The 57,671-nt window shown below is 39.5% G+C and carries 50 protein-coding genes and 1 pseudogene (1 of these 51 running past the window's edge); 16 read left to right on the top strand and 35 right to left on the bottom strand.

Features of this window, described 5'->3' with window-relative positions; genetic code table 11:
• Window positions 1-442 carry the 5' end (the start) of an oxygen-dependent tRNA uridine(34) hydroxylase TrhO gene (gene trhO / locus BT797_RS17355; RefSeq protein ID WP_045110797.1) on the bottom strand. The gene continues 563 nt to the left of window position 1, outside the view, so 442 of the gene's 1,005 nt are visible here — the first part of the coding sequence; the start codon lies at window positions 440-442; the stop codon falls past the left edge of the window.
• A 233-nt stretch (window positions 443-675) separates the two neighbouring features.
• Between trhO and BT797_RS17350 the strand changes: the two genes are divergently transcribed.
• From BT797_RS17350 to BT797_RS17330, 5 genes are all read left to right on the top strand, one after another.
• A complete protein-coding gene (locus BT797_RS17350; RefSeq protein ID WP_082276084.1) occupies window positions 676-2,490 on the top strand; it encodes an HAD-IIB family hydrolase in 1,815 nt (604 codons plus the stop codon).
• A 52-nt stretch (window positions 2,491-2,542) separates the two neighbouring features.
• On the top strand, window positions 2,543-3,772 hold the full coding sequence (locus BT797_RS17345) for a glycosyltransferase family protein (protein WP_045110799.1): 1,230 nt from the start codon (window positions 2,543-2,545) through the stop codon (window positions 3,770-3,772).
• Window positions 3,773-3,803: 31 nt separating this feature from the next.
• The gene (locus tag BT797_RS17340) at window positions 3,804-5,633 is read left to right on the top strand and encodes a sugar phosphorylase (RefSeq protein ID WP_075472989.1); all 1,830 of its coding nucleotides are present in this window, start codon (window positions 3,804-3,806) and stop codon (window positions 5,631-5,633) included.
• A gap of 400 nt (window positions 5,634-6,033) precedes the next feature.
• Window positions 6,034-6,783, top strand: a complete 750-nt coding sequence (locus BT797_RS17335) for a glycerophosphoryl diester phosphodiesterase (RefSeq protein ID WP_045110801.1) — start codon at window positions 6,034-6,036, stop codon at window positions 6,781-6,783.
• Window positions 6,783-8,075 carry an MFS transporter gene (locus BT797_RS17330; protein ID WP_045110802.1) on the top strand — a complete coding sequence of 431 codons (1,293 nt, stop codon included), beginning with the start codon at window positions 6,783-6,785 and terminating at the stop codon, window positions 8,073-8,075. Before BT797_RS17335 ends, BT797_RS17330 begins: the two co-directional genes overlap by 1 nt.
• A 128-nt stretch (window positions 8,076-8,203) precedes the next feature.
• Here the strand turns inward: BT797_RS17330 and BT797_RS17325 are convergent, their stop codons facing one another.
• From BT797_RS17325 to BT797_RS17280, 10 genes are all read right to left on the bottom strand, one after another.
• Entirely contained in the window at window positions 8,204-8,626 is a 423-nt protein-coding gene (locus BT797_RS17325) for an MAPEG family protein (RefSeq protein WP_045110803.1), read from the bottom strand.
• 147 nt (window positions 8,627-8,773) lie between these two features.
• Window positions 8,774-13,561 carry a fibronectin type III domain-containing protein gene (locus BT797_RS17320; protein WP_075472987.1) on the bottom strand — a complete coding sequence of 1,596 codons (4,788 nt, stop codon included), beginning with the start codon at window positions 13,559-13,561 and terminating at the stop codon, window positions 8,774-8,776.
• 281 nt (window positions 13,562-13,842) lie between these two features.
• Window positions 13,843-14,229 carry an autonomous glycyl radical cofactor GrcA gene (gene grcA, locus BT797_RS17315; protein WP_045110805.1) on the bottom strand — a complete coding sequence of 129 codons (387 nt, stop codon included), beginning with the start codon at window positions 14,227-14,229 and terminating at the stop codon, window positions 13,843-13,845.
• Between the two features lie 180 nt (window positions 14,230-14,409).
• A complete protein-coding gene (locus BT797_RS17310; protein WP_045110806.1) occupies window positions 14,410-15,012 on the bottom strand; it encodes an SCO family protein in 603 nt (200 codons plus the stop codon).
• Window positions 15,013-15,086: 74 nt separating this feature from the next.
• Window positions 15,087-15,404 (bottom strand): cytochrome C oxidase subunit IV family protein, encoded by a 318-nt coding sequence (locus tag BT797_RS17305; RefSeq protein WP_045110807.1) that lies wholly within the window; start codon window positions 15,402-15,404, stop codon window positions 15,087-15,089.
• Between the two features lie 9 nt (window positions 15,405-15,413).
• Window positions 15,414-16,091 (bottom strand): heme-copper oxidase subunit III family protein, encoded by a 678-nt coding sequence (locus BT797_RS17300; RefSeq protein ID WP_075472983.1) that lies wholly within the window; start codon window positions 16,089-16,091, stop codon window positions 15,414-15,416.
• Between the two features lie 9 nt (window positions 16,092-16,100).
• Window positions 16,101-16,802, bottom strand: coding sequence for a cytochrome c oxidase subunit 3 (locus tag BT797_RS17295; protein ID WP_082293728.1), 702 nt, complete (start codon window positions 16,800-16,802; stop codon window positions 16,101-16,103).
• 2 nt (window positions 16,803-16,804) lie between these two features.
• Window positions 16,805-18,550 (bottom strand): cytochrome c oxidase subunit I, encoded by a 1,746-nt coding sequence (locus BT797_RS17290; RefSeq protein WP_082293727.1) that lies wholly within the window; start codon window positions 18,548-18,550, stop codon window positions 16,805-16,807.
• Between the two features lie 19 nt (window positions 18,551-18,569).
• Complete coding sequence (locus BT797_RS17285) at window positions 18,570-19,940, bottom strand: c-type cytochrome (protein WP_075472981.1); 1,371 nt, start codon at window positions 19,938-19,940, stop codon at window positions 18,570-18,572.
• Between the two features lie 134 nt (window positions 19,941-20,074).
• Window positions 20,075-20,623, bottom strand: a complete 549-nt coding sequence (locus BT797_RS17280) for an NAD/FAD-utilizing enzyme (RefSeq protein WP_075472979.1) — start codon at window positions 20,621-20,623, stop codon at window positions 20,075-20,077.
• A gap of 265 nt (window positions 20,624-20,888) precedes the next feature.
• Between BT797_RS17280 and BT797_RS17275 the strand changes: the two genes are divergently transcribed.
• Together BT797_RS17275 and BT797_RS17270 are read left to right on the top strand one after the other, a co-directional pair.
• A complete protein-coding gene (locus tag BT797_RS17275) occupies window positions 20,889-22,454 on the top strand; it encodes a cytochrome-c peroxidase (RefSeq protein WP_075472977.1) in 1,566 nt (521 codons plus the stop codon).
• Between the two features lie 188 nt (window positions 22,455-22,642).
• Window positions 22,643-23,404, top strand: a complete 762-nt coding sequence (locus BT797_RS17270) for an enoyl-CoA hydratase/isomerase family protein (RefSeq protein WP_045110813.1) — start codon at window positions 22,643-22,645, stop codon at window positions 23,402-23,404.
• A 32-nt stretch (window positions 23,405-23,436) separates the two neighbouring features.
• On the opposite strand, the gene BT797_RS17265 is transcribed toward BT797_RS17270, so the two are convergent.
• Window positions 23,437-24,348 carry a LysR substrate-binding domain-containing protein gene (locus tag BT797_RS17265; protein WP_075472975.1) on the bottom strand — a complete coding sequence of 304 codons (912 nt, stop codon included), beginning with the start codon at window positions 24,346-24,348 and terminating at the stop codon, window positions 23,437-23,439.
• 132 nt (window positions 24,349-24,480) lie between these two features.
• On the opposite strand from BT797_RS17265, the gene BT797_RS17260 reads away from it, so the two are divergent.
• Both BT797_RS17260 and BT797_RS17255 read left to right on the top strand, forming a co-directional pair.
• A complete protein-coding gene (locus BT797_RS17260; protein ID WP_075472973.1) occupies window positions 24,481-25,149 on the top strand; it encodes a cupin domain-containing protein in 669 nt (222 codons plus the stop codon).
• A 36-nt stretch (window positions 25,150-25,185) separates the two neighbouring features.
• Window positions 25,186-26,316, top strand: a complete 1,131-nt coding sequence (locus tag BT797_RS17255; RefSeq protein ID WP_075472971.1) for a flavin monoamine oxidase family protein — start codon at window positions 25,186-25,188, stop codon at window positions 26,314-26,316.
• Between the two features lie 118 nt (window positions 26,317-26,434).
• On the opposite strand, the gene BT797_RS17250 is transcribed toward BT797_RS17255, so the two are convergent.
• Both BT797_RS17250 and BT797_RS17245 read right to left on the bottom strand, forming a co-directional pair.
• A complete protein-coding gene (locus BT797_RS17250; RefSeq protein WP_075472969.1) occupies window positions 26,435-27,475 on the bottom strand; it encodes a serine hydrolase domain-containing protein in 1,041 nt (346 codons plus the stop codon).
• Window positions 27,476-27,523: 48 nt separating this feature from the next.
• Window positions 27,524-27,955, bottom strand: a complete 432-nt coding sequence (locus tag BT797_RS17245) for a GNAT family N-acetyltransferase (protein ID WP_075472967.1) — start codon at window positions 27,953-27,955, stop codon at window positions 27,524-27,526.
• Between the two features lie 172 nt (window positions 27,956-28,127).
• Here BT797_RS17245 and BT797_RS17240 point away from each other — a divergent pair, with 172 nt between their 5' ends.
• Window positions 28,128-29,027: a glycosyltransferase family 2 protein gene (locus BT797_RS17240; protein ID WP_244534217.1), complete on the top strand. Its 900-nt coding sequence runs from the start codon at window positions 28,128-28,130 to the stop codon at window positions 29,025-29,027.
• 52 nt (window positions 29,028-29,079) lie between these two features.
• On the opposite strand, the gene BT797_RS17235 is transcribed toward BT797_RS17240, so the two are convergent.
• The 9 genes from BT797_RS17235 to BT797_RS17195 all read right to left on the bottom strand — a co-directional run bounded on the left by BT797_RS17235 (window position 29,080) and on the right by BT797_RS17195 (window position 39,290).
• Complete coding sequence (locus BT797_RS17235; protein ID WP_045110819.1) at window positions 29,080-30,351, bottom strand: hypothetical protein; 1,272 nt, start codon at window positions 30,349-30,351, stop codon at window positions 29,080-29,082.
• A 24-nt stretch (window positions 30,352-30,375) separates the two neighbouring features.
• The gene (gene rfbD, locus BT797_RS17230) at window positions 30,376-31,257 is read right to left on the bottom strand and encodes a dTDP-4-dehydrorhamnose reductase (RefSeq protein ID WP_075472963.1); all 882 of its coding nucleotides are present in this window, start codon (window positions 31,255-31,257) and stop codon (window positions 30,376-30,378) included.
• 10 nt (window positions 31,258-31,267) lie between these two features.
• Window positions 31,268-31,804: a dTDP-4-dehydrorhamnose 3,5-epimerase gene (rfbC, locus tag BT797_RS17225; protein ID WP_045110821.1), complete on the bottom strand. Its 537-nt coding sequence runs from the start codon at window positions 31,802-31,804 to the stop codon at window positions 31,268-31,270.
• Window positions 31,805-32,692 carry a glucose-1-phosphate thymidylyltransferase RfbA gene (gene rfbA, locus BT797_RS17220; protein ID WP_045110822.1) on the bottom strand — a complete coding sequence of 296 codons (888 nt, stop codon included), beginning with the start codon at window positions 32,690-32,692 and terminating at the stop codon, window positions 31,805-31,807.
• A complete protein-coding gene (gene rfbB, locus BT797_RS17215; protein ID WP_045110823.1) occupies window positions 32,682-33,755 on the bottom strand; it encodes a dTDP-glucose 4,6-dehydratase in 1,074 nt (357 codons plus the stop codon). The genes rfbA and rfbB overlap by 11 nt, the downstream gene beginning before the upstream one ends.
• 7 nt (window positions 33,756-33,762) lie before the next feature.
• Window positions 33,763-34,629: a glycosyltransferase family 2 protein gene (locus tag BT797_RS17210; RefSeq protein WP_075472961.1), complete on the bottom strand. Its 867-nt coding sequence runs from the start codon at window positions 34,627-34,629 to the stop codon at window positions 33,763-33,765.
• Window positions 34,622-35,635 (bottom strand): glycosyltransferase, encoded by a 1,014-nt coding sequence (locus BT797_RS17205; protein WP_045110825.1) that lies wholly within the window; start codon window positions 35,633-35,635, stop codon window positions 34,622-34,624. Before BT797_RS17205 ends, BT797_RS17210 begins: the two co-directional genes overlap by 8 nt.
• Entirely contained in the window at window positions 35,625-36,794 is a 1,170-nt protein-coding gene (locus BT797_RS17200; RefSeq protein WP_045110826.1) for a glycosyltransferase, read from the bottom strand. Before BT797_RS17200 ends, BT797_RS17205 begins: the two co-directional genes overlap by 11 nt.
• A gap of 252 nt (window positions 36,795-37,046) precedes the next feature.
• Entirely contained in the window at window positions 37,047-39,290 is a 2,244-nt protein-coding gene (locus BT797_RS17195) for a peptidase U32 family protein (RefSeq protein WP_075472959.1), read from the bottom strand.
• 112 nt (window positions 39,291-39,402) lie between these two features.
• On the opposite strand from BT797_RS17195, the gene BT797_RS24595 reads away from it, so the two are divergent.
• Entirely contained in the window at window positions 39,403-39,525 is a 123-nt protein-coding gene (locus BT797_RS24595; RefSeq protein WP_280173729.1) for a hypothetical protein, read from the top strand.
• 59 nt (window positions 39,526-39,584) lie between these two features.
• Here the strand turns inward: BT797_RS24595 and BT797_RS17190 are convergent, their stop codons facing one another.
• Complete coding sequence (locus BT797_RS17190; RefSeq protein WP_075472957.1) at window positions 39,585-40,598, bottom strand: hypothetical protein; 1,014 nt, start codon at window positions 40,596-40,598, stop codon at window positions 39,585-39,587.
• Between the two features lie 242 nt (window positions 40,599-40,840).
• Between BT797_RS17190 and BT797_RS17185 the strand changes: the two genes are divergently transcribed.
• From BT797_RS17185 to BT797_RS17175, 3 genes are all read left to right on the top strand, one after another.
• Entirely contained in the window at window positions 40,841-42,688 is a 1,848-nt protein-coding gene (locus BT797_RS17185; protein WP_075472955.1) for a M3 family metallopeptidase, read from the top strand.
• A 447-nt stretch (window positions 42,689-43,135) separates the two neighbouring features.
• The gene (locus BT797_RS17180; RefSeq protein WP_075472954.1) at window positions 43,136-45,160 is read left to right on the top strand and encodes a S8 family serine peptidase; all 2,025 of its coding nucleotides are present in this window, start codon (window positions 43,136-43,138) and stop codon (window positions 45,158-45,160) included.
• 9 nt (window positions 45,161-45,169) lie between these two features.
• Entirely contained in the window at window positions 45,170-45,523 is a 354-nt protein-coding gene (locus BT797_RS17175) for a hypothetical protein (protein ID WP_045110831.1), read from the top strand.
• Between the two features lie 34 nt (window positions 45,524-45,557).
• Here the strand turns inward: BT797_RS17175 and BT797_RS17170 are convergent, their stop codons facing one another.
• The 8 genes from BT797_RS17170 to BT797_RS17135 all read right to left on the bottom strand — a co-directional run bounded on the left by BT797_RS17170 (window position 45,558) and on the right by BT797_RS17135 (window position 53,330).
• On the bottom strand, window positions 45,558-46,967 hold the full coding sequence (locus BT797_RS17170; protein ID WP_075472952.1) for an alanine dehydrogenase: 1,410 nt from the start codon (window positions 46,965-46,967) through the stop codon (window positions 45,558-45,560).
• A gap of 137 nt (window positions 46,968-47,104) precedes the next feature.
• Window positions 47,105-47,986, bottom strand: a complete 882-nt coding sequence (locus tag BT797_RS17165) for a LysR family transcriptional regulator (protein ID WP_045110833.1) — start codon at window positions 47,984-47,986, stop codon at window positions 47,105-47,107.
• 467 nt (window positions 47,987-48,453) lie between these two features.
• A complete protein-coding gene (locus BT797_RS17160) occupies window positions 48,454-49,281 on the bottom strand; it encodes a hypothetical protein (RefSeq protein ID WP_139291697.1) in 828 nt (275 codons plus the stop codon).
• An 839-nt stretch (window positions 49,282-50,120) separates the two neighbouring features.
• Window positions 50,121-50,774, bottom strand: coding sequence for a class I SAM-dependent methyltransferase (locus tag BT797_RS17155; RefSeq protein WP_075472948.1), 654 nt, complete (start codon window positions 50,772-50,774; stop codon window positions 50,121-50,123).
• Between the two features lie 194 nt (window positions 50,775-50,968).
• Window positions 50,969-51,421, bottom strand: a complete 453-nt coding sequence (locus BT797_RS17150) for an NUDIX hydrolase (RefSeq protein ID WP_075473013.1) — start codon at window positions 51,419-51,421, stop codon at window positions 50,969-50,971.
• A 122-nt stretch (window positions 51,422-51,543) separates the two neighbouring features.
• Window positions 51,544-52,077: a hypothetical protein gene (locus tag BT797_RS17145; RefSeq protein WP_075472946.1), complete on the bottom strand. Its 534-nt coding sequence runs from the start codon at window positions 52,075-52,077 to the stop codon at window positions 51,544-51,546.
• A 110-nt stretch (window positions 52,078-52,187) separates the two neighbouring features.
• Window positions 52,188-52,670, bottom strand: coding sequence for an SF0329 family protein (locus BT797_RS17140; protein ID WP_075472944.1), 483 nt, complete (start codon window positions 52,668-52,670; stop codon window positions 52,188-52,190).
• A gap of 39 nt (window positions 52,671-52,709) precedes the next feature.
• Window positions 52,710-53,330: a hypothetical protein gene (locus BT797_RS17135; RefSeq protein WP_075472942.1), complete on the bottom strand. Its 621-nt coding sequence runs from the start codon at window positions 53,328-53,330 to the stop codon at window positions 52,710-52,712.
• Window positions 53,331-54,070: 740 nt separating this feature from the next.
• Between BT797_RS17135 and BT797_RS24310 the strand changes: the two are divergent.
• Window positions 54,071-54,210: pseudogene (locus BT797_RS24310) on the top strand (S24 family peptidase); the annotation flags it as partial.
• A gap of 81 nt (window positions 54,211-54,291) precedes the next feature.
• Complete coding sequence (locus tag BT797_RS17125; RefSeq protein WP_244893727.1) at window positions 54,292-54,855, top strand: DUF4113 domain-containing protein; 564 nt, start codon at window positions 54,292-54,294, stop codon at window positions 54,853-54,855.
• 198 nt (window positions 54,856-55,053) lie between these two features.
• Here the strand turns inward: BT797_RS17125 and BT797_RS23880 are convergent, their stop codons facing one another.
• The 3 genes from BT797_RS23880 to BT797_RS17110 form a co-directional block, all read right to left on the bottom strand.
• Window positions 55,054-55,347, bottom strand: a complete 294-nt coding sequence (locus BT797_RS23880) for a helix-turn-helix domain-containing protein (protein ID WP_075472940.1) — start codon at window positions 55,345-55,347, stop codon at window positions 55,054-55,056.
• Window positions 55,348-55,857: 510 nt separating this feature from the next.
• Window positions 55,858-56,655, bottom strand: a complete 798-nt coding sequence (locus BT797_RS17115; protein ID WP_075472938.1) for a pyrroline-5-carboxylate reductase family protein — start codon at window positions 56,653-56,655, stop codon at window positions 55,858-55,860.
• A gap of 749 nt (window positions 56,656-57,404) precedes the next feature.
• A partial coding sequence (locus BT797_RS17110) for an ester cyclase (RefSeq protein ID WP_139292006.1) occupies window positions 57,405-57,671 on the bottom strand: 267 nt, incomplete at its 5' end.

Here is a 57,671-nt window from a genome sequence, read left to right as displayed (position 1 = left end):
CAATTTCATAATCGTTACGCGTATCAATCAGAATCACTTCAGGATCAGAAATAAGTGCATTCCAATCTTTCGGTTTAACATACGTACCAACAACTTGGTTAGGATCAATACCTTCAACGCCCATAGTTACGATCTCTTTTTTCAATTTAACCTTAGTACGTAAGAACGGATTCTCATCGTTATAAGATTCTTTGAAAGAGATTTCGCCCAAACTTGGGTCTTGAGATAAAAAGCTTAATACAGCATCAATACCTGCTTGTGGCCCAGCAATTGTACCGTTAATACCCTCGGCCGCTAATAACAGCGTACCGCGAACATCTTGGCTTTCCATTTTTGCTAATAAAGGCGCGCGTAACGCTTCGAAATTCTCTAAACGTACAAATTTGTATAATGCACAAACTGTAATTTGAGCGGTATTTTTTGTAGTAATTGGTACTGACATTTGGTTATTCCCCATTGAGCTAACTGGAACGTAAATCCAGAGCTGTAGATTAAGGCGGCGATATTAACAGAAATACCCTATATCGACCAGAAAAATTGATCTAGCTCAACAAACATCCCTTATTGAAACGCTTAACCCTACACCTTGGAGGTAGTTTTTTGTTAGGTTAATCAATATCTGGCACAGTTATTGATTGATTTATTGTAAGACTCGCTCATTCAAGGATGGCTATTATGATGACAAACCCACAACTAACCGCATTTATTGAACGTAATAAGCTAGAGACTGCTTATTTAACCGATGCAGCAAAATGGTACACAGGGCTCATATCTGCAATCAGAGCGCACCAGTATCGTGCAATAAACAGTATGATAACAAATGTTGATCGTTCAAATGACAAACAAGCATCTGTTTTAATTGGTATTAATGGCTGCCAAGGCTCGGGTAAATCAACACTCGCCGATTATCTCGCGACCTATTTAACCAGTGCCTATAAAATGAATGTAGCCGTTATCTCTATGGATGATTTTTATTATAGCCACCAGCAACGTAAAAACCTATCAGAGCATGAACATCACTTATTACAAACTCGGGGGGTGCCAGGAACACATAATTTATCACTCGCGCACAGTACCTTAGATAAGCTGCAATCCGCTAACAATAAATCAACGCCAGTTGCCCTGCCTCGGTTTAATAAAACTACCGATAACCCGTACCCAGAATCAGAATGGCCAGTAATTCATGGCGCTGTCGACGTCATTATTCTTGAAGGTTGGTGCTTAGGCGTACAGGCACAAACAGATGAGGCACTATTAGACCCCGTCAACCAGCTCGAAGCATCAAAAGACAAATACGGTGTTTGGCGTCGTTATGTGAACAATCAGATCAAACATCACTACACAGCGCTTTATGAACGACTTGATATGTTAGTCATGCTTAAAGCTCCGAGTTTCAATACCGTTTACCAATGGCGACTTGAGCAAGAATTAAAATTAAAGCAGCAAGCGCTGACGCTCAATTCCCCGCTTGATCGAGTCATGAACGAATCTGATATTAAACGGTTTACAGCGTATTTCGAACGGCTCACCAAACATGGATTAACGACATTACCCGCATCATGCAATTGGGTGTTTGAAATGGACAGTAACCACAACATAGTGCACTCATACCGTCCTCAATCAATGCAGCTTGATCATTACCCTGCTATTTTTACAGATCTTGATGGTACTTTGCTCGATCATGACAGCTACAGTTTTACTCCCGCATTAAGTACGCTCGCCAAATTAAAGCGCGCTGCAATCCCCGTTATTCCAAATACCAGTAAAACCTATGCCGAATTACTCGCACTAAGAAAACAGTTAGATTTAAATGGGCCCTTTATTATTGAAAATGGTGCAGCCATTTACATCCCTGTTAACTACTTTAGCCACCAGCCTATCGGTACAATACAACAAGATGGTTACTGGGTTAAATCGCTAGTACATTCACGTGACCATTGGTTATCACTGCTGCCGACAGTGCCTGTAGAATTAACCACATTGTTTACCAGTATGAATACTATGACACTTAACGACATTGTTGATGCGACAGGATTAGATGAGGCAAGTGCAGCACTTGCAAGTCAAAGACAATATGGCGAACCCATACTCTGGAAAGGTAATGCAGCTCAGAAACAAATATTCATCCAACACTTTAAAAAACAAGGTGCTACGATTTTAGAAGGCGGACGTTTCCTACATATTTGTGGTGATTGTAATAAAGGTAAAGCAATGAACTGGTTAATGAATCAATTTAAATTATTTAATCCACAGCAAACGCCTTACTCCATTGCACTCGGTGACGGTAACAATGATATTGCCATGTTAGAAGCTGCGCAATATGCCGCAATCATTTTATCTCCAGTGCATATTCCACCTAAATTAAAACGTAGACAACACTTAATCACAAGTAAAAGTACAGGGCCAACAGGCTGGGCTGAAGTACTAGCTACATTATTACCCAAACTATTACCCAAGGTATTACCTGAGCTTGAACTAATAACGGTTTAAATTTTAAAACATTAATTCAATACTTCGATTCAAATACTAAGGAAGGTTTATCATGGCTGATTTTTATCAAAATGGTGTAATTACAACACTACATAACCTAAACCAACGTTCATTAGAAGCAATGGAAGCAGAACTCACTGAATTTTCAAAACTGCGTCCTATGTCCTTAATTCTCCCATCGCTATTCTCTGAGTTAGAAGGTGAAGCACTGCCTAATATTATTAATCATTTACAAGATGTCCCGTATTTAAACGAAATTGTGATCGGCTTAGACCGCGCTAATGAAGAACAATATAAACACGCGTTAAAATTCTTCGGCGCATTGCCACAGCATCACCGTATTTTGTGGAATGATGGCCCTCGCCTGCAAGCGCTTGATGCTGAACTTGCTGAACTTGGCTTAGCGCCCAAAGAATTAGGCAAAGGCCGTAATGTCTGGTACTGCATGGGTTACACACTTGCATCAGGGAAATCAGAATCAGTGGCGTTACATGATTGCGACATTCTAACCTACGACAGATCACTGCTCGCACGCTTGATTTATCCCGTTGCGAACCCGCAATTTAACTATGAATTTTGTAAAGGTTTTTACGCTCGCGTTGCAGACGGTAAAATTAATGGGCGTGTTTCTAGATTACTCATTACGCCATTATTACGCTCACTTAAACGCGTTGTCGGCCATAACGATTACCTTGAATACATGGATAGTTTCCGTTATCCGCTCGCAGGTGAGTTTTCATTCCGTAAAGATGTACTTAACGATATTCGTATCCCAAGTGACTGGGGATTAGAGATCGGAGTATTGTCAGAAATGCACCGTAATTATTCCCATAATCGATTATGCCAAGCTGATATTGCTGATGTATACGATCACAAACATCAAGATCTATCATTGGATAATGAAAATGGCGGTTTATCAAAAATGTCGATTGATATTACCAAGGCATTCTTCCGTAAGTTGGCGACTCAAGGTCATACCTTCACCAATGAAAATTTCCGCACTATCAAAGCAACCTATTACCGTATAGCCTTAGATTTTGTTGAAACTTACTATAATGATGCAGTCATGAATGGCCTGACTCTCGACATTCACTCAGAAGAAGAAGCGGTTGAAATGTTTGCGCAGAACATCATGATCGCAGGGCAGAACTTCCTCGATAACCCAATGGAAAAACCGTTTATGCCTAGCTGGAACCGCGTAATATCGGCAATGCCTGACGTATTAGAACGCCTCAAGGAAGCTGTTGAACTAGATAGAGCTGAGTTCATTGCTCAACTATAAGAGTCGCAAAATTAAAAAATGGATGGTGACGATGTTAAATCCAAATATTGAATTACTACAGCGAGTAGAACAACAGATCAGTACAATTTATGCGGATATTAATTTATCCGTATCAATCGAAGTGCTGGCTGCAGAATTGATCAGCACAATGCGGCTAACCGATCACTTTCATACGCCGACACCACAAATAAATCATTGGTCTGAAAAAGATACTATATTGATAACCTACGGTGACAGTATCCTCAATCAGGATGAAAAACCCCTGCAGACATTGCATCATTTTTTACAACATTACTGTGCAGATACAATTAACAGTGTGCATATTCTGCCATTTTTTCCGTATAGCAGTGACGATGGTTTTTCGGTTATTGACTACGCCAGTGTAAACGATGCATTAGGTGATTGGGATGATATAAAACAGATAGCACAGAGTCATCATCTTATGTCTGACTTAGTCATCAATCACTGCTCTAGCCGCAGTAAATGGTTTGACAACTTCATTCGTGGCGAAGGTACTGGTTATGATTATTTTTATACCGACTCAACTTATTCACTTTCAAACGCGACAGTCTCAACTAATGGCGATAGCAGTACCGACCGTCACGATATAGAAGCCGTCGTGAGACCACGTACATCTCCTTTATTCAGAAGCACACAAACCGCCTCTGGCGAACAGCAAGTGTGGTGCACCTTTAGTCATGACCAAGTCGATCTCGATTTTACTAATCCCAAGGTACTCATCAATTTCGTGTCCATTATCCGTCAATATTTAGATAATGGCGTGAAGATATTCCGCCTCGATGCGATCGCCTTCTTGTGGAAGAAAGCAGGCACGCCTTGCATTAACTTACCCGAAACTCACGAAATTGTACGTTTACTCCGAACCTTAATCGAACATGCACGTTCAGACGCCGTTATAATTACTGAAACCAATATTCCCAACAAAGAAAACCTTACCTATTTTGGTAATGGCAACGAAGCACATTGTATTTACAATTTCGCCCTACCACCCTTATTGGTAAATACCTTGATCACCGGTAATTGCCAATACTTAAAACAATGGATGATGAGCATGCCACCAGCCCAAAATGGCACGGCTTATTTTAACTTTATCGCATCGCACGATGGTATCGGCTTACGACCAACAGAAGGTTTATTGTCAGATCAAGAGATAAATCAGTTAGTCACTACGATGCAAGAATTTGGTGGTAAAATATCTTGGCGAACAGTGACGGCAGATACTAAAAACACCTCGAATTCGGAAGAAAAAAAAGTGCGTAAGCCTTATGAGTTAAATATCACCTTATACGATGCATTAAAAGGAACAACAGCAGGTAAAGACGAATGGGGGCATGCACGTTTTATCTGTGCTCATACGATCATGCTCGCACTAGAAGGTATCCCTGGGATCTACATTCATAGTTTACTCGGCACGAGTAATGATTATAAAAAGCTCGACCACACGAGTCATAATCGTTCTATCAATCGACATCGCTGGGCACTTAATTCACTAACAAAGCAACTTGATAACCCCGAAAGCCAACATGCTCGTTCATTACATGATATTAATCATCTGATCACATTAAGAACTGCGCAACCCGCATTTCACCCAAATGCCACTCAATTCACCTTACAGTTAGGCGAACAACTCTTTGGATTTTGGCGACAAAGCATAGACCGTAGCCAAAGCATATTTTGCATCAGTAATATTTCAGATACGCAACTTACATTACCGCTAGCCAATGTGAACTTAATCAGTAGCGATTTTTGGTATGATTTAATTACCGGGGATACTATCGAGGATATTAGCCAAATATTAACACTCAAACCCTACCAGACATTATGGTTGAGTAACCGATAAAATGAACATAATTTAACGCTAGGGTTACCCTACAGTAGCCCTATTATTGATAACATTTAATTTAAATAGCTAAAGAATAATGAGTCTTTTATAAGTCATTATCACCTAATCTAAAGCATAATAATAACAAAACAGTTAACCTCACAACTTTTAACGTCAAATTAACCACTCTCACAAATACATCCATTTACACCTTCAAATGTAACCTTCGATTGAAACCAAACTATTTTTAAGTATTTATACTAGTTAAAAAACGTTTCGATTGATGAATTTTCAAACAAATAAAAACTTTATTTGAACATTTTAACTTTCGAATAGTGATAATTGTATCTATGTCACATTTCGTTTATATAATCTCCCCTATTATCTCGTCACAATTTTAGTTGCAAGAAGGTTAACAATGAAAAGATTGATTGCTCATCGTGGAATGTCATCGCTGGCACCAGAAAATACATTAGCCGCATTTTCTTTATGCAAAGAGAATAATATTCAATGGTTCGAATGTGACGTTGATATTTTAAAAGACGGTACGATTATTGTTTCACATGACGATACTTTAGATCGTTGTACTGACAAGAGTGGTCAATTATGCAAAATCAGTCATGACGATATCGCGAATATCGATGCTGGTAGCTGGTTTGCAGATGAATTCATTGGTGAAAAACTACCGACGCTCCAAGAGTTAATTTCATTAGCAAATGAGCTTGAGCTCAACATGAATATCGAAATTAAATCATGCGCAGCAAGTGCAGAACTTAGCTATACCCTGATTGATAATTTAATTATTGGTTTGAAAGAGCTAAACCCTGAGCGCGAATTAATCGTATCAAGCTTCAACCACCTTGCCCTAACCGAATTTAAACGTCGTAGCCCAGAAACCCAAGTTGCTTGTTTATTTGAAAGCCATACCTTGTGGGACGATTGGAACTCAATTTTAGATTGGTGTAACGCAGATTACATCCATCCAGAAGACAAAGGCTTAACGCAAGAAATGGTTCACAAATTTAAAGCCGCTGGTTTTAAAGTAAACGTGTGGACTGTAAACGATCTTGCGCGCGCTAATCAATTATTCAACTGGGGTGTCGACGGTATTTGTACCGATGTTGCCCATAAATTCCCATCAAAATACAAAGTGTTAGGTAATAAATAATGAGTTTATTAGAAAAAATTGGCTTCGACTCAAAAAGCCGCTTTTACGGTTTCTTATCTGTCGTACTGTCAGGACAGATCATTTATTCTGCTTTCGAAGCATTTAAAGGTACATTTTATAATTTACTACTAGAAGTATTAAACATTGATAATACGCAGATGGGTGTACTATTTACACTAATCGGCTCAGCAATGTTCTTCTACATCCCTGCTGGTTGGGTAAATAACCGCTTCTCTGTACGTTCGATTTTAATGACCAGTATGTTCATACGATTCTTAAGTATGATGGCTATCATCATCTTTCAACCTGAATTTACCTTCTTGATCGTCATTGCCGGACTTTGGGGTCTGATTGATGCGATCTTCTGGCCTGCTGTTGTGAATGGCGTTAACTTAATGTCAGGCGATGACAACAAAGGCATGGCTTTTGGTTTATTAGAGTCAATTCGTCGTGCAACAGAAATGAGCATGAACGCAATTATCGTTGGTATCATGGCATTAGTGAGTGGTTCAATCTTGATTTTCCAAGGTGCTATCGTATTCTATACCTTACTTATCCTACCAATGATATTCTGTGTATGGAAATTTGTACCAGACAATCAATTAGAAGTTAAAGCAGGCGAAAGTAAAAACAAAGCAGCATTACAAGGTTTATTCTATGTATTAAAAATGCCAACAGTATGGTTAGCGGCTCTAACATCTCTAACAGTTTACTGGACTTACATCACGCTTATCTACACAGTACCATACTTACAAGCTGTGTTTGGTTTAACAACTGCAGAAGCCGCTATCTTCGGTATCATTAATACTGGTGCTATGGGTGTTGTTGCCGGTCTTGTTGCTGGCTCAATTGCTGACTTTGTGTTCAAATCATCGATTAAAATGATGCTGTGTGCACTGGGTCTTACTGTTATCTGTTTAGGTATTACAATTTTACTACCAAAATCAGCTGAAATGTTAGTAATGAACATGATTCTACTAATGTGCTTCTCGTTTAGTATCTTCCTAGCAAAAGGCATTATCTTAGCGCCGATTGCTGAAGCAGGTGTTCCGAAAGAATTCAGTGGCGCAGCAATGAGTGTTGGTTCATTCGCTGCATATGCATCAGTATTCTGGGCTTACGCACTAAACGGTTGGATCATCGATACCTATCCTGCAATTGAAGCGTATCAAATGATCTTTGGTATTGGTCTGAGCGTATCAGCATTTGGTATGTTCACGGCGATTTGTTTACTATTACTAAAACGTAAACAAGCAGGTAATATCTCAACTGATGATGCAACACCAGCATAATTTAGGTGAGTTAAGATGACCTAATTAGCGTCATCAAAGTAATCTATAATACAAACAAAATAGCCGCATTAATTGCGGCTATTTTTTATTCTAAATAATGAAACCTATGTATAACGCTCTATTTGTCGCTATGCAGCCATCGCTATATGTACTGACGTTTGAATTAACAGTAATAACAGTACAAACAAAGACAGTGAAAACGCACGTAATCTATGTGGCACATAGTTAGTCCCCACATGTACATAAGCGTGAATATATCTAAACACCACATAAACAACTGACAGTCCAATAGCAAAACTATTCACCGCCCCAACCAACACAGTGATGATGCACAAGCCATAAAACACCAAAGGTGATTCAAACTGGTTATCTAAGTTATTTGATACTTGAACAACATCTTCTGGCCATGCCTTGTTATTTAACGCCGTTTTCTTAAAATCAATTGCTTTTGCTTTTATTGCTTTTGATTTACGTATTATCAATAAAACATACAATGATATAACTAAAAATATATGCGCAAGTAACGGGTATAAAATACCGACTCCATCCATCTCTTTCTTCCTTTATTTTTATAATATAATTAATCTATCAACTAGATATAAAGCAAATGAGGAAAAATAGGAAATGCATGTTTTATGATTTGTGAATAGACGCATCATCAAATTCGAACTTTGATGATGCTTATCTAACGTGATGATTTATTCCGTCAACAAAGCACTCACTTCCGCTGCTGACAATGCTTTATGATAAATTTTGACACTATCATATGCTTGTTCCAATGCGGATACACAAACTTTAGGGTCTGCCGAGGTCGCACCATCTTCACAGGTAACACTCGTATGCCCGCCCACTTTAAATGGAGAGCCGCCACCATAACCAGAAGTATTCATCGCGGCAATAATCGGGCTATTCCCCATCGGTAAATCACCTTGTAGATCAAACGGTGCACCATCGATATAACCCAGTAACAGCTGATTTTCTCGATCGATGACAACGGCCACATGGTGCCAACTGCCGTCAACAATTGCAGCAGGTTGAGTGATCGTTACATTATTCGGATACATAAATCGGTCGCGGAAATTAACTTGAATTTCTAAATCATGTCCACTAGCGCGGATCTCCCAACCACCATAATTCATATTATTTGGGGTCTTAGACGATTTACCAATAAGTAGTTTATCACCGTCAGTTACCGAATATTTAAACCACATAGCCGCAGTAAAACTTTTATGACCCGGATCTAATTTATGTGGTAATAAGCTATCTCCTAAAGGATCATTAACCATCTCTTTTGCTGCTAACAATGGAATAGTAATACCTTGATCAGTTCTCCCAGCAGTTTGCATTTCAATTAATTTAACACCTGTCGTTTCGGCCTGTAAGTCATGACCAAATACAGAAGAGTCCGTCACTTTATTATCTTTTAGGTTATCCATATTCCAATCAGCGACCAATTCAGGTGTTACAACTTGAATCATCACTGGGCCACGGGTTTTATATTCTCCATCCGTGGCAATATAGCTAAATTGATCGACGCCGACAAAATCGGCAGGTGGTGTATAACGTAATGAATCACCATAAACAATAACGGTGCCACCAGCTAATGTTGTCGCGTCAAAGCTCTCAATGGTTAATAGATCGCCATTTGCGTCATAATCATTTGCCAATGGATTGACCAAACCAGATTCATTTTTATATACCGTTAAATAATCTTTGAATGTGGCAGGTAACATAGGATCTGTTAATGCCTTCGCGGCTTTAAAGCGAGAGCCTTTTTGAATCCGACGCGTCGTATTCCATGCTTGCATATTGCCCATATGCGTTCTTGGCTCTTGAATTTGATTATTATTATCGGTTTGTTCGCCATGGCCTAACCCTAAGTTATGCCCAATTTCATGAGTAAAGCCCCAGCTCATGGTATAACCTGCGGTACAGCCAACCCAATAACCACCACCCCAACACTGCCCGCCATTCACAGGATCTTGAAAATCAATACTGAAGTTAGTTGCATCAGGCGCACTCGGACGAGTTTGCGTAGCCTTACCGATATCGTCTTTTAATTCGATAACGGCTTTACCCATATCCCAACGTAAGCCTGTTTTTTGTGCCCACATATAGTCGAGTTCATTAATGTGGCCTTCCATTTGCGCGACACCATTAATAATGTTGTTTCCAGCGCCTTTATCAAATTGGTTTTCTTCAAATTTAAAAGCAACCCGCGCTAAACTATTATGGAAGTCATTGCCAGGTTGCGGTTGATATAAACGACCATTCTCAATAGCAGGCAACTCAAAATCAATGATTAACTCTTGAGTATCGGTTTCATCATTACCTAATGCTGTTGTCGTTATAAATCCACTAACATCAACTTTTTTCTGCCAAAATAACATGTCTCCCTTCCACGCCGAAATATGAATCGAGCCCAAGGCATCGATCACACCAGTAACGGTTACCGTAGAATTATTCGTTACAATGCCACGGTAAGTTCTAATTTCCGGCATTGGTGATACAGATTCATATTCTTTGACTCGACGAGAGTCGAAGGTAAGCAATTGAAAATTAGGAGACCGGACTGAATGTTTCGTAAATTCTAATGCGTAGTCAACATCATTGATACTAACGTCGATATCAATATTTTGCGGCAATGATTCACCAGCCGTTTTATTTTTATCGATAATAACCGTACGCACGATAGTCACATTCGAGCTCCAGCGACTGCCCGTAGGCCCAACAGTCTCAGTCCGAATATAATACATTTTACCGGGATCAATTGGTGACAGTGTAATGTCATGCTCCCCAGCTAACAAATCGTTTAACTTAACGCGATACTGCCACCCTTCAGTATTACTACCAGCATCCATTTCACCATAATAGATCCAAACCGGGTAACCCTCAGCGCTTTTATCTACGCTCAGATTAAGTTTAATTTGATTGCCTTGGCTGTCAAAACCAGTTTGTATTGCAGTATCAACGTTTACCGCTGCAGGGTGAAAACGGTTATAAGGTATCAGGAACTCTCCTGTCATCAAGGTTCGATTAGGAATACCAGCCCCCTGCCATGCAACAGACATGTGATCACCACCACCGCCTTCTTTATGAAGCACTTCGATATAATAATACTGACCAGCATTTAAATTAATATTCGTTTTAACCTGGCTGCTATCACGCCAGTTATCTTCACTCGTATAACCAGTAATATGTGCGACTAAATCAGCTTTATCACGCGTCATATCAGAACTAATGCGTAATTCACTATGATCATCAGAAGCAATCCAAAAATTGTACACCCCACTCACAGGTACAGTGAAATAACCATATACTCGTTGGCCATAAGAAGACCCCATATTAGTGAGTGATTTAAAGTTTGTTAATGTACTTTGTTGATTAATAGGCGCTAAAGTATTAATAACCGCCACACTTGAGCCAGATATTCCAGTCCATACTTCCTGCGATACACCTTGATAAAGTAATACATCACTAGGTAAAACATGCACTTTGACTAGCGTAGAACTTGTTTTATTATCTTTATTTATCGTGATTTCAAGATCAAACGAGTGCAACTCTCCCTCAAGAACATGACGTTTCAAGCTAAGCTGACCTTTCTCATTGATTCCAAATAAGTCCGCATCATCACCACCTACTACCTTAAACGCCAATCCTTGCTGCTCATTAAAACTCAATGTTGCAAATGAGCTACCAATAGAGCCATTAGCAGGAACCGAAAATTCATAATACGGATATTCGAATACGGGAGTATCAGCAACCAAGGCGTTAGTCTGTATCGATAGTCCATTTGATAAACCACTACTGTTACCAACAATATCAACGGCTTCAAGGGTAAGATTATAGTTTGTGGCAGGTAATAATTGTTTAAGTCTATAATTCGTATTATAAGTTTGTGCAGCAAGTTCCCCATCTTGGTAAATACGATAAAGTATTTGCTGCTTATCTTCATCCGTTGAGGCATCCCAACCAAGATCTATAAAATTAGTCCCCTTTTCATTAACCCTAATATTCGTCACCACCGAAGGGGCTATAAAATCATCAATCACAATCATCAAAGGATCACTTTCCATCGACTTATTACCGGCTTTATCCTGTGCGCGAATAGTAAAATCATAACGAGTTGCACTTTCCAAACCCGTTAGCTCAATTGATAACTTATCCTTACTTGTCGTTGCTAACAACTTATTACTTTCACTAATTAAATAACGCTTTACATCAACATTATCGGTAGTTGCATTCCATTGTAAGATCACTGTGTCTTCTGACGTTTTTAGCCAATTAAAGTTAAATATAGGCTTAGGTTTTATCGTATCAACAGGTAAGCGCAAATATTGATTGGTGATGACTCCTCGTGGTATTTCCGGCCCTTCCCAAGCGACAGCTAATAAGTCAGATCCATAACCTTCAGCCATTAACGCCTTTACTGCATATACTTGGCCAGCTTCAAGGTAAATGATTTCAGAGGCTTGGCTACCATAACGCACAGGGTCCCATTCACGTTTGTTTGTAGCCCGCTCTGTATAAGCAATTCGTCTTAGCCCTTTGGTACTAACACTATCACTTAACAACAGTTCAGATTCGTCATCTGAAGCTATCCAGAATTGATAGTCACCTGTGACAGGTGGGACGATATAGCCTTCCAGAGTCTGACCATATCTACTCCCAATATTACTTGGTGATTCGAAGTCAGTTTCAATATTTATAGAGGTAGGGTTATCAGGGAACGTTGGTAACGCTTTAAGTTCAGAAAGCTTACCTTTAACTCGATTATCTTGATAATACTTACGTAACAATCCTTGGTTTTCTGGTTTTTCCGCATTAGGTATAAATGCAACATGAAGAAGTACAGTTACCGAACTTAAACCGTCACTCACATCCACAGAAATATCCATGACTTTTAATGAAAGTTTATTAACTGAAGCAATCACAGTTAATGCACCATCTTCATCAATAGTAAAATAGTTCAATGCCTGTTCACTGGAAACTTGATAATGCAATGCATCACCATTAGCATCGCTTGCATTTATTTTAGCCACAAACGCACCGACAGTTGCGGTATCGTTTAACAAGACAATGTCAGTAATCGGTGAAATAACAGGGCTGTCATTCGCCATTGTTAAGGCGGTTATAGTTCGCGACTCAGATTCTCTGCCTTCCTTATCCAAGGCCAGCACGTCATAGACATAGCTTCTGTTTTCTTGCAAGTTTATATCAACAAAACGATATAAACCACGGCTAACCGTCGCGACCTTATTACCATCTCGGCGAATAATATAACCATTAGCATTATGGCTATCATCCCAGCCTAACGTCAGACTTGTTTGACTAGTCTCGATTAATCGAACATTTTCGACCGCCATGACTTCTTTTTCTGGCTGTTCAGGTTCAGGACGAGGTAGAGGAATACTTTGTTGAGCCCCGGCCCCTTCATTACACCCTGACACAGATAAGATCAATACAATCCAGAATATATACTTCATTCATTTTTCCTAAGTTTATCGAATAAAACTCATCACTTTTGATGGTTCAATATAAAGTCGCAATAAAACTTTTAAATGAATATTTAAAAAGCGCGTTTAAATAACAAAGTACACATTTGATAGCAAATTAAGAAGTACAGCGAGTTTAAACTATAATCAATATCAATAAACTACAAAATATTGCTTATAATTCATTCAACATATGGAGAAAATACGAAGATAAAAAACCCCAGTAATAACTGAGGTTAAAGAGAGAATAATGAACAGATATATTTATATCATTACATTGTTTTAGAGAATGTACGGCTAATAACGTCTTGCTGTTGTTCTGATGTTAATGAATTAAAACGTACAGCATAACCCGATACACGTATTGTTAGCTGTGGGTATGCACTTGGATTTTTAATCGCATCTTCCAGTGTTTCACGTGTTAATACATTCACGTTTAAGTGTTGACCACCTTCTACCTTTGCAGGTTCTTCGATTGCAATATCACGAGACTCAAAATTACCAAGTTCAGCTAAGTTAACCACGGCATCTTGCGCGATCACATCATCAACAGTACCGATGCATCTTGCTTGCTCTGCACTTTCATCAATAAGCCAAATGGAATTGATTAAACGTTGGTCATCCGCTTGCGTGATTTGAATACCTTTTAATTTACTCATTGTAATACCTTTTATGTTGTATATCTCAATCAACCATACAACAAAAAACCTTAATTAAACAAGGGTTACAGTGTGAATCATTAATACTTTATAGGTATTTCATATTTATGTATATTCCCTGTTAAAACAAGGTTAAGGCAATGAGTAAAATGAACTTAAAAATCAATATTTAACTAGGATTCATTCCAATTGGTCAACTCCTTTCACATCGTTATAACGCAACCGTACTTGCTTGAAGTCTTCAAATAATAGCTGAGATGATAATATTGCTTCACCAAAAGGGTTGGTTTCAGGTTCGAGTATGGCTTGTAATTTCCCTTCAGGGTTAATCACCATAAAAGCGAAGCTATGGCTAACGCTATAATTATCATTAGTGGCTTCATATTCATAAATAGCAATAATATTTAAGCTATTAGCAAACCCTAAATAAGTCAGCCCCTCAACTTGCCTTAACCCTATTATTTCGGGATCGAAAAATGCTAAATATTCCGCCAGTACTTGAGGAGTATCACGCAAAGGATCTACGGTATAAAAAATAATATCGACATCATCCTCAAATGCGCTTTGCTCTAAATGCCCCTGAAACTGACTCAGCGCTAATAACGTCATCGGACAAATATCGCCACAGTGCGTATAACCGGCAGCAACGATATGCCACTTGCCTAACAAGTCATCTTGAGTAAAACGATTGCCATGTTGATCTTGTAATACAAAGTCCGTAATCGGCATAGCTTCACTCAAAGCAATGCCATTAATTTTCGCTACCGCTTGAGGTTGATACAACCCGAACAAGAACCTCAACATAATAAAAAAGATTAATATAATGCTTAAGCCCAAGCTGGAATATAAAAATTTATTTATAAATGCCTACTTATAAACACATAACTGGCTTCTATATTCATTAAGGTAATGAATATCAATATCGCAATGGGGGGAATGAATAACAGTAGCTTCACTGCAAATCGTTCCCACTTTAAATGCATAAACACAGTTAAAATCAACCCCGCTTTCATGACCATAAAAAACAAGATAAGTGCCCAGCGTAAATAGCCTTGAACCTGAAAATAATCCACCATATAAGAACAAGCGCTTAAGATAAATAACAATAACCATGCTTTAAGATAAAGGCGAATAGGATGCACTTGACCAATTTTATGTGTTTGTGTGGACTTCATAATCACACCTCACCAAAGATAGAAAAAAGCAAAAATAAATACCCACACCAAATCAACAAAATGCCAATATAGTCCCGATATTTCAACCGCTTGATAACCTTTACTTTCATAATCACCCGCACGCACACGTTTGGCAATGACGAGCAAATAAATAACGCCAATACTCACATGCAAACCGTGAAACCCAGTGATCATAAAAAAGGTGGCACCAAATTGTGCTGCGCCTAATGGGTTACTCCATGGCCGAACCCCTTCTTCAAAGATCAACTTGCTCCATTCAAAAGCTTGCATACCAACAAAAGAAATTCCGAATAAAGCGGTAATAAATATCAGATAACTGGCTTTGCGTTTATCCCCTTGATAGGCAAAATTAACAGCCATCGCCATCGTGCCGCTACTGGTAATAAGAATGAACGTCATAATAGCAATCAACACTAAGGGTACGTGCTCCCCCGCGATCGTTAACGCAAATACTTCACTCGAATTAGGCCACGCATCAACCGTACTCATTCGCACACTCATATAAGCGGTTAGAAAAATACCAAAAATGAAAGTATCACTGAGTAAAAATACCCACATCATAAATTTAGGCCAAGGCATATCAAACACGGTGCGATCATTCGACCAATCAGATACTACACTTTGCCAACCTTTCTTTTCATCATCATTGTGGCTGTTATTATTCATGACCACCTCCTAAAAACCACAAAGCAATGCAATCGTTTTGTAGGTATCTGGTGTTGCCGTTAACAACGCAAACAGCAACATCCATACAATAAACAAATAATGCCAATACCAAACACATAAGCCTAAGTTAGCAGTCAATCTTTCACTATCAGTATGTTTAACAAATGTAATAACAACCCGAATTAATGCAACGAAACCACCCGCCAAATGTAATCCATGAATCCCCGTAAACAAATAGAAATAACTGTTGGCTGGATTCCCATTTACCGCAAAACCCGATGCAGCAAGCTGCTGCCACACTAATAATTGCCCGATTAAAAACAAGCAACTAAATAACCCCGTCAGGCATAGCGCCAACACCATACGTGTATGACCCACGCTCTCGTTAATCGGCTTAGTGGTAGCCGCAAAGCGAATAGAAATAGATGCTAATAATAAGAACACGCTGTTCACCCAAAGGGTAATTGGATTACTAAAGGGTAACCAAGGCGGGCCCGCTAATGCCGTAAAATCGGAATATTGTGAACGTGATAAGAAGGTAATTGAAATCAAGAAGAAAACAACGGTCACCACCATCAAGAAAAACACCAGAGCCGTTTTAGTTGATTCGGTCTGGGTCACTTTCAAGCATTGCGTCTGATTATATGATTCGGAAATATCAGCATCGTCTGACAACCAAGGCTTACTGAGTAATTGGCGAATAATGTTCATTATTACCGCCCTCCCTTGTCTGTTAATAAACACTCTGAATCCATTATATTTTGTGGGGTAAAATCAGTTTTGTGTCCAGGTACACTGTAATCATAAGCCCACCGGTAAACGACAGGCTCGTTATCCCCCCAATTACCATGCACAGGCGGGCATTGCGGCGTCTGCCATTCCAACGACGTCGCTTGCCAAGGGTTAGCAACGGCCAGTTTACCCCGTCGTAAACTCCAGATTAGATTGAAAATAAAGATCAGCTGACCCACACCAACAATCAAGGCAGCGACAGTAATACCGGCATTGAGTGTTTGTGTTGAATCGGGAATGAAAGCGGTATCGCCCAGCGCAAAATAACGGCGCGGCACACCAAGAAAACCAAGATAATGCATCGGCAAATAAATCGCATAGGTGCCAAGGAAAGTGACCCAGAAATGTAATTTACCCAGCCCCGTATGCAACAGACGACCCGTCACTAACGGGAACCAATGATAGATGGCTGCAAACAGCACCATGATCGGTGACACCCCCATCACCATATGAAAATGCGCGACTACAAAAAATGTGTCCGACAAAGGTAAATCAACCACCACATTACCCAAGAACAAACCTGTTAGACCACCGTGCGTAAAAGTAAAGATAAAGCCAATAGCAAAGAACATCGGCACTGTAAAATGAATATTGCCACGCCACAACGTAAGCAGCCAGTTATAGACTTTCAATGCTGTCGGTACTGCAATAATCAAGGTGGTGGTGGCAAAGAAGAAACCAAAATAAGGATTCATACCACTGACATACATATGATGCGCCCACACCACAAAACTAAGCCCACCGATCGCGACGATCGCCCATACCATCATCCGGTAACCAAAGATATTTTTACGGGCGTGAGTAGCTATCACATCCGACACCATGCCGAATGCAGGCAAAGCGACAATGTATACCTCCGGGTGACCAAAAAACCAAAATAGATGCTGAAATAAGATGGGGCTCCCGCCGGTGTAGTCTAAGTTTTCACCTAAAGATAAGATCGCAGGCATGAAGAAGCTGGTACCCAGTAATTTATCAAACAACATCATAATCGCACTGACCAGTAACGCTGGGAATGCCAACAAGCCTAAAATAGTAGCAATGAAAATGCCCCACAATGTCAGTGGCATTCTCATCAGGGTCATACCACGAGTACGCGCTTGCAATATCGTGGTCACGTAATTAAGCCCACCCATAGTAAAAGCAATAATAAAAATGGCCAGCGATAACAACATCAACAATATGCCGTTATCAGCCCCCGGTGTACCTTGTAAAATAGCTTGTGGTGGGTACAAGGTCCACCCTGCACCAGTCGGCCCTCCGGTAACAAAAAAACTGGATATCAGTACGATAACCGAGACCAAATAAGTCCAAAAACTCAGCATATTAAGATAAGGAAACACCATATCCCTAGCGCCAATCATCAATGGGATCAGGTAATTACCAAATCCACCGAGTAATAATGCGGTAAGCAAATAGATCACCATAATGATCCCATGCATGGTGACATATTGCAGATAAGAGCTTGGGTCAATAAAAGAGAAATGATCAGGAAAGCCGAGCTGTAAACGCATTAGCGCAGATAATACTAAAGCGATCAAGCCGACAAAAATAGCCGTGATTGAATATTGAATCGCAATCACTTTATGATCCAGACTCCACACATACTTAGCAAAGAAGCCCGATGGTTGGTGGTCGTCTGCAATAATAGGCTGTATTTCTTTCACTAAAACCTCCTACCAAACCTTATTTAACTGGCTGTAATATAGCGATATACGCGAGAACATCGTCGATAGCGCGATCGTCGTGCAACAATTTAGACATCAGAATCATCTGAGACCCATACATATCTTGTGGATGTGCACCGCGAATACCTTTCTGGTAGTTCTTTAATTGACGTTTGAGGTAGCTTGTATGTTGCCCCGCTAATTTAGGTGCTTTCTGGGCATAATTTCCTTGGGCAAGTTCACCATGACAAACGGCACAATTCTGATAGAGTTCTCGCCCAACCGACACATTACCTCGATATTCAGTTGACTGAGTAACGGTCACAGGCGGCAACGAATTAAGGTAACGACTGATATTAGCCACCGCAGTATCGTCAGCTAACATTGCTGCAAACGGTAACATTTGACGACCATAAACATCATCATCACTGCCACCACGAATATTATTACGGAAATAATGTAACTGCCGATTAAGGTAATCACGTTCCTGACCCGCTAATGCTGGCGCCCCGATCGTTCTATTTCCTTCACCATTAACGCCATGACAAGCAATACACGTGGTATACATCTGCTGACCAGCCGAAATATCACGGCTAATTCGAGCAAGGCTTTGGCTAAATGTTGGCTGTTGGTTAAGCCATATTTTATAATCATGTTCAGATTCAACAACAACGTGTCCACGCATTGTATAGTGGGCAATACCGCATAACTCGAGGCATAGAATTTCGAAACGACCAAGTAACGTTGGTGTAAACCAGAGGTAAGATTGAGTGCCTGGCACCAAGTCCATTTTTACTCTAAATTGAGGAACAGTGAAATTATGTAACACATCTTTAGAGCGCAATAACACTTTGACTGGGTGTTCAATAGGCAGGTGTAATTCATTACTATTGATCAACACATCGTCTTGCCCATGTGGATCTTCAGGGTCTATACCAAACGGATTATTCTGATTAATTAATGGAATGGCTGTACGTCCAAGTTTACCGTCCTCACCTGGTAAGCGAAAACTCCAATGCCATTGCTGGCCAACCACTTCGACTTCACTCGCATCTGCTGGCACATTGACAAAATCAGCCCAAACAAACAGCCCAGGTGTAAGCATAGCGATAATACCAATCGACGTTAATACCGTTAACCAGCCTTCTAATTTACGATTCTCCGGATCATAATCTGCTTTTCTTTTTTTGTTATAACGGAACCGATACACCACATAAGCGAGAAACAAGTTCACGGCAACAAATACAATACCCGTGACCCAGAAGGTAATGTTGATAGTTTGATCTATTGCTGTCCAATTAGACGCGATAGGCGTAAACCACCATGGACTAAAGAAATGAAACAATAAGGAGCTAATAACCAGTAAGAGAATTACTACCGCAATAACCATAATTGAACCATCGATTATTGTCAGTTTTACAAAATATAAAACTAACTAGTGACCTGAAAACCAGTGTAATTAATAAGCATAGCGCAAGAAATTTGAATTGCTTTGCTAAATAATTAAAGCCGTGTTTAAGGTGGTCACTTCATCATCCGGTTATATGTATCCTGACAACTCACAACCCAATGTGGCGAGCCCGTGCCACAGCCTGCAGGTCTAACATCAGGGTGCGAACGCATGATAATGCCAAAATTATGCTCCTGTACTGGGTCCACATCGATAAATAAGATATGTTTTCCCTTTATTAATAGCGATTGAAAGCGAACAAAATGTACGTTTGGTTTTTGAAAACCAATGAATCCCCCTTCCCAAGTACAAAATCCAAAGCTCAACACAGACAAAAAGATAAAGGGTACCCAACCTGCAGCGCCATTCGTCCAGCTCATCATATAGGGTATCACTAACGCAAGCACAGCAACGATAACCCCAACACCTGCGCCTATTTCGCCCCCCCGGATAACATCCTGCTTAAGCAAAGATTCAACTTCATGTAAATGCCGCTGCCCAACATGATAATCATCAAGACTTAATACATGGATTTGAGGTTCAGTAAATCCTTCAGCTTCGAGCTCCTTTTCAACAATCTCTAGTTCATCAAGATCATCAGATACATAATAGTGTCTTAACATAGTAACTACCGCCTTGAAAACTGTCGTAATTAACACACGGAAATATATAACCATGCTCAAACCATAGTCTGGTTATCTAGATAAGTGAAGATAAAAAAGGTAATTAACAGTTTCATCTATCACTAAGTCACACCTTAAAACGACATAAATTTTACAAATTAGCACTATTTTAGATATTTATTCCTTATTTATCGCATTGTTCTTCCATACTCATTAATTAGACTACGTAATTCAACAAACAAATTACAAGTGAGTGGGATCTGATATGATATTTAAAATAAAGGAATCATTAGCGCTAGCCATTACGCTATCTCTCACATTAACGTTATCAGGTTGCCACGGTAATGATGATAATTCAGGTGACGACAGTGCCCAACCCAATGAACCAGCTGAACCCAATCAACCTACTGAATTAGACATATTACTACAGACGCTTATTGACCAAAAAAACCTTGATCGTTCAGCAACTGTAAACCGTGATATCCCTTCTATTGAGTCTCCCCTTCCGAATCTAGGTAAAAAATTATTCTTTAGTCAAAGCCTTGGTGGTAATTTTGATAGCGCCTGTGCCAGTTGCCATCATCCAGCACTCGGTGGCGCAGACGAGTTAAGCCTCCCGATTGGTGTTGAATCTATAAATGCACAAGTGCTTGGCCAAGGGCGTAACAATAGTGAAGGGATACCTTTTGTGCCACGTAATAGTCCGACCATATTTAATATCGCGTTATGGGACAGCAGTTTATTCTGGGATTCTCGCGTCGAGAGTTTAGGGAAAGAAGTTGACCAAAATGGTGCGGCATCTGGTATTAGTACACCAGACAGCGGCTTTGGCGTAACAGATAACAATGCTGGTTCTAATTTGGTTGTTGCACAAACTCGATTTCCCATTACCTCAAATCACGAAATGAAAACGGCTAATTTTGAAAATGGCAGTAGCAGAGATGTTATTCGCCATCACCTTGCCGCTCGTCTGGGAGATTATGACGAAGGCGCTGGTGAATTAACCCGTAATCAATGGCTAACCGAATTCCAAACCGCATTCAATAGTGATGCCGAACCAGAGGAACTTGTCACTTTCGCAAACATCGGCAAAGCCATTAGTGAATATGAGCGATCCATGCTGTTTATCAACTCACCATGGCGTAAATATCTCAATGGTGATATAAGCGCATTAACAGCACAACAAAAACAAGGTGCCTTGTTATTCTTTAATACACCTCAAGACAATGGTGCAGGCTGCTCAACGTGCCATAGTGGTCCGCTGTTAAGTGACGAACGTCATAACATTATTGCCTTTCCACAAATTGGCATTGGTAAAGGTGACGGCAGTAATGGGGATGATGATTTTGGTCGTGAGCGCGTAACAGGGGATGCTCAAGACAGATATAACTTCCGCACACCAAGTTTGTTGAACGTTGCTGTAACATCACCTTATGGACACGCCGGTACATTTGATTCATTAGAAAGAGTACTGCGCCATCATATCAACCCAACCCGCAGTATTGATGATTATGTTAATAGCAATGAGTGGTGTCAATTAGCCCAATTCAATAATATCGCAAACTGTGCCGACTTATACCCTAACGTGAAAGAAAATGGCGAACTTGCATTAAATAAACTTAACCAAGAACGCCAAGATGAGACATCACGATTACCAAATATAAACTTGAATAACGATGAGATCGAGCAACTGGTGACTTTCCTCAATAGCCTTACAGATCCTTGCGTCGAAGACCGTGATTGCCTTGCCCCTTGGATAGCAGATGAAACAACGGATAATCCCGATGACCAAGTACTGATTGGAACGGATATAAATAGTAGTCCATTATAACGTCACAAATTTGTGACCCAAGGTATTAAATTGCGACATCATTGAAGCCTTAGTTCACAGAGTGAATCATCATCAAGGTCAGACAAAACACATGCGATTAATGAGACTTTTCTGTAATTTAAGTTATGCTAGAGTGAAACCTTAATGGGTATTATGCAAATGCCCAGCTCAAATTTAAGGTTTATAACATGGATGATTTCATTACTTCTCTTGTGAAAGATAATATTTTAACCCTAACAATAAATCGCCCCAGCGCACGTAACGCTTTAAGCCAAGGCATGTATTTATTACTTTCCCAAGGATTAGAACAAGCACAGGAAGATGAATTCATTAGAGTTATTTTACTTAAAGGGATGAGTGATATTTTTTGTGCTGGTAATGACATGCAAGATTTTAAAGCCATGTCACAAGGTCAAGAAGATCAATACGGTGCCCGCTTTATGCACGCCTTAATTAACTGTGACAAGCCCATAGTTGCAGCCGTTAATGGCCCCGCCATTGGTGTTGGCACAACCTTGCTACAGTTTGTCGATTTTCTTTACCTCGCACCAACTGCTGTATTCCAAACACCATTCATCGCGATGGGATTATGTCCCGAACTGGGTTCGAGTGAGCTTCTGTCACAACATATTGGTATTCGTAAAGCCAAAGCAATGCTACTTTCTGGTGAACGCATGCTAGCAGCAGAAGCGGTTACACTTGGTTTTGCAAATGAGGTATGCACGTCTGCCGATGATACCGCAACAGCAAAGGCGATAAGTCTGGCAAAGCTGGCACCAATAGCCATGCGCACCAGTAAAGCGATGTTGATGAAAACAGCTCGTCCTAACCTACTCGCGTTAATCGAATATGAAAATCAAAAACTAGCCTATTTAGTCACGCAACCAGAGTCTCGTGAGGCAGTCAGCGCCTTCCTTGAAAAACGCCAACCAAATTTTAATCTGAGTTGAAACAATTCGCTAAACCACAATCATGGTGGGCATCATTGTATAACGGCAGCGGTTTCTAATAACCATTCTTTAAAGGTCTGAACTTTTTCTAACGCATCATGTTCGGGTCGCCAGACGATATAATAAGCCAATTCTGTACTGCTATTCAGTACTGGAAATGGCTTCACTCGTCGCCCACAAGCAAGATCATCTTTGACTAATACACTGCGGCCTAATGCTACCCCCTGTCCAGCCACCGCGGCTTGAATTACCGATGCCGAGTTGTTAATTTTCAATCCCTTATTGGTGTCTATATCATCGATACCCTGCTCACTCAACCAGCTAGACCAAGTCGGAAAACCTGAACTTATCGGCATAGAATGATCGTGTAATAACGGATAATGAGCTAAGTCGGTCGGTAACTTCAGCCCTTGCTCAACCAGATCTGGGGAGCACACCGGAAATATATTCTCATCCATCAGCAATATTTGTGATAACCCCGCCCAATTGCCTTTGCCATAACGCACTCCAATATCAATATCCTCAGCAAAGTAATCAACAGAACGAGAATTAGTATTTAAGCGAAGGTCATAATCAGGATACTTAAGCTGAAAATCATCAACGTGCATCAATAGCCATTTTGCAGCAAACGCAGGACTCACTGACACTGTGATGGCATTATTTATAATCGGTTTTTGCAATAATGCTAAACCCTGAGAAATATGCTCTAAGCCTAGGCTTATTTCCGGCAGTGCAAGCTTAGCCTGAACCGTCAACGTTAAGCGTGAAGCGCCGCTAGTGGCACGAATAAACAAAGTGATATCTAACCACTCTTCCAATAGACGTACTTGCTGGCCGATTGCGGCAGGCGTGACATTCAGTTCTTTAGCCGCCAAAGAAAAACTAAGATGCCTTGCTGACACTTCAAAGGCACGAACTGCATTTAAGTGAGCTATATTTTTCATTTATAGCACTACCTCCCTTAAATCAACCACTAAATAAAAACTATATCGCCAGTATAGAAGTAGTGCTTTGTCATATGCAAAGAATAAATCCATAATTACAACATAAAGACACTTAATCTGTGGAATAACGATATGAACATTAATAACGACCTAACCCAACCAGCGAAAGTATTCTTTAATGAGTCAACTTGGCTACCCTCTCCGATTAAAGGTGTATCACGTAAAATGTTAGAGCGTGATGGCGCTGAATTTGCAGCAACGCCAACAACACTTGTTGCTTATGAGGCTGACAGTTATTTCACTAACCATGTACATACAGGCGGCGAAGAATTCTTGGTGTTACAAGGTGTGTTCGCAGATGAACATGGCGACTATCCTGTTGGCACCTATAAGCGTAACCCCGTCGGTACAGAGCACGCACCAATAGTCAAAGACGGCTGCATGATCATAGTGAAACTGGGACAATTCCAAGACGGTGACGATCAAGATATGGAAATAAATACCACTAATCAAGCTTTTATCCAAGATGAAGGCCGTACTGCTGTTCAATATAAAGCGCTACACACATTCAAACAAGAAATGGTACGTTTAGAACGCTGGGCGCCTAACTCAAGTATCACCCTAAACAACACTGGTGGCATTGAAGTGATTGTTGTTAATGGTGAATTTATTCATCAAGGTGGCATTTATCGAAAACTTGATTGGCTACGTTTACCCATTGGTGAAACATTGAATATCACAACCACTTCTGATGATTGTACAGTTTGGATCAAGACAGGTCATCATACTTACCGCCTCTAACCTGCATTTATTAAGGTAACTTGGATACTCAAAAATATGAAAACAGAATTTGTCATTATTGGCGGTGGATTAAGCGGTTTATATACCGCTTATTTATTAGAACAGCTTGGTAAGGATTATATTTTACTCGAAGGTCGATCGCGACTGGGTGGCCGAATATATACCGAAGACCAGTTTGATATGGGACCTTCTTGGTTTTGGCCTGGCATGCATCCACGTATTACCACCTTGATTAATGCTCTACATTTACCAGTATTCCCACAACATGATAAAGGTGCGTTCTTGTTTGATAAGCACGAGAACAAACCACCGAAGCGTTATGAAGCTGGTTACGCCGGTTCGCCACAATCAATGCGTGTTGCAGGTGGCATGCAAACTGTTGTTGATAGCATTAAAGCGAAACTAACCAATAAGTGTATTATTCTCAACGCCAGGGTCTCGAATGTAACACATACTGCGACAGATCAAGATAGCTATTCTATCGTTAAAACCGAAATAGACGGTGAACAACAAACAATACAAGCGCGTCAGGTCATCTTTGCGATGCCATTACGCTTATTTGTAAATAGCATTACGCTATCACCAGCATTACCGACTAAAGTACAGAATAAGTTTGCATCGACTGCAACATGGATGGCAGCACACGCGAAATTTTTTGCCATCTATAAAACGCCATTCTGGCGTGAAACGGGTTTATCCGGTTCAGCCAGTAGCCAAGTGGGTCCGTTAGCAGAAATACATGATGCAAGTACAATGGATTGGGCTATCGACGATAGTAGTACCGCCAATAGTAGTAATGTGGGCGCTGGTGCGTTATTTGGTTTTGTCGGTGTTGATGCACATACTCGTCAATCTGCTGGTCGTGATTTAATTAAGTCGTTAGCAATAAAACAACTTGTACGTATTTATGGTGAACAAGCCGCCCAACCTATGGATGTGAAGTTAGCCGACTGGAGTCAAGAACACATGACAGCGACGGATGCCGATAAAAATGCCCCCAACGCTCACCCACATTATGGGTTACGCGATATTCAATCAGCGCTTGCACCTGTTCATCAACAAGGTTGGTACTTTGCGGGAACAGAAGCAGCGGAAGAAAATGGGGGCTATATCGAAGGCGCACTAGAGGCGGCTGAAACAGTAATAGCTCGCCTTACAACTGAATAAAATACTTATAGAATACAGGTCTATTTACAGCCTTGGCTTACTGTAAACAGACTTGTATGATTCTTAAGTACTCGTTATCAATACTGCTTATTCATCAATACTATTATTTATCAATATATTACTTATTAATGAGTTGCTTTAATAACTGACTACGCAATTTATCATGGTAATGAAATACCCGAGTCATGTCTTTCGGATACCAAGATATATTTTCGAGGAGGATCATACTTGTATCTGATTTTGGGTAATAACTTAACGTCGAGATATAGCCCAGAACATAACCACTATGACTCCATTCTTGTATCGCTGCTTTGTCAGATAATTGCAGACCAAAACCATAACCTAACTCACCCCAGCGATGTTTTCTGGTCGCCCCTTTAGCTACCATCTGTACATGTGATTTAGCTGATATCAGATCGCTATTATGCAAACACTGATTCCATGCCACTAAGTCTTCGGCGGTAGAGATGATACCAGCACTTGGCGTGGTACTAGCAGGTAGGTCCTTAGTAATTTCCACCAGCTCACCGAGAGGTTTTTCATGATAACGAAGCGCATTGTTGGTATTACTTGATGGGCTTGTATTGTCCATACCACAGTATTCAAACATGTCCGACGCTAACATTTCATAGTCCTTTCCTGATGTCGTAGCGACTAATTCACCTAATAAGTTATAACCTGTATTTGAATATGCAAACACTTCGCCAGGGACAGTTTTAAGTGGTTTATCAACCGCTACAATACCAGACAAATGATTAAGTAATTGCCTAATCGTAATAACCGCGTTCCACTTTCCTTTTAAGTAGTTAAGATACTGACTAATTGGCGCATCAAGATCGACTCGGCCTTGGCCTACTTCTCTCATAACTAATGCAGCAGTCATTTGCTTACTTAATGATGCGGTCACAAAGGGGGTTTGTAATGTAAATGCTGGCGCAGCTAAGTCTGAACTTACAGACTGAGATGCAGACGTATAGCTAAAAGTAATCTCATTACCTTTTGCGATAACGGCAACACCACTAAACGATCTCGGAACATCCGCACTGGTAAATACTGATTGTAAACCTGTCACATTGTTCTGTGCAGTAACACTTCCCATGGGCAACGTCATCGCTAAGCTATACGCCAAGCGGCAGGCAAGTACATTCATTTTCATCATTTTATAAATCCATCTATAACGGTGTGGGGAATAATCTAAACGCATTATTTATTGGCGAGACATATAAACAAATTGGTTATCACAGTCATCTATAACAAAGCCAAAACGGGCATATAACTCACCGACTCGATTACCTTGTAAATGACTTAGCTTACAAGGTAGTTTCTTCTCTTTGGCAAATGTAATTAGCTGTTTTAATACCTTACTACCAATGCCCCTACCTTGATGTTCTGGTAATAAGAAAAAGCGACAAAAGTGGATATGTTCACTGTTAACTTCAATTTTATAACTGCCGACTGCAATACCCTCAATACAGATCAGCATAGGTTTACCAGACGCCCATTCTTGGGCATGCATCTGTTGTTGTAATACTTCATCCCAGCCAAAAATGGTTTTAATAGGTCCATATTCAGCCGACTTTTTGAGGAAAAATGCAAAATCATAATCTTGCTCGGTAGCGAGCCTGTATTCAAGATCCATGGATTGTCTATAGTTGAAATAATGGATAGTACCTATAAGTGATTAATATAACAAGATCAATGAGGTGAACAGGGTCGTATCCCATTCTGTATAATCAATCATCATAATAGCTAATAGTGTCTTCCCTCACTACAATTACTAGGAGGCCATCAACTAATAGGTGAAAACATAAATGCTGATATCTATTTGCATGTGTACATACCAAAGAGACCATGTCATCGATACCCTAAAGAGCATTGCAGCACTGCGGCTACCAGAATATGTCAAAATTGAAGTAATCGTGGTTGATAACGATGAGCGAGGCTATGCCGAAAAACTCGTCAAAGTACAAGCAGCCCTCATGCATATGCCTGTTTTTTATCGCCAAGAAACGGCTAAAAATATCGCATTAGCACGTAACTGTTCAATTGATAATACCAAGGGTGAATGGATAGCCTTTATCGATGATGATGAAATTGCAGCTCCCGACTGGTTAGCGCAACTTTTAGCAACGGCGCAAACCTATCAAGCAGATGCCGTTTTCGGTCGCGTTAAATCAACCTACCCTAACCACACACCACAATGGATAATCGAATCAGGTGTATTTGATAGGCCTGCGGTAAGTAATGGCCAAGAAGTCACCAGTGGCGCAACTAATTCAACCTTAGTCAGTCAAGCCGCAATACAGAAATACCAACTCAAGTTCGATTCTAACTATGGTTTAACAGGCGGTGAGGATGCCGATTTTTTTTATCGACTGTATCAATATGGCGGTAAATTGGTGTGTTCAAGTGAAGCGTATGTCAGTGAAGAGGTGGCAAGTAATCGATTAAACATACACTATTTATTAAAAAGAGCCATACGTATAGGTGAAACTTATACACGCTATCGTATGCAAAAAGCACCGATTAGAAACAAACTCACTTACTTTGTCGACGTGTTAATAAAACTCATTGTATTACTCTTTATCGTATTAATTAAATTACCTTTTGGCCAATCTAAGTACGCAAAACCATTATTACAATTAGTGGATAAAATAGGTAAAGTTAAAGCATTATTCACCGCGAAAACCATCAAGTTATACAGCGATTGAAGCGGGTCAATAATAACCTGACTCGCTTTACGGTTAACCTATGCCGTAATACCTAACCTAAATTAACCTGCTTAATATCGCCCATATCTAGCGGTCTACTTTCCAACACCATTTCACTGAACCTTTCTCGTAATTTGCAGCCATCTTTATGACCTTTTATTTCTACATGTTGAAATAAAATCGGTTCACCTTTTTTAATATCTACTAACAACTTAGCCCCTGTCGCTAAGCCTAAGGGTAATGCGCTATGTTCAACGGATAACTCTGCGCTGGTCATTTCACCGTAATAATCATAACCACCAATACAATCGAGTTGCTCCCCTTTTTTCAAGTTTCGCTTTGCGCGAGAGATCACATCAGACACAGGTGCCCCCAACGGCCGAACAACAGATTGGTGTTCAACAACATTCACATATAAGCCGTATAAGGCTTCAATTCCGGGCATATGGTAAGGTAAATACAACAGATAATTTGGACCATCCCCCATCTTATAATAAGAAAGAGAATGTAATATCTCAGGTTTGTCCGTAGTGATAACAGCAAATACCCCACCACTGGGCTCAACACCGCAAACAACTTCAATAACACCGGTTCGATTCAAAATACCACCGTCTTCTTTTAATTTTAACAAGTCGACAATATCTTCTAGTGTCCCTTTCGCGAGATGCATGCCAGGGACATCAGCAACCAAACCTGTGGCATTAGAAACAATCGTCATTTCCATCGACATTTTAGATCCATCTGCAAACGAGGTAATCATCGTCGGTTTTTGCCCTGACTTTTCAGCCCAAGGAAGTACAGTATCAGGATTGGCAAACGAATCGTGAAAACCTTTAAATTTACCAACAGCAACAATACCAAAGCCCAATACATCAGCGTAATTATAAAGATGCTTAATTAACCCAGGTTCATCTCCCCACATATTACTGTAGATCAGCTCCTTTTCACGGAATAATTCAGCAAGAACAGGCCCAACTAATGCGTCAGTTTCAGCGCTAACAACAAAATGCTTATTAGCCGCTAACGCTGCGAGAGCAAGCTCACAGCCAAACTCGGTATCACCTGTCAATTCAACCACAATATCCGCATCACTTCCACAGAGCTCTGAAATATCATCTGCAATGATAGATAAAGGTAAGTTGGCATCTTTTAATAACGCAATGATAGGCGCTCGGCTTTTAGAATAAATCGACACAACATCAATAAAATCAAGTAATGTAATCTGTTGTATCAACCCTTTACTGATATAACCCGCACCAGCAATGGCAATTTTAATGCTCCCATGCTCAATTTTATATGCGTCTAATAGATTTCTATTTATCATCGATTTCCCCCAGCGATGGAACGGTTATGCAATTGATTTTTTAACCACGTGTTGTAATTTTTCACGCCAATCCGACGGTTTAAATATAGGCGATATTTTATGACAATTTAAAATACCATTTTTTGGCCGTTTGGCGATTGAAGCATATTCTTCGCTCGTTACCGCTTTTAAATTTCGATGTTGACCATCGGGTTGATATTTATCAGATTCTTCAAATATAGCACAAGCAAAATCAAACCAGCTAACCCCTCTATCACCGCAAAAATTATATTCACCGAATTGATAACGGCCAGTTTCAAGCGTGTAATCCTTGGCAATATCAAGCGCCAAGTTAGCTAGATCACCTGCATACGTTGGACAACCTAGCTGGTCGTTAACAATACGAATTTCATCCGTATTACGATTAAGTGATAGCATAGTCGCCACAAAATTATGTTGGTATTCACTAAACACCCAGGATGTACGAATAATAATATAATTGGTCAAATACGATTTTACATATTGATCACCCTGTAACTTTGTTCTGCCATAAACATTCAAAGGAGCAGGTTTATCTGTTTCTGAATAACCCACTTTATCGTGGCCACCAAAAATATACTCTGTAGAAAAGTGAATTAGTAGCGCACCTATTCTTTGACATTCTTTTGCAAGTAAATAAGGGCCGTAAGCATTGACAGCTTCTGCAATAGCGACTTCTTTTTCGGCTTTATCAACCTGAGTATAAGCAGCAGTATTAATCACTACATCGGGCCTAAATTGCAAAAATAATGATGAAACTTGCTCTGCATTAGTAATATCCAGAGTATCAATATCGGTAAGTAAAACGTCCCACAACTGATGGTCAATACGGGCTTTTATTGATTGGCCGATTTGCCCTTTCAGCCCTGTAACAAGTAGTCGATCCATAAATATGTCCTTAAAGAAACAAGTCTTTAAACTTAACTCCCATCTTGTCTTTGCCAGAGAGTAAAGGGTTACTACAAGGCCAATGTATATTTAATGCTGGATCATTCCAAATAAGACACCCCTCATCGTTTGGATCGTAATAGTCCGTGCATTTATATTCAAAATCAGCCATTTCAGACAATACGACAAAACCATGTGCTAACCCTGGGGGTAACCAAAATTGCAATTTATTCTCTGCATTTAACCGCACACCATGGCATTGACCATACGTTGGTGAGTCCAACCGAATATCAACGGCTACATCATAGACTTCACCCATCACCACTCGCACTAACTTACCTTGTGATTTCGTTTTTTGAAAATGTAATCCACGCAAAACACCTTTCATAGAGCGAGAATAGTTATCTTGTAAAAAGTTAAATTCATCACCTATAACATCTCTATAACGTGCAGCTTGAAATGTTTCCATAAAAAAGCCTCGGTCATCACTAAATACATCCGGTTCAATGACCAACGCACCACCAATGGGAGTGTTAGAGACTTTCATCTACAGGTCCTCATTAAGTAAGCCATAAAGGTATTGCCCATACTCCGTTTTCTGTAATAAACATGCTTGATCTTCTAATTGCCCCCGTGAGATCCAGCCTTGTGAGTATGCAATTTCTTCTAAGCACGCGACTTTTAGCCCCTGATTATCTTCAATGGTCTGCACAAACATAGATGCTTTTAATAATGAATAATGTGTACCGGTATCAAACCAAGCAAAACCACGGCCAAAGCACTCAACAAACAAGTCTCCAACATTCAAATACATATTGGTTATATCCGTTATTTCCACTTCATCACGTGCCGACGGGGTTAATGATTTAGCCATATTGATGACTCTGTTATCATAGAAGTATAGACCCGTGACCGCGATATTCGACTTAGGTTGTGTAGGCTTTTCTTCAATACTGATCGCGTTACCTTCACTATCAAACTCCACCACTCCAAACCGGCCAGGGTCAGTCACTTGATAACCAAAGATCGTAGCCCCCACATCCCGGCTCGTGGCACTTAACAATTTCCCGGTAAAGTGCTGACCATAAAAGACATTATCTCCCAATATCAGACAAACATTATCGTCGCCAATAAAGTCTTCACCAATAATAAAAGCTTGCGCGATCCCCTCTGGCCTAGCCTGCTCTGCATACTCAATATCCAGCCCAAATGTCGAACCATCACCGAACAGATCTTTAAAGTGTGGTAGGTCCTCAGGCGTCGAAATAATTAATATATCTTTAATATTAGCCAGCATAAGCACCGAGATTGGATAGTAAATCATTGGCTTATCATAAATCGGTAATAGTTGCTTAGACACAGCCCTAGTGATGGGGTGTAAACGCGTACCTGAGCCACCCGCTAACACAATACCTTTGTATTTTTTATCGCCCATTAGCACTTTCTCCTCGACGTGTTAACTGATAATCACCGCTTAGAACTCGCTGCCACCATATTGTATTATCTAAATACCACTGCACCGTTTTTCTGATACCAGTCTCAAATGTTTCTTCTGGTTGCCAGCCTAATTCACGTTGAATTTTGCTCGCATCAATTGCATACCTAAGATCATGGCCCGGTCTATCGCGAACAAATTTAATCAAATCGCGATAATGTTCAATTCCATTAGGCTTATCGGGTACAAGTGCTTCCAGCGCATCACACAAGGTATGTACTACATCTATATTCTGTTTTTCGTTATGTCCGCCAATATTGTAACTTTCACCAACCTCACCTTTTGTTGCCACGAGCACGAGTGCTTTAGCATGATCATCAACATACAACCAATCCCGAATTTGCTTACCATCTCCATAGATAGGTAGTGGCAATCCACTCAACGCATTTAAAATCATGTGAGGGATCAACTTTTCAGGAAAATGATAAGGACCATAGTTATTCGAGCAATTAGTGATTAATGTAGGAAACCCATAAGTCCTTAACCAAGCTCGTACTAAATGATCAGAACTGGCCTTGGTTGCTGAGTAAGGTGAACTGGGATCATAAGCTGTCGTCTCAACGAATAAATCATCATGGTTGTGTAAATCACCAAACACTTCATCGGTAGAAATATGATGGAAACGAAAACCCACCTTTTTTTCAGCGTCTAATGACAACCAATATGCTCGAGCCGATTCAAGCAGATTGTAAGTACCTATGATATTTGTTTCGACAAAACAACGGGGATTTTCTATTGAACGGTCAACATGGGATTCAGCGGCAAGATGCATAATAATATCTGGCTGATGCAGCTCGAAAATACCTGTCACCGCCTCTTTATCACAAATATCGACCTGCTCAAATGCATAGCGAGATGATATTAACTCCGCAGGTATTGAATCTAAATTACCTGCATACGTTAATTTGTCCAGATTAACGACCTCATGCTCAGTGTCGATTAATATATGTCGAATAACAGCACTACCTATAAATCCAGCACCACCTGTCACTAATATCTTCATATTGATGCTACTCGTAATTCACGCTTGAAGATCTCTGAACCTGTAACTTTCGCGCAATAGGTATACTTGGTTTCAATAAATACTGTATATGATAAATACAGGCATCTCGAATGTGAAAACGTAATACACGATTACTAAATACATCATAAATGCCACCAGCACTACAACGTAGTCCATCAGCACCGACGACAATGTCACTTTCATAATGCACTTTATACCCGAGTTCCCAACACTTATAACAGATATCTGGATCTGCCATAAAAATGAAATAGCGGTTATCAAAACCACCTATGTTCTCCCAAACGTCACGACGGATTGCCATGAAAGATGACTGTATCCAATCCACATTAGCCGGTTTTAAATAGTCAAATTCAACATGTTCGTAATACTCCGCGATCCCTTTCAAAATTGGCCAGTTTCTAAGTGATGTTCTGCGTACCACCTGTGCGATTAAATTAGGAAAACGGCGTACTGTGTCAGGGGTCGAACCATCATCATTAAGTTGTCGAGTACCCACAATGCCGATGCCTTTATCACATTGGTATATAGTAATAATATCAGCCAGTGTCGTGACAGATTTCCATTCAATATCCGGGTTTACAAAAAACAAATAGTCTCCACGGCATAAATCAGCACCTTGATTACAGCCTCGGGTATAGCCATTATTGTGTTGATTAAAAATCAAGGTTACATTATCCGTCTTTTGATACTGAGATAGTATTTGTTGGTTGCCACTATCCATGGAGTTATCAATAACGATCACTTCTATATCAAAATAACCTTCCTGAATCAGTATCCTTTCGACATTATCTACAACTCGTTCCGCTTTAAAAAAATCAACAATAACAACAGAAATTAATATTTTCTTAGCCATAGGAATCTTCCCTTTGCTCAACGAATAATTTTTTATCAATAACAGAAGCAAACGCATGATTTGTTATATCTATTGCCTTGTCATATCTTGGTATTGAAATTAAGTCTGCCGCGCTATATTCAGGCAATAATTCATCTGGATAAACAACCTTCATATTAGGGTTACATAACTCTTTCGCAATTTGTAATTGGTGATCATCAGAAAACTCGCCAAATCGCGCTAATCTAGGTACAAAGACCACCTGTTTCTGAAAAGTAAGCATATGGTTGATACTGCCAACACCGCAGTGACTAATCACCAAGCTGCTCTCTTTTACCAAAGCGTCCATTTTATCCTTCGGTACTATCGCTGCAATCTCGCCATTCGCAGGTTTTTCTTCAATCTCAAAGCCACCCGTTTGAATAAACCAGCGAACATTAGGATCTCTATAAATATCAAGCTTGGCCATTGCCGTAATCAACCGTGGAAAAGGATAAGTATTCGTCCCCGTTGTCACTAATACCAATGGTTTTTCAGGCGGCTGTAATGGTGTGATAACCTTGTTGGTTTTACCTGCTAAATCAAATGTTTTACCTACATATTCCACGTTATATTCTCTAGCTATCCCTTCCCACTGCGACATAAATTCATCGTATAACTTATACTTATGAATAAATCTACCAGTATTAGAAAGTTCAACAACGCGAGACAGCGTATCTAAATATACAAATTTTAAGGGTAAGAACTTACACACTAGCGCAAAAGGCAAAACCAGTGGCCCACCTGTCGTGAATACAGTCCGCGGTCTTTCTCTTAAAAGCACATACAAGGCATAAAAAATATTTACAAAGTGAATAAACGCATTTTTTTGTGTTGACCACATAGTGTAAATCTTCTTAATTTTATCCTCGTTAACGAGTGACATCGTTGTCACTAATACAATATCATTAACATGGCTACAAGCGCATAATGCTTGAGTAAGGTGTCCTCCAGCCGATGCAATAACAAGCACTTTTCTATTTGGCATTTCGATACTCCAGATTAAGGCCATCAACTAAACTTTGATAATGATTAACCACCGTTTTCTTCTCGAAAATGTCTAATGCATGTGTTTCTAATGCACACTTAATACGACTTTGAAAAAATTCATGTCGCACGATCAACTCTTCGACTTTATTCTCTAACTCATCGATATCTTGATTACGAACCTTAATGCCCACATCAATGTCATCCAAATAGCCATCAATACCGGTATTCGCGTGATATAAGATCGGTAAGCCAGAAAATAACGCTTCTACAAAAACCATCCCAAAAGACTCATTCTTACTCGGTAATAAAAATGCGGCATATTGTTTTAATTTTTGTTGCAGAAGCTTATTATCAATGCAGCCTTTAATCGTAACCTTCTCACTTAACGATAATGCGTTGATTTTACTCTGCACTATTTTAATCTTACTTTCAGAACCAGAGCCATATATATCCAGCTTAATATCTGGATATGCAACACTAAGTCTAGATATAGCCGCAAGTAATGGCATTATTCCTTTTCGTTCGTATTGTTCAAAACGAAATACCGTAACAAAGTGCGCAACTCGATTGTTCTTACAGATATCTGCTAGCTGACTCATTTCACAGGGATTAGGGAGCAAACTAGATTGAGCTGCCGATGTATTAATCGTACTTTTAAGCATTTTTTTAATTGGATTTTTAGCCCAAGAACTCACCCAAAAGATATGTTCCGCCTCTTCTAATACCTTTTTCCAACGTGATCGTAAAAATGATTTACGTTGTAAAATACGTACATCAGTTCCCCCTCTAACGGATAGGAAATACGGAATGCCGATTTGATTAGCGATTGCAGCCCCTAACGTGCCATCAATTGCTAATTTATGGCCATGAATAAGCTGGTATTTGATCTGTTGCTTTTTGATAAGATTAAAAAGAAGGTAACGGGCAAGAAATAAAGATAAAGTCAGCGCTAAACCAAAAGGTAATCCCCAATAATAAACCGAATATAATTTATGATTATGCGGGATAACACGAACCAGCCAAGGCCATGGGGTACGATGAATAACAAACACGGTATTGGAGATACCAGAGGTGGCGTCTAATAGTGATTTAACAGCAGGCGTACTTTGATCATTGCGGCCATCGGGGTAATCAGAGTGTATATGTAAAATATTCATATCATAATTACCTACCGCAACCCGCTTTACATCCGCAGATAACCACCACTACATAGGAATTATAGGCATTACATTCTAATATTGACCACTTTATCAATGCAATATAAAATTAAAATAACTAAGTGCATAAAAATAAAGCCAAGTTTTACATCATGTATTTTAATACAATTAGTAATACTTGGCTTAGATTAAATATTCAAGCTGTTGGGCTTATATTTTGTCGTTAACGCTTATAAAGCCTGAGTGCTCTTTTTATAAACCTTGAGTATATTGTGCGTTAGTTGCCACAGGCACTAAGTTATTTAACGCTACTTTTGACGTGTCATCACCCGCGAGTAACGATTCAAAGTATTTGATTAGCTCAACTTTGTCTTGTTCTTTTTTAGAACCTGCACCGATATTAGTTAAATCAATAAAGAATTCGTCAAACAGATCAGAGAAATCATTTACTACATCAAAGTTTAAGAATTGTTCGTCATTGTAAATGCTTGGGTAGCCGCCTTTTTGTTTATCAACCGCAAACGAAATACCTTTAACATTAGTAATTGTTGTCGCTTTTTCACATTTCAGCATGCAACCATCTTCAATCGCAGGTTTCTTACAGCCAACCGTTTGTTGGAAGAAACATTGACGACTTGTCATCATCAGAATTGGATGGTAAATACTGTAGAACATTTTAAAGTTCTTTGGACGAGTGATGTTTCTAATTTGACCACGGTTTATCTCGTTAGAAATAAACGCACCCGCACAGTTTAACTCTTCTTGTAAGGTTAGTAATGCGTGTGAGTTGGTTGTATTTAAGAACGGACCAGCAACCCACTCAATACCCATTTCAAATGCTTTATAAGCAATACCAGTATTATTAGTCACAATACGCTTAGGCTTCACTTCTTCAAGGATCTTCACTGACTCTAGGTAGTCTTTACCAATCAGTACCGCTGGGAACCAAGGAATTAAGCGTGGATTTTCTTGTAATAGTTTAATGTGTTTAGGGCAGTTCTTTTTTAAGCTCTCTGGGATCTTGAAGTAGATATCGGCATCTGTTACATCAGCAAGGTGTAAATCTTTTACGTTAGCAATAAGCAGTGATAACTTAGGTGTTTGTTCTATTTTAGGATGCTTAGGTAATGCAGGTACATCAACGTGTTTAACCACGTCACGTGAGCCATTTAATAAAAACGCCACTTGGTTTTTCAATTCTGTTAATTCTTTAAACGGCACAGTTAAGTTTTTATCAAAGTTGTCAAAGTTCATTGGCGCAAGATCAAACGTTGCATTATTGAAGCTACGGAAACGTTTCTCAACCGTTTCTGGAGTAATTGAAATTTCATCTGCAATACGCAATACAGAATCACTTTTCACTTCAAACGACGTGTTACCAGCAATAATGTTTACCGTTAACGGGCTATTTTCTTTTGCAGAAAAAGCTAACGTTAAAGCAATTTTATCAATGCTTAGGTCTTTAATCTTTTCTGCTAGTTCAGCACCTAACGCATTTTTATCCGTATAAAGATCTTGTTTCACATCATGGATCTGTACAACAGAGATCGCATCACTTTTTTCAACTGCATAATTAACACTGTTATCACGTGGGTTATCAGTAAACATTTTCTTGTTTAGGTCGCCCTGCAAGAATGAGTTAGTGAAGCTACGGTTAAATACTTTATGCAGGTTGCCATCGTCAGCTAATAACTTGCCAGACTCAACAAAGTTGTTGATCTGTTTACGCCATGTATCGACAACTGTGTAAACATAGTGTGCGCCTTTAATACGGCCTTCTACTTTTAATGAATCAACACCTGCGTCAACCAACTGGGGTAAATCAAAGTATGCCGAGTTATCTTTCAAGTTAAGCGGGAAGCGATGACCTTCTGCAGTCACTTCGTATTCATCACGACATGCTTGACTACAGCGACCACGGTTACCTGAGTTGCCCACACTTACTGAGCTTGAGTAACATTGGCCAGAGAACGCGATACATAGTGCGCCATGCACGAATACTTCAGTGAGTACATCATGGTCATGCGCAACTGTCGTTAGTTGTTTAATTTCACCAAGGTTCAGCTCACGAGATAAATTAACGCGCGTTGCACCAATTTTCTGTAAGAATAAGATCTGACCTTCGTTATGAGTTGTTAATTGAGTAGAAGCATGAATATCTAACGTTGGAAAATGCTTTTTAACAATATTGAAAACACCTAAGTCTTGCACAATGATGCCATCAATACCACTGTTAACCAGTTTATTAAGCAGACGCACTAAGCTAACAACTTCGTGTTCTAAGATCACGACGTTAAGGGTTAAAAAGACTTCACAGCTGTGTTCGTGTGCAAGTCGTAATACGCCATTTAGCTCATCAAATGAAAGATTGGACGCACGGTTACGGGCATTGAACATATCCAAACCACAGTAGACAGCATTTGCACCAGCTACAATCGCCGCTTTAATCGCTTCTACATCACCACCCGGTGCCAATAATTCTATTTTTCTACTCATGCGAAATAACCCACTTATTGCTTTTATTGTAATTTTTTGAGGGGGCATTCTACCTGTATATGCAGGTCAATGCTATGAATTCGGGGGTATTGATCTAGATCAAGGTTTCTACATGCTCATTACAGGGCTAAATAGTGCCTATAATGTAGTAAAAATAGCGCAAGGTGAGATTGAATATTACCACGAACATCCAAGGTATGTTTTTGTACCATTAATTATCGATACCGATAACTAAAATATGGTGAGTTAAGTCATTAACTCACCGTCATCGATAAAACTGAACGCAACTAAAAGCTACTTTGAATCAGGTACTAATTGTTTTACCGCGCTAGGCAATACCGTTACGATCATGCCACGAACAGGATGCCATAATGCTGATAACAGTAATAATGCCGCCCCTATCGCAACACCAGTAATAGCAAAATTAGTACCTACGTCGCCATACATACTCATTAAGCTTGATAATGCATACAATACATATATCAGTGATGACACCATAAAGGCACGGCGATCAATAATAATAGAAACAAGTGACATCAATAAGTACAACGCAATAATAATCACGATACTGCTAATGCTTTCCTCGCCGTTTAGAATTCCCACACTTAAAAATACCGGGTGAATAATCAAAGGTGCTGATAATAAATGTAACCAGAATGCCGTATCAGTACGATTAGTAACACGTTCACGATCGGAAGAATCCCAATACATAGCAAACAAGAAAGTCAAAATACCACAGGAAAATATCACTACCAGTATCCAATCTGTTAATACATTGATCGTTTCAGGCGTCGTAAATGTTGATATGAATGAAGACACGATGAAGCCGATCATTGCAGCAGTACCCGCTGCAATCGTAATTGGCACATTGAAGCGACGCCAATGACAGAAAGCGGCAATAACCGATACACCAGTCGCAGCAATAATAGCTTGCTCATCAAGCGATGAAAATACTTCCATTGATAACTTAAACACACCACCAATAAAGGCGAGTAATAGCATAATCGCGGGAAATGCCATTTTTCTTTTCAGTACAAAAAACTCAGCAAGTGCCCATGATAATCCAGCAAACGTCGCTAAACCTAATCGAGGGTCTATGGATTTAACCACCCACAATGATGAGAACAATAGCAACGCACAAGCAATAACAATGAAAATATCGTTAAAACCGCCAATTAAACGAAAATTTTCTTCATCCGCAATCGTCACTTGTTTTGATAACACTTGATCACGCCGAAACTCCTCAACGGACGAAGCAGTAAAAATTCCTTTATCTATAGCATGGTTAAGGTCTTCATCTGTATACATAGTGGTCCTAAAAGTGTTATTAATAATATATATTATTTGCAAAGACCTAAAGTGTATTAACTTTGCTTGTAAGGAACAAGAATTTTCTAATATTTGACTATATTCCCTTTCATTTTAATGGCTATAGCTTTTAATAAGCTTCATTTTAAATATATAGTAAATTAGCGTATACATTCATCCAGTGCCTTTCGCACCATTGCCAGTACTGCCACTGTCATACGCAGTTTTAACAAGGAGACGTTGTGAACCCACAAAATTATTTTAACCAGCTTAATGACGACTATTTAGCACTTCATCGCCGTAAAGAAGATCTATTTTGGCGAACTTACATGGGCACCAGCGATGACCACGAAGGTTTTGCAGCGGCAGAAGCTAAACTCAGCGCATTTATCTCAGACCCAAGTCACATTCAAACGACACGTTGCAACCTTGACGTGCTATTACAATTAACCGATGAAGATGATGAGCTGGTGCAAGGACTCAAAGGTTGGTTAGCCTTTTTCGATACCAATGCAATTGAAAGCGCGGAGGGCAGAGATAAAATGGCCGCCCTCATTCGCAGTGAATCGGCATTATTTACTAAACGCCAAGATTACCTGATGTATTGTAATGATGAAAACGGGGATAAGCAGCAAGCATCTTTAACCGTACTAGCCGCGAATATTCGCACCAGCAATAACGAAGGTGTTAGACAATCGGCACATCAAGCATTATTAGATCTTGAGCAATGGGTGCTAAATAATGGTTATATCGAACTGGTTAAACAGCGCAATGACTTTGCTCGTCAACAAGGATTCCGTAACTTCTTTGATTACAAAGTAAATAAAACCGAACAGATGACACCAGAGCAACTATTCACTATTTTAGATGATTTTGAATTACGCACGCGTGAAGGTAACCTTAGCAGCATCCAAAATTTAGCAGAAGCTAAAGGTGACAGCGCGATTCAAGGTCATAATTTTAGCTTTATGTACGCTGGAGATGCAGCACGTCAACTTGACCCTTACGTACCATTCTCAAAATCATTACGTCGCTGGATTGAATCATTCGGTCGCCTAAATATAGATTACTCACAAGCCGATATGACCCTCGATTTATTAGACCGTCCCGGTAAATACCAAAATGGTTTCTGCCACGGTCCTATCCCATCCTTTTATGCTGAAGATAAGTGGCAAGCGGGTAAAATCAATTTCACCAGTAACGCGAAGCCCGATCAAATAGGTAGTGGTTATGACGGTATCAATACCTTGTTCCATGAAGGTGGTCATGCCGCTCACTTTGCTAATATTAAATTAAACTCTCCGTGCTTCTCACAAGAGTTTGCACCAACATCAATGGCATATGCTGAAACGCAATCTATGTTCTGCGATAGCTTATTAAACGACGGTGATTGGCTTAAACAATATGCTTATAACGCCGATGGCGAAGTTGTACCCGATGACGTGATCCAAGCATTAATAGCTGCAAAACAGCCGTTCAAAGCTTATCAAGAACGCAGTATTCTGGTTGTGCCTTATTTCGAATGGGCCGTATATAGCTGTGATGAAGAATTACTTACACCTGAATATTTAACAACTTTAGCGCGTGATACTGAGCAACGTATTCTTGGTTTAGCAGCAAGTCCACGCCCATTACTCGCTGTTCCGCATTTGCTATCGCAAGAAGCCGCTTGCTCTTACCAAGGCTATCTACTCGCGCACATGGCGGTATATCAAACTCGCGCTTACTTTACTAAAGAGTTTGGCTACCTGACGGACAACCCTGCAATTGGACCATTACTGGCTGAACATTACTGGAAACCGGGCAACAGCATTAGCCACGATGCAACATTACGCAGCTTAACTGGCGAAGGTTTTTCTGCTGCTTACCTCGCAGAAACCTGTAATAAAACCAGTGAGCAAGCTTGGCTACAAGAACAAGCAAAAATCAAAGCCGCGCAAAAAAGAACTCGAGTTCAACCAGCTGCATTAAACGCTAAAATCAGTATTGTTGATGGTGCCGAAACCATTGCTGATAATCATATTTCTGATGGCCAGTTATGCGATGATTTTGAGACTTATATTACACAACGTTATGGAAATAATTGTTAGATAAACAGATAAATAAGTACGTATCACCTGTCAATAATTAGGGATACGTACACTCTTCTCACCATAATTATCCTCCTCCATACCTTCTAATCTTCCACTAATACAACCACTCACCCTGATCAATATTTGATCAGCATCACAAAGTCAGCCTAATCAAGCTTCACATTTTACTATTTAAATCAGCAACATACTAAGAGCACTTGTCTGACCAGTACGGTTAAAAAACACACAGAACACACGCGAATAGATATTACTAAATAGGTACAATAAATGTCAATAAAAATGATTTTCGTTTGCATTTAATGCGATTACGCTCTATTTAAATGATACCCATCATTGATAATTTAAATTTATAATTCTATAAATCAGGTTCTGAAAGTCGAATAGGGAAGTTAATGACCATTTGGCAGCAGGTAATAACTCTCGCTCAATAAGGAACCCAGCAACATGAAAAATAAAATCAATAAAAAAAATTATCTATTAAACTCAATGGCAATAGCGACAGCTATTTCAGCCTTAGGGATTAGCTATGCAAATGCTTTTCCTCAGTTTGACGAACACGACTTACCAATGAAATACATAGTTAAATTCAAAGACACCGCCGCAGATGCACCGTCTATGATGGGGCTCAATCCCGTTTGGGGTGCCAAGCTACTTCAAGAATCAGTTCTCGAACGAGTAAACGCCAAAAAAGTAGAAAAACTCGGAAGTAAACCGCTTTATAGTGTAGAGATTGAACCACAAGCACTGGCGAACTTACAACTCAACGCTGAAATTGAATACGTAGAATTAGACCCGCCACGTTTTTTATTAAGCGAGTCCATTCCTTGGGGGCAAGGTGCCATTAATGCTGCGGGGTTAAACGATAGTAATACCGGAAATCGGACCATTTGTATTATTGATTCTGGCTACGATCTTACTCACAATGACCTAAGCGGTAATCAAGTCGCTGGTACTAACGATAGCGGCACAGGCAGTTGGAGCTCACCAGGTAATCATAATGCTCATGGTACCCATGTTGCAGGTACCATAGCAGCGATAGCCAATGGTGACGGTGTTGTAGGTGTAATGCCAAATCAAAATGTAAACTTACACATTGTGAAAGTATTCAATGAATCGGGTTGGGGTTATTCATCTAGTCTGGTCAAAGCCATTGATACCTGCGCGCAAAATGGTGCCAATGTAGTGAATATGAGTTTAGGCGGAAGTCAATCGAGCCGAACAGAAAGGGATGCTCTGCAAGAATTGTCTGATGATGGCGTCCTACTTATTGCAGCTGCTGGCAACGCAGGGAACACCACGCATAGCTACCCAGCTTCATACGATTCTGTTATGTCAATTGCAGCAGTAGATAATCAAAATCACCACGCAGCATTCTCGCAAGCTACCGATCAAGTTGAAGTGGCCGCACCAGGGGTTGCAATACTTTCAACAGTAACCGTTGGCGAAGGTGTTCTATCTGACATTATGATTAACGACCAACGCTATTTTGACCGTGGCATTGTACCGCATAACCGCCTAACACTGGATGGCACTGGCAATTATCAGTCGAGTCCCGTTGCAGGTTCTTATACAGGGCAACTCGCACGCTGTGATATTTCAAACAACAATTATAACTGTGGTGACATGACAGGTAAAATTTGTTTAACTGAACGAATTGAGAACCAGCGTACTGGTTATCGACCAGAAATTGATCCAGTAAAAGCTTGTCATAATGCAGGCGCCCAAGCCGCAATAATCTATAGTAATGCTGCCTTATCTGGTTTGCAAAATCCGTTTGTGTTAGATGGCAATAATAGTTATCCGATAGTTTCGGTTTCAGTCGATAGAGCGCTTGGCCTTGAACTATCTGCAATGCTAGAACAAGACGTCACAGTTTCCACTACAACAGGTGAAGACTATCAATATTATAACGGGACCTCTATGGCGACACCACATGCAGTGGGTGTAGCGGGTCTTGTTTGGAGCTATCACCCTCAATGTAGTGCTACACAGATTCGTTCTGCATTAAAAGCTTCAGCCACTGATATTGATGTTGTAGGCCGAGACGACAGAACCGGCTATGGATTGATTAATGCGACAGCGGCAAATGACTATCTAGACGCAGGCTGTGATGGTCCTGACGGCGCTAAAAATTATACTAATAGTACAAGAGTCGCTATCCCAGATAATTCATTTTTCGGAGTAATCAGTAACATAGATGTTAAACGCACTGGCGATGCTGGAATGGTTAATATTAAGCTAGATATCAAGCACAGCTACATTGGTGATTTAAAAGTAACATTGACGTCACCAACAGGTGCTAAAGTGATACTGCACAACAATAGCGGTGGTTCAGATAGAAATCTAAATACGACTTATGATGTTGACTTCTCAGACTATGAATCAAATGGTCTTTGGCAATTAAAACTCGTCGATATGGACATTCGAGATACTGGGAGCCTAGAAAGCTGGGGATTAAACTTCCAATAAGGAGTGACTATGGCAAAGCAAGGGGTTCGTTTTCAACTTCGATATGTCGGTATTTTTTTGGCTCTGGTACTCGTGGTTCCGGTGAGTTATTCACATCATTCCACGCAAATGACAGAGTTAACAGGTATAACCAAAATAACAAAGGAAAACAGGTTGAATCGGTATTATGTGAAATACCAAAAAGGAGCGGAAGGTGCAGCAACAGCACTAGTGAAGAAACATGATCTCGCTATCGTTGATGTGATACCAACGCGTAATATCCTGATTGTATTTGCAGATAATCTGTCCATTCAAAAACTGGTCAAAAATACTGTTATTGAATACGTTGAACTAGAACCAATACGCAGTTTGTATTCACAATAATAACCAATCCCCCACCACGTGTGGGGTTTTGTGATTAAAATGGGCCACAAACCAAAGCGCGTTTCACACCTGGCGTTAGTTTATCGAGCCCATCAATCAATTTCTCACGACCAATCAATACGTCGGTAATTTGACCTGAGTAGCGTATCGCCGTTTCACGCATCATGCCCATCATTGGCCAACCCCATAAAGATGAAATCAAAACACCGTCTTGAATAAAATAAGGCTGAGTCAAGAAGCTACAGCTAATCACAGGTTCTACCGGACTACGGTTAGTCGCACTGCCACCCACTAAATCGATAACGACAGAATTGTCAGGTATTAATTCTTTCACATGCTGGTTGCTGATTAAGAAATTCTTGCCTCTAAGCTCCGAAGGCTGTTCGGCACCATTAATGACGATATCAGCATCTTTTAGCCAATAACCGATACTCTCTTTTGCGGTCTGCGCGCGACCTAACACATGGATATGTTTTACACCCTGTTGATGTAATTCATCTAAAGCACCCTGCCCAACATTACCATAACCAAGGATAACGGCTTTAATATTGCGAATATTCACAGACGGTTTATGCTCTTTCAACAACGACACCCCATATCTAGCACCGGCTTGACCTGTTTCATGCAAACATTTAATACGACGTAAGCCAAATTCGAGTGGTGGATGGCTGTCTCGGTAAGCTGACATTGCTTGTTGTCCATGCTCACGTTCAAATTCAGTCACATCAAAAAGATGAGTGCCCGCATTGTGTAGCTGTAGCAATATGTCTTGTTGATCGTTAAAGGTCTGACTATCATAGAAATACAGCGCATTAGGACCTACAACATCTAGCTCATCATATGAAAGTGTCGGTTGAATGACCCGTAATGAACGCGGTGAACGATTTCCAGCTCGCTTTATACCTCCTCGTAATCGTTCACTCCAACCGATAACTCTGACTTGTAAATCACCTATACTTTGATCATTGATAAAAGGGGTTAATACCGTATTCATCGCTACACGAGCAAGGATCTTATGATCAGGTTCATACTTAGGTGACTCATGTATTTCTTCCATCGCAATAACGTTAATACGTTTATCTTGCAGCAATTTAGCGCGGTCTGGGTAGGAATGAAAATGAGCCATACAGAATAAAGTACAGCCTTCTCTTATTTGCTCTACAGAGGCAAGCGCGGGACCTTTAAATTTAATAATTAATGATTTATTCACATAAATTTGCTCTGCCGTTTGCATAATCGCACTATGTTTTAAATATTCGTCATCACTAAAACCAACGCCATCGCCAGCACCGCACTCAACATAAACTTTAATACCCGCTTGAACAAGCAGACCTACATCACTCGGTATCAAAGCAACGCGCTTCTCTAGCCCTTCTGGATTCTCAGGTGATTCAATTTCTTTAGCCAGTGCAATGGATGAATAACGTGCTGAATTATCTAACATAAATGTATATTTCCTAATGCAACAAAGGAATATTAGTAGCATGAAACATTGACCACTCAAAAGTCTCAACATCAAAAAACCACAAAAACATATTTATGCAATTTTTAACACTGCAACACAGCAGGAAAAACCAAAACCTACCCCTTTAGCTGTATTCTTTCTTTTAAATATTTGATAAATAACTGCGTACGAGTATGTTCATAATCAAGGGTTGGGTAGTAAGCACACACCGAACCGTGATCGACAGTGAGCTCAGGCAATACGGGAAGCAACTCCCCTACCTCGGTTAAATCTTCAAGCATTTTCTTACTTGCAAGTAAGACCCCCATACCGCATTTGGCACCATAAAATAAAGCCTCAGGATTGGTCGTAGCAAAGTTTCCACGTAGCGTAATGCGATTACCCGTCGATAACTTCACTTCTCGTATTGGCCTTTCCCCCCAAATTAGCATGTTATGAGATTCAAGATCATCAATGGTTTCAGGCTTACCATATTTCTCGATATAGTCAGGCGAAGCAAAAAACTTAGCGTCGTTTTTAAACAATTCAATAGCTTTATAGTTATGCGAATTTAACTGTTCTAAATCACGACTAATAAAAACATCGACATAAGTCTCGGGCATTTGCCCTGGTGATGTGGTCAACAGCTGTATTTTAATTTTAGGATACATGAGCAAGAAGTCATTTAAGTACTTAATGATGAATTTAGAGCCTACCGCAGTTGTCGCGCCAATCTTTAATATCCCAGTCGGCGTTTGGTTTACCGAACGCGCTTCGTCCACCAGCGACATCCACTGATCAAGTTGTAATCGTGACCGTTGGTAAAATAGCTGCCCAGCTTCGGTTTGATCAAGTGATCGCGTAGTTCGCTTAAGTAACTGCACACCCACCTTCTCTTCTAACCAGTTTATACGCTTACTGATCGCTGATCCCGTGGTATTAAGCTGATAAGCTGCACCGTTAAAGCTACCCTCTTCCACGACTTTGATATAACTACGCACACATATTATCCAGTCCATCACTACCTACCTTTTCGCATTATCGCTATTGAAGTAAACATTCAATCCTAACAAGACCTAATTTAGCATAAATAGTCCTATTTATAATGATTAAAGCCTTAACCAAAGATAGTCCACTCTACCCACATCAATTCATTGGTTTGAACATCAAGATACCGTTGCCGTTTTATTTTAAACCGCGGCAGAAATAGCGGCATCGATAGTGATAGCAGAAGGTAATAATACTGATTATGATTATGATCTGCAGGTGTGAGGTACCGGTGTTTCTTGATACTTTGAATTTGTGAGTATGGAGGGGAGTAATAATATTAAGGGGGCTGGTTAAGCTTAGCAGACAGTCTACAGTAAAGTAGACTGTCATTATTAAAATTATCGCGCCTTTAGATGAGTTTCCCGCTAATAAGTTGCCTAAATACTGACAGGTAACTTTACAACTTTAACAGAATAAAATTGCACGATTTTTAGTCCTATGCGTTAATAACAGAAGTTAGTCGCAGTTCAATTTTCTCATACAGCGCCTCAATATTAATCAGTGAATTATGTGACGGAATGGTTTTTATATTCAATTGAATAACAGCCTTCGAGCCTTTTCTATATGGATATACCTCAACAGAAAATTCTACCCTTGCATTATCTAAATCTAATACATGCTTATCATTGAACTCGCGTTTAAAATTACTTTTAATCGCTTCAGCTGTATACTCAGAATCAACTTCAAACTCATGCTTATAATAAGTAGTTGCTAGAAATAAGTTAATATCAAATTGGGGAACAGCGTAAGGAAGCACCAATCCATCCTGATGTTTTTTTTCAAGTTTGGGTACAAAAATAACTTTGTGAGAATCAGGTAATCTTTTTCGCTCAATTTCATAAACAACACTAGAACCAGAGCCCCCATTATCAGTACGTCGTTCTACAATTAAAGTATCTTGTTCAAAGTACCAAAAAAGCTTTTCATATGTAGATGATGAAACCTTAGAGTTATATGAACGAAAAGTAATATCCTCTACATTAAAAGAGCTCGGTAAAATATATACTGTTTCAGATTTATCTTTCAGAACGACTAAACTGTCTTCATCAGGTGTGAGCTGAATATGCAGACTATCAGTTGCACACCCAGATAACAGAACACAAATAACTCCTGCTAAAATTAATTTTATTTTTTTCATAAAGAGTACTATTACTTCCATGTGACTTAAGGTCGATACCCCAATAGTAATACACTCACAGTTACTTACAAAGTTATTATTTTGTAAATTTACTAACAATCCAAAAATTATTTTAATAGTATTCATGTACATATCTAAGCCTATAACATCAGTAAAGAGCTTAGTTACCAATTCTCTCTTTAAATGTTCTATTGCATTTGGTTATGCTAACCATTGATCACAATGATATCAATTCAGCCAAGGCACCTACTAAATTGCTTGTCAATTTGTGTCAAAACCTGTCACAACTTTGACATTAGCAATCCTTAAATGATCTGAGAGCCTTCCTAGATAATACTTGAGTAATATAGCCGAGCGAAATCATTTGAGATTCAGTCAGAACTGACAATGTACTATTTTTTACTGCTGTGTTTGAAAAATATTCTCATTATAAAACCTCTGTTAATGTCTAGGTTGAGCTACGGTGAAACAAGTACTGACGATATTAATCTAGCGGGTTAAGTAGGCTTTTCTAGGAAAACCATCATGTCTGTTCGTCAAAACCCGACACACAAAAGTTATCAGGTTTGATTTAACTTTGGTTGAACTACACGCGAAAAACCTAAGAGTTTCAGCTGTAATATTAAGAACCTAATCACCTTTTATAATTTGTACTTTAATGTGCGCCACCCTACGTGAATAACCTTGGATTATTTACGACTACGACAATAGCACATACCGTAAGTGACTCAGGGATATATAACCGACAACTTAAGCCGTTTTAAATCAATAGGTTAAGTGCGTAATTTAAATTCACGGCGACAAAATGGCGATGATTTATAAGATATGTTGGCATTACGCGAACGACCTAGCCGAAAGACGAAGTACCCACCAAGCTCAAATACGTAATTTACTATATAAAGAAGGGCTCGGGCTTGTTCAACACTAGAATAAGGTATCGCCTGCGCGACACCTATTCTTATATGCTATATTTTTTTACCTGAGAACAACGCAACACATCCTATCACTTCAACTTTTACATCGGTAAAGTGTTCGTTTAACGATGCCTCCAATGAGTCTAAGTCATCGTTGTCATTGCTAAATATGCCTTTCTTATTATAAACACCCATCAATTTTTTAGCGAAAAAGTTCAGTTTCACACCCTTACCCAAAATTGTACTACCAAACAGTACGCCACCATCGTTCAGATGGCTCTTTAGATGCTTAAACATAACGCCTTTATCAATTAGATTTCCAGGTAAGCAATGAAGCAAATAATTAATACTAATTGAGTCGAATTTTTCGATACTTAATTCAAGAGGTTCAAGTACATCCCTACAGTAAACTTCAGGTTGAAAATGATTAATTGCTTTTGAGGTTGTATCAAGACTATTTTCATTCAAATCTAGCAAAGCGATACGTTTTGTTGTTTGAGGTAGAAAATTCTTAAGGTAATAGCCCGAGCCAACGCCAACATCTAAATGGTTAGATGAAACTAACATTGAAAACTGCTCACTAATAAATTTAGTTGGGCATTTCCAAAAATGGTTATTTGAGACCCCTAAAACCCAGAAATCGTATATTGAGAGTACTTTCTTCGAGTAGACAGCTTGTCCAGCAACGGTGGATTCTTTATTCATTTTTAATTTCATATAGTTATAAATTATTAGACTTCAAATTTATACTAAAAAATAAAGATAGCAAGTCTTACCAGAGTTGAAAAGATAACGCCGCTATCACTGGACAGCGGGCAGTAATTGAAATTTATGTTAATGGAGCGGCAGCGCAGTGCATAAATTGAAACGAAGGACTGCAGTTCCGGTGAATAGCCTTATTAAATGACGTTCACGCGCATGAGCTTTGATGGCTTACTTTCAACAAAATTATTCCATATATGTTCGTAAAGTAATTCTTGGCCTGGAAATTCAGCAAGTTCAATAGCTTCACTTAACAAGCACCATTTATATTCAGTATGTTCATGATTAATGATAATCGTTTGATTTGGCTTACAGTAGACGACAAAAACAGGGATCATTTCTATTGTATTAAGGTTGCTTTCATAGAATTGCTCTAGGTATTGTCCATTATATAATTCAGTAACCTCAATCTCAGTTTCTTCTCTAAACTCTCGAATTATGGTTTGCCAGCCTTTTTCATCGGCTTCAATGCTTCCAGCAACATGACACCAAAAGCAACCCTTAGACCTTTTCATCAAAAGCATTTTTGTTTGCCCATCAATAACAGACAAAGCGACACCTGAGACAACAGCACTTCTAATTGGGATCATTTCCATTCCTCATATTATCCTAAAGGTCATTTAATGCCAAAATAATGGACAAATATCAGTTGGTTAAAATAAGCGACGCAGGAGCAAAAACCAACTGTTATTTGTCCTGATTCATTTGCTTGTTATAACTCGCCTTTGCGTTTAAGTTCTTTGTATTTGATAGTCCAAAGCTCCCAAGCTTTATCACTAATGGCTTTAGGGTTACATAGCGAAGTGTCTTTAAAAGTATGTTTGGTTTTAGGCATTAGATGTCCAATAGAACCAGAAAAACTACTTTTTACACATAAATTGTTAGAGTAATGAACTTCTATGGTTTGGTCTACATACACATCCACGCCATCATCGTAGACATAAATAAACTTCCATCCCCCATCCTTATTACCATTTAGGAATGAGCCCTCAACAATATCTTTAAACTCATAATTTGTGTCCATTTCGTCACTGTAGCCAGAGTTTTGATAACCAACTTTAAATGGGCCATCTAACTTTTTTTGTAGATTGACCGAGTACCAACCGGAAGCCTCGTTATTTGCCACTGAAGTTAACCCAAGAGATAAAAGTGAGTTTAGCTCTTGGAATTGTACATTTTCGACTGAAATTTTTTCAGCGTAACTAACACATGAAGTAAATAGTAATAAGTATCTCAAAACTTTCATATAACAGTAATCCAATAGAGTTATAACGCCCGCCTCAACGAGCAAATTTTTGTTGGCGGCTTTTGAGCGTGTTTTTGCACAAAGGTGGTAGCGGAAATTTGATTTTCTTGTTAGTTGGCTTCTGCTTCCCAACGAAATTTAGCAAAATAGGACACCATAGGGTGCTTATCTTTTAGTAGAGCTTTAACTTTAGCTTTACCTGTTTTTTTATTTAAAACACCTAATGTTCTTAGTAGCGGATGATCTGAAGCTACGCAGTCCTGTGCAGACTTATTTAATGACTCAAATGCCATTATTTTAAAATCGTAGCTACTAAACTCACCTTTTTCGTAAATTTGCCCTTCGCTTCTTTCTTCATTACCAATAGATTTATGCTGCAAGCAATCAGTTGGTGTTAGCTCGTGAAAATATGCACCTTGTTCCCACCATGAAGACTCATCAGTTAAACTAACTTCCTGTTTGCCATCAATAACCACCCAACTTCGAGATATATTATCTTGCCGTCTATACGCAGTCGTGAATATTTGAATTCGACCTTTAATACAATCCGCAAAAGACTCTTCCACTCTACTTTTTAATTTAGACCACTGCATGAAGTCTCCTTGGCAACTAACGCTTCAAGAAACGGCGCGCTATTCAGCGTCCGATTTGCTTGACTTGTTATACGAATTTATCTCATTTTTAGAGAAGCTGTAGTATCGATAATACATATATGCACTAACGATAAGTAAAGCTGTAATCAATGCAAACATCGACTTACTGTTCAGCAGTGCTTCTAGTAATACTTCCTCTTTAGACTTAGAGACCCCCGCTGATTTCACTTTACTTCTTTTAAGTCCCAGGTAGTACTCAGTGTCTATTAACATGGCCTCGATAGCATTTCGTTTTAATACTTCTTCTCTATGCGTTGGCGGCCAATGTTCTGACGAGCCTTCATAAGCACCAATAGCTGACTCACAGTACCAGTCAGAATTTACGTTTCCTTCTTTCTTTGAGCTCAAGCAGAGCTTAAGTACTGAAACTGTGCCTTGAAGCAAGCTAATGTCTGTACTTAGTCCAGAAACGCGGTTCTCCAATTTATCCTGCTCTTTAACCACTCCTTGCAAATAATCTATATAAGAAAAGTATGCAGTGGGAATCAGACTGGTCACGAAAACAACCGTTAGGAACCTAGTTAAAATGCTTCCAGATGTTCGGTTTAGTAGTGAATCAGCTTCTCTTTTTATCCTTTTGATATTATCAATTATTTCCACTACCTATAACTCCAATGATTCGTATAACAGGACTCTCGATTCCCCAAATTAATTCGCCTCAATAAAAGTAGATTAATCAATTGAAAAATAAGATTATACTTCAAATTTATTAATTACATGTTTATGGGAAAGCGAGTCGTCCTGTAAATTATTTATTTAGTCTTATAAGTTATAAATAAGACTAGCTATGCAACTGATTATATTGACATTAATTTTAGACTACAAGATAAACCTGACTGCCTTTTGGCAAATCGAGACTGCGTTCACCAAAATACAAATAACACTGTATAAAATCACCCTGTCTAGCCGTTTTCTTAGTGCATAAATATAATCAACTCAGTTGGTAAATTCTGCATGATAAAATATGTTAAGCCTTTGGATTGGTGCTCAACCAAGGTGATTTGGCTAAGTTGCAATTTGTCGCCTAATTAAATCAGAAGGGTTTGTCACTTTGTGTCAAAAGGTGTCACAACTTTGACATTAGCGATCTTTAAATGATCGTCTCGATCCTTTACTGGCAAGGCTTGAGCTATAGTAGCGTGTCCATCGCTGTGTCCAAAACGTGAAAAATTGCGAAAACGCGGTAGGCGAAGAGGAGTGAATTTATCGGAAGTTTAGCCGTAAGATTTAATCTCTCTCCCCCTGGAGGAGTTCAAATCAAATGGTGGAATAAACCTCACGTCTTGAGCTTTCCTTATCACCAACCTAAAACAGAAACTGTATAAAAAATAGTGTTTGTTATGAGTGTAATTCCAATCTATGCAAGTACCGGTATCACTAGTTTTGAAGCCCTGCAGCTGAATATAGCCAGCTTATATGTACCTTAGACAAAATTCTTATCGAACATCCAAGTTCCACTTTTATTGGTAAAGCCAGTGGGACTGAATAATGCATTAGACCTTGCAGAATGCCCTCGCGGGTTTAGCGCCCAAAGAGTTCTCATATTGAAGTTGAACGCACAATGCGAGAATGCAATGGGCTACCTTGTAAAAGTTGGGATACAGCCAGAGCTGATAAAAACAAATTTACTCTACACGCAGTATCGGCGAACGAATTACAGAACTCAGTACACTACAATAAGCGCAATGCATTGCTAAAAGCACGTAAGCAACATTCATTGTGTAAAGTAATGCTGTGCTTTGCGGCAAGCTCTCCGTTTGATGAAAAACCAGCGAGTTACCGCGCGATTCATCATTTCCCATGCCCGACTGCAGATGTGGATCAAATAACGAAAGCTGCAACCCCATTAGCAAAAGAGCTGTTCCATAAAGATGTAAGGTATTACAAGATAGGTGTAGGCCTGATCGGTTTAGTTGATGGTACCCATGAACAAAAATATTTATTCAACTCTGAGCAAAATAATGAAAACCTGATGCAGGTGTTCGATAAGCTCAATCAGAGATATGGCAATAATACCGTATTTTTAGGTGCCCAAGGCACAGAGCAAAAATGGGCCATGCGACGTAAAATGCTTACACCACAATATACAATCAAATGGCAGGGTATACCGAAGGTAAAGTGCTGAACGCTCTTCGTCACCTTTACAAGAAAATAATGATTAGATCCGTCAATCTCCCTTGGTAATTATAAAAACGACAAAGTCCCTTGGTATTCACAATGAGTTAGCTAGGCTATGTAATTACCGAGGGAATGAGACGGAGTAATTACCGTGGGACTTTGTCGTTTTCACTATAAAGTCTAGCTCACTCCCCCCTCATTTTTACTATGGTGTTTTTGCTAATGCCTCTGAACGCTCGATCCGTAACATCTTTGTATTCCGCTTTTCTCTTACCCAGATGTTTCTAATTGTCGAGTGACTGATTGATATGTTGTGTCTTTTCATCATTTCACTACTGATAGGGATTTGGGTCAGGTGAGGTTTTTCTAATGTTAGTTCGATGACTTTATCTTCAACATCTTGGTCTATACGACTAGTATGACGAGGGATACAGCGCCAGAGGTCCCTGAGTTTCAAGCAGGCGTCAATTGTTGTAGATGTTTCCCCTTGAGCATCCACTTATTCGAGCCACTTCAGACAAGTTACCCAGCTCTTCTGCGAGGTCGATGGCATCATTTTTTTCTGCACTTCTTCCCCGTATTCAGTTAGCTTGCATGGTTCCTTGATTTCAGCTATGGTGAGCTTTCTATTGGTAACATAAGCAGCAAAGCCACCATCCACCTGTTCCGTATTTCTACTTTCTGGCTCACGGTTGAATGCATTAAGATGAAGGCTAAATTGAATTTAATGACTTTATTTCAATAAATTAAAGCCAAGGTTAAGATATAAAACAAATATTACGTAGCAAATGTGTAGATTTACAATTCTACATATTTGAACGCCACAAAAATCATTTCTAGCACACATTTGGATAATTTCTAATTATGAATTTCGCCTGTATCAGCCTACATCGGATAAGTTAAATTTGGGGAAAACGGCATTGTTTTTCGAGAACAATGGCTGCTGACGCAGCCAAAAGAATGCTATTGCCTATTGACCAGAGAAGGGCTCATGTGTTTTATAGGGATACTACGTTCTCTTTGTTGGGTTAGACATATCCTCAGCTTTATGGGAAGCCTTTAAAAGAGCCTTATATATGGCTGTATCCACATTTTGTTTTTTTAATTCATTAACACCTTGCTCAGTTGTTCCATTTGGAGTCATAACATCTTGGGCAAGAGTTTCTGGAAGCTTGTCTGATAACTGCAATAACTTTCCGCTGCCTTCTAATGTTTTTCCAACCAATCTCTTTGAGTCAGAATAGCTAAACCCTAGTTTTTCAGATGCCTTAATCATTGCTTCCGCAATAACCATAATATAAGCTGGGCCACCGGCGCTAATACCTGTAGCTGAGTCGATAAGGTGTTCTTCACCTACAAAGAACAATTCACCTAGATATTGAGCTGATTCAATGAATGATGAATAGTTATGATTGGGCTCTCCCGTGTAATAGATCGGTGTGATTCCAACACCAATTTCACATGGTGTATTTGGCATGCATCTAACTACAGCTGACTTAGGTGAATACTTATTGATTTCTGCACATGATACACCCGCCATCATCGAAATAATCAGTGAAGGTGAACTAGTGCCCAAGGAAATGTTAGGTAAATCTTGAGGTCTAACACCCAAAAATAAAATATCAATATCCGAAGGTAATGAGTCCTCAATTTTTATATCACCAATAGTTCTAGCCTGATTTAACCTTTGTTCGCTTTTGTCGATAACGGTAACATCCCATGACTTAAGAAAATATGGGGCTGTGGCTTTAAATACCGGAAAGCCCATATTCCCTACACCTAAATATACACAGTTTCTATTACTCATTTTATAATCTCCTTTTCTGTTTGTTAATTGCATCAAAGTTTAAATATTATCATATTTCCTATAACGCCCTGTTCTAAGCCCCCCTCAAAATTCCTTTTTAAACAAAGAGAAAGGCTAGTTCCATCACATAACCTTCAATCTCAAGACACGTCTGTATACGCCAAATATACTCAAGTTTAAATGGCTTCTTCTGTCTAGAATGCAGCTTTGGTTTGTTAAGTGACCTGATAATTATAAAAACAACAGAGTCACTTGGTATTCACAATCTTGATGAATCAGTTCCATCTTACTTCTGGACATAACCGACCTAGAGCAATTGTACTAAGCCGAGGTAATGCATTAGATTTTGTAGGCGACGTGAAGGAATTAAGCGGTTCCATTCACTTCCACTAAACATAACATGCGTTATGCTCAGTTGGTTTGACATTTTAAACTTGCCTTAACAAACAGCCTTTGACAACAGCAACGACTAAACTTTATTTCACACAATTTTTAAACCTCGACCATCCAGCCTAACCATCGTAATAGTATTACTTTTCAAAAGTCTACGTTGAATGGCGATTGTATATCACAATACTGTTAATAAAAAAAATGCATGGCGTTATGATCATAAGAAAAGCCAATAGTGCATAGTAATGGAAAAGCATGGAAGTCCCTTTTGGCAATTAGAATCATGAAAACACGCAGTTGATCGAGTGAAAGATGCAACAACGGCTTTGTTACAATACTCAATCTCATTTGTCTTTGAACTAGATAGCACTTTTAACCTGTTGATTAAACGTTGCATAGTCTTCTAAATGCCAGTTTTTATAAATTTGACCATTCTTTATTTGATATACGTCAACAGCATTAAAATTGATTTGTTGTCCATTTCCTTTTATATTCCCCATTGTTCCAGTAAAGTTACCTTTGAAACGGTAACGAACTGTCACATAGTCACCGGCAACTAAAAGGTGCTCGACATCAACCGAAAGATTAGGGACAACACTGCGAAAGTCTTTCGATGCTTTTAGTAC

The organism is Moritella viscosa (assembly GCF_900120065.1).
In the GTDB taxonomy this organism is placed as follows: Bacteria; Pseudomonadota; Gammaproteobacteria; order Enterobacterales; family Moritellaceae; genus Moritella; species Moritella viscosa.
Note: the sequence above shows the minus strand (reverse complement) of the source record. Positions and strands in the feature narration are given on the sequence as shown.

Excerpts from the sequence above, each read along its gene's own strand:
- BT797_RS17350 (WP_082276084.1), top strand. The coding sequence starts at position 676 with ATGATGACAAACCCACAACTAACCGCATTTATTGAACGTAATAAGCTA.
- BT797_RS17345 (WP_045110799.1), top strand. The coding sequence starts at position 2,543 with ATGGCTGATTTTTATCAAAATGGTGTAATTACAACACTACATAACCTA.
- BT797_RS17340 (WP_075472989.1), top strand. The coding sequence starts at position 3,804 with ATGTTAAATCCAAATATTGAATTACTACAGCGAGTAGAACAACAGATC.
- BT797_RS17335 (WP_045110801.1), top strand. The coding sequence starts at position 6,034 with ATGAAAAGATTGATTGCTCATCGTGGAATGTCATCGCTGGCACCAGAA.
- BT797_RS17330 (WP_045110802.1), top strand. The coding sequence starts at position 6,783 with ATGAGTTTATTAGAAAAAATTGGCTTCGACTCAAAAAGCCGCTTTTAC.
- BT797_RS17325 (WP_045110803.1), bottom strand. The coding sequence starts at position 8,626 with ATGGATGGAGTCGGTATTTTATACCCGTTACTTGCGCATATATTTTTA.
- BT797_RS17320 (WP_075472987.1), bottom strand. The coding sequence starts at position 13,561 with ATGAAGTATATATTCTGGATTGTATTGATCTTATCTGTGTCAGGGTGT.
- grcA (WP_045110805.1), bottom strand. The coding sequence starts at position 14,229 with ATGAGTAAATTAAAAGGTATTCAAATCACGCAAGCGGATGACCAACGT.
- BT797_RS17305 (WP_045110807.1), bottom strand. The coding sequence starts at position 15,404 with ATGAAGTCCACACAAACACATAAAATTGGTCAAGTGCATCCTATTCGC.
- BT797_RS17300 (WP_075472983.1), bottom strand. The coding sequence starts at position 16,091 with ATGAATAATAACAGCCACAATGATGATGAAAAGAAAGGTTGGCAAAGT.
- BT797_RS17295 (WP_082293728.1), bottom strand. The coding sequence starts at position 16,802 with ATGAACATTATTCGCCAATTACTCAGTAAGCCTTGGTTGTCAGACGAT.
- BT797_RS17285 (WP_075472981.1), bottom strand. The coding sequence starts at position 19,940 with ATGGTTATTGCGGTAGTAATTCTCTTACTGGTTATTAGCTCCTTATTG.
- BT797_RS17280 (WP_075472979.1), bottom strand. The coding sequence starts at position 20,623 with ATGTTAAGACACTATTATGTATCTGATGATCTTGATGAACTAGAGATT.
- BT797_RS17275 (WP_075472977.1), top strand. The coding sequence starts at position 20,889 with ATGATATTTAAAATAAAGGAATCATTAGCGCTAGCCATTACGCTATCT.
- BT797_RS17270 (WP_045110813.1), top strand. The coding sequence starts at position 22,643 with ATGGATGATTTCATTACTTCTCTTGTGAAAGATAATATTTTAACCCTA.
- BT797_RS17265 (WP_075472975.1), bottom strand. The coding sequence starts at position 24,348 with ATGAAAAATATAGCTCACTTAAATGCAGTTCGTGCCTTTGAAGTGTCA.
- BT797_RS17260 (WP_075472973.1), top strand. The coding sequence starts at position 24,481 with ATGAACATTAATAACGACCTAACCCAACCAGCGAAAGTATTCTTTAAT.
- BT797_RS17255 (WP_075472971.1), top strand. The coding sequence starts at position 25,186 with ATGAAAACAGAATTTGTCATTATTGGCGGTGGATTAAGCGGTTTATAT.
- BT797_RS17250 (WP_075472969.1), bottom strand. The coding sequence starts at position 27,475 with ATGATGAAAATGAATGTACTTGCCTGCCGCTTGGCGTATAGCTTAGCG.
- BT797_RS17245 (WP_075472967.1), bottom strand. The coding sequence starts at position 27,955 with ATGGATCTTGAATACAGGCTCGCTACCGAGCAAGATTATGATTTTGCA.
- BT797_RS17240 (WP_244534217.1), top strand. The coding sequence starts at position 28,128 with ATGCTGATATCTATTTGCATGTGTACATACCAAAGAGACCATGTCATC.
- BT797_RS17235 (WP_045110819.1), bottom strand. The coding sequence starts at position 30,351 with ATGATAAATAGAAATCTATTAGACGCATATAAAATTGAGCATGGGAGC.
- rfbD (WP_075472963.1), bottom strand. The coding sequence starts at position 31,257 with ATGGATCGACTACTTGTTACAGGGCTGAAAGGGCAAATCGGCCAATCA.
- rfbC (WP_045110821.1), bottom strand. The coding sequence starts at position 31,804 with ATGAAAGTCTCTAACACTCCCATTGGTGGTGCGTTGGTCATTGAACCG.
- rfbA (WP_045110822.1), bottom strand. The coding sequence starts at position 32,692 with ATGGGCGATAAAAAATACAAAGGTATTGTGTTAGCGGGTGGCTCAGGT.
- rfbB (WP_045110823.1), bottom strand. The coding sequence starts at position 33,755 with ATGAAGATATTAGTGACAGGTGGTGCTGGATTTATAGGTAGTGCTGTT.
- BT797_RS17210 (WP_075472961.1), bottom strand. The coding sequence starts at position 34,629 with ATGGCTAAGAAAATATTAATTTCTGTTGTTATTGTTGATTTTTTTAAA.
- BT797_RS17205 (WP_045110825.1), bottom strand. The coding sequence starts at position 35,635 with ATGCCAAATAGAAAAGTGCTTGTTATTGCATCGGCTGGAGGACACCTT.
- BT797_RS17200 (WP_045110826.1), bottom strand. The coding sequence starts at position 36,794 with ATGAATATTTTACATATACACTCTGATTACCCCGATGGCCGCAATGAT.
- BT797_RS17195 (WP_075472959.1), bottom strand. The coding sequence starts at position 39,290 with ATGAGTAGAAAAATAGAATTATTGGCACCGGGTGGTGATGTAGAAGCG.
- BT797_RS24595 (WP_280173729.1), top strand. The coding sequence starts at position 39,403 with ATGCTCATTACAGGGCTAAATAGTGCCTATAATGTAGTAAAAATAGCG.
- BT797_RS17190 (WP_075472957.1), bottom strand. The coding sequence starts at position 40,598 with ATGTATACAGATGAAGACCTTAACCATGCTATAGATAAAGGAATTTTT.
- BT797_RS17180 (WP_075472954.1), top strand. The coding sequence starts at position 43,136 with ATGAAAAATAAAATCAATAAAAAAAATTATCTATTAAACTCAATGGCA.
- BT797_RS17175 (WP_045110831.1), top strand. The coding sequence starts at position 45,170 with ATGGCAAAGCAAGGGGTTCGTTTTCAACTTCGATATGTCGGTATTTTT.
- BT797_RS17170 (WP_075472952.1), bottom strand. The coding sequence starts at position 46,967 with ATGTTAGATAATTCAGCACGTTATTCATCCATTGCACTGGCTAAAGAA.
- BT797_RS17165 (WP_045110833.1), bottom strand. The coding sequence starts at position 47,986 with ATGGACTGGATAATATGTGTGCGTAGTTATATCAAAGTCGTGGAAGAG.
- BT797_RS17160 (WP_139291697.1), bottom strand. The coding sequence starts at position 49,281 with ATGAATACTATTAAAATAATTTTTGGATTGTTAGTAAATTTACAAAAT.
- BT797_RS17155 (WP_075472948.1), bottom strand. The coding sequence starts at position 50,774 with ATGAATAAAGAATCCACCGTTGCTGGACAAGCTGTCTACTCGAAGAAA.
- BT797_RS17150 (WP_075473013.1), bottom strand. The coding sequence starts at position 51,421 with ATGATCCCAATTAGAAGTGCTGTTGTCTCAGGTGTCGCTTTGTCTGTT.
- BT797_RS17145 (WP_075472946.1), bottom strand. The coding sequence starts at position 52,077 with ATGAAAGTTTTGAGATACTTATTACTATTTACTTCATGTGTTAGTTAC.
- BT797_RS17140 (WP_075472944.1), bottom strand. The coding sequence starts at position 52,670 with ATGCAGTGGTCTAAATTAAAAAGTAGAGTGGAAGAGTCTTTTGCGGAT.
- BT797_RS17125 (WP_244893727.1), top strand. The coding sequence starts at position 54,292 with ATGCGAGAATGCAATGGGCTACCTTGTAAAAGTTGGGATACAGCCAGA.
- BT797_RS17115 (WP_075472938.1), bottom strand. The coding sequence starts at position 56,655 with ATGAGTAATAGAAACTGTGTATATTTAGGTGTAGGGAATATGGGCTTT.